General features: G+C 54.8%; 43 protein-coding genes (2 of these 43 cut by a window edge). 19 read left to right on the top strand and 24 right to left on the bottom strand.

Going from position 1 to position 57671, the window contains the following annotated elements; translation table 11 throughout:
• The 5 genes from OLTU_RS19460 to OLTU_RS19440 all read right to left on the bottom strand — a co-directional run.
• Positions 1-1797: the 5' end (the start) of a chemotaxis protein CheB gene (locus OLTU_RS19460; protein ID WP_141734430.1), read on the bottom strand. The gene continues 2283 nt to the left of window position 1, outside the view; 1797 of the gene's 4080 nt are visible here — the first part of the coding sequence; its start codon is at positions 1795-1797; the stop codon falls past the left edge of the window.
• A 347-nt stretch (positions 1798-2144) separates the two neighbouring features.
• Positions 2145-4232, bottom strand: a complete 2088-nt coding sequence (locus OLTU_RS19455; RefSeq protein WP_176736776.1) for a TonB-dependent receptor — start codon at positions 4230-4232, stop codon at positions 2145-2147.
• 238 nt (positions 4233-4470) lie between these two features.
• Complete coding sequence (locus tag OLTU_RS19450) at positions 4471-5811, bottom strand: cytochrome P450 (RefSeq protein WP_218110139.1); 1341 nt, start codon at positions 5809-5811, stop codon at positions 4471-4473.
• Positions 5812-6005: 194 nt separating this feature from the next.
• Complete coding sequence (locus OLTU_RS19445; protein ID WP_141734427.1) at positions 6006-8255, bottom strand: multicopper oxidase domain-containing protein; 2250 nt, start codon at positions 8253-8255, stop codon at positions 6006-6008.
• 86 nt (positions 8256-8341) lie between these two features.
• Positions 8342-10405, bottom strand: a complete 2064-nt coding sequence (locus OLTU_RS19440) for an adenylate/guanylate cyclase domain-containing protein (RefSeq protein WP_176736775.1) — start codon at positions 10403-10405, stop codon at positions 8342-8344.
• 256 nt (positions 10406-10661) lie between these two features.
• Between OLTU_RS19440 and OLTU_RS19435 the strand changes: the two genes are divergently transcribed.
• The 4 genes from OLTU_RS19435 (at position 10662) to OLTU_RS31990 (ending at position 13943) form a co-directional block, all read left to right on the top strand.
• The gene (locus tag OLTU_RS19435; RefSeq protein ID WP_141734425.1) at positions 10662-10982 is read left to right on the top strand and encodes a hypothetical protein; all 321 of its coding nucleotides are present in this window, start codon (positions 10662-10664) and stop codon (positions 10980-10982) included.
• On the top strand, positions 10979-11620 hold the full coding sequence (locus OLTU_RS19430) for a DsbA family oxidoreductase (RefSeq protein ID WP_141734424.1): 642 nt from the start codon (positions 10979-10981) through the stop codon (positions 11618-11620). The genes OLTU_RS19435 and OLTU_RS19430 overlap by 4 nt, the downstream gene beginning before the upstream one ends.
• Complete coding sequence (locus tag OLTU_RS19425; protein ID WP_141734423.1) at positions 11617-13464, top strand: cation:proton antiporter; 1848 nt, start codon at positions 11617-11619, stop codon at positions 13462-13464. Before OLTU_RS19430 ends, OLTU_RS19425 begins: the two co-directional genes overlap by 4 nt.
• 302 nt (positions 13465-13766) lie before the next feature.
• On the top strand, positions 13767-13943 hold the full coding sequence (locus OLTU_RS31990; RefSeq protein ID WP_176736774.1) for a hypothetical protein: 177 nt from the start codon (positions 13767-13769) through the stop codon (positions 13941-13943).
• Positions 13944-13964: 21 nt separating this feature from the next.
• On the opposite strand, the gene OLTU_RS19420 is transcribed toward OLTU_RS31990, so the two are convergent.
• The 5 genes from OLTU_RS19420 to OLTU_RS19400 form a co-directional block, all read right to left on the bottom strand.
• The gene (locus OLTU_RS19420) at positions 13965-14774 is read right to left on the bottom strand and encodes a substrate-binding periplasmic protein (RefSeq protein ID WP_141734422.1); all 810 of its coding nucleotides are present in this window, start codon (positions 14772-14774) and stop codon (positions 13965-13967) included.
• Between the two features lie 9 nt (positions 14775-14783).
• Positions 14784-15569 (bottom strand): substrate-binding periplasmic protein, encoded by a 786-nt coding sequence (locus OLTU_RS19415; RefSeq protein WP_141734421.1) that lies wholly within the window; start codon positions 15567-15569, stop codon positions 14784-14786.
• The gene (locus tag OLTU_RS19410) at positions 15566-16300 is read right to left on the bottom strand and encodes a substrate-binding periplasmic protein (protein WP_218110138.1); all 735 of its coding nucleotides are present in this window, start codon (positions 16298-16300) and stop codon (positions 15566-15568) included. The genes OLTU_RS19415 and OLTU_RS19410 overlap by 4 nt, the downstream gene beginning before the upstream one ends.
• Before the next feature lie 145 nt (positions 16301-16445).
• On the bottom strand, positions 16446-17405 hold the full coding sequence (locus OLTU_RS19405) for a hypothetical protein (protein ID WP_141734419.1): 960 nt from the start codon (positions 17403-17405) through the stop codon (positions 16446-16448).
• A 134-nt stretch (positions 17406-17539) separates the two neighbouring features.
• On the bottom strand, positions 17540-20098 hold the full coding sequence (locus OLTU_RS19400) for a TonB-dependent receptor domain-containing protein (protein ID WP_141734418.1): 2559 nt from the start codon (positions 20096-20098) through the stop codon (positions 17540-17542).
• A 253-nt stretch (positions 20099-20351) separates the two neighbouring features.
• Between OLTU_RS19400 and OLTU_RS19395 the strand changes: the two genes are divergently transcribed.
• Both OLTU_RS19395 and OLTU_RS19390 read left to right on the top strand, forming a co-directional pair.
• Positions 20352-22559 carry an Hpt domain-containing protein gene (locus OLTU_RS19395; protein ID WP_218110137.1) on the top strand — a complete coding sequence of 736 codons (2208 nt, stop codon included), beginning with the start codon at positions 20352-20354 and terminating at the stop codon, positions 22557-22559.
• Positions 22560-22572: 13 nt separating this feature from the next.
• The gene (locus OLTU_RS19390; RefSeq protein WP_141734416.1) at positions 22573-23778 is read left to right on the top strand and encodes a phospholipase D-like domain-containing protein; all 1206 of its coding nucleotides are present in this window, start codon (positions 22573-22575) and stop codon (positions 23776-23778) included.
• 6 nt (positions 23779-23784) lie between these two features.
• Here the strand turns inward: OLTU_RS19390 and OLTU_RS19385 are convergent, their stop codons facing one another.
• Positions 23785-24906 carry an endonuclease/exonuclease/phosphatase family protein gene (locus OLTU_RS19385; RefSeq protein ID WP_141734415.1) on the bottom strand — a complete coding sequence of 374 codons (1122 nt, stop codon included), beginning with the start codon at positions 24904-24906 and terminating at the stop codon, positions 23785-23787.
• 172 nt (positions 24907-25078) lie between these two features.
• On the opposite strand from OLTU_RS19385, the gene OLTU_RS19380 reads away from it, so the two are divergent.
• Positions 25079-26293 (top strand): EAL domain-containing protein, encoded by a 1215-nt coding sequence (locus tag OLTU_RS19380; protein ID WP_141734414.1) that lies wholly within the window; start codon positions 25079-25081, stop codon positions 26291-26293.
• Here the strand turns inward: OLTU_RS19380 and OLTU_RS19375 are convergent, their stop codons facing one another.
• Positions 26294-27127, bottom strand: coding sequence for a hypothetical protein (locus OLTU_RS19375; RefSeq protein ID WP_141734413.1), 834 nt, complete (start codon positions 27125-27127; stop codon positions 26294-26296).
• A 190-nt stretch (positions 27128-27317) separates the two neighbouring features.
• Between OLTU_RS19375 and OLTU_RS19370 the strand changes: the two genes are divergently transcribed.
• Both OLTU_RS19370 and OLTU_RS19365 read left to right on the top strand, forming a co-directional pair.
• Positions 27318-29222, top strand: a complete 1905-nt coding sequence (locus OLTU_RS19370; RefSeq protein ID WP_141734412.1) for an LTA synthase family protein — start codon at positions 27318-27320, stop codon at positions 29220-29222.
• 104 nt (positions 29223-29326) lie between these two features.
• Positions 29327-30019 carry an SDR family oxidoreductase gene (locus OLTU_RS19365; RefSeq protein ID WP_141734411.1) on the top strand — a complete coding sequence of 231 codons (693 nt, stop codon included), beginning with the start codon at positions 29327-29329 and terminating at the stop codon, positions 30017-30019.
• 23 nt (positions 30020-30042) lie between these two features.
• Here OLTU_RS19365 and OLTU_RS19360 read toward each other — a convergent pair whose 3' ends face one another.
• Both OLTU_RS19360 and OLTU_RS19355 read right to left on the bottom strand, forming a co-directional pair.
• Positions 30043-32382, bottom strand: coding sequence for an adenylate/guanylate cyclase domain-containing protein (locus OLTU_RS19360; protein ID WP_141734410.1), 2340 nt, complete (start codon positions 32380-32382; stop codon positions 30043-30045).
• A 5-nt stretch (positions 32383-32387) separates the two neighbouring features.
• Entirely contained in the window at positions 32388-33422 is a 1035-nt protein-coding gene (locus tag OLTU_RS19355; RefSeq protein WP_176736772.1) for a FecR family protein, read from the bottom strand.
• A 104-nt stretch (positions 33423-33526) separates the two neighbouring features.
• Here OLTU_RS19355 and OLTU_RS19350 point away from each other — a divergent pair, with 104 nt between their 5' ends.
• Positions 33527-34303, top strand: coding sequence for a hypothetical protein (locus OLTU_RS19350; protein ID WP_141734408.1), 777 nt, complete (start codon positions 33527-33529; stop codon positions 34301-34303).
• On the opposite strand, the gene OLTU_RS19345 is transcribed toward OLTU_RS19350, so the two are convergent.
• From OLTU_RS19345 to OLTU_RS19330, 4 genes are all read right to left on the bottom strand, one after another.
• A complete protein-coding gene (locus OLTU_RS19345) occupies positions 34289-35077 on the bottom strand; it encodes a hypothetical protein (protein ID WP_141734407.1) in 789 nt (262 codons plus the stop codon). The two genes, OLTU_RS19350 and OLTU_RS19345, sit on opposite strands and share 15 nt — an antisense overlap.
• An 82-nt stretch (positions 35078-35159) precedes the next feature.
• Positions 35160-36398, bottom strand: coding sequence for a vWA domain-containing protein (locus OLTU_RS19340; RefSeq protein ID WP_141734406.1), 1239 nt, complete (start codon positions 36396-36398; stop codon positions 35160-35162).
• Positions 36399-36411: 13 nt separating this feature from the next.
• A complete protein-coding gene (locus OLTU_RS19335) occupies positions 36412-37212 on the bottom strand; it encodes a hypothetical protein (RefSeq protein ID WP_141734405.1) in 801 nt (266 codons plus the stop codon).
• The gene (locus OLTU_RS19330; RefSeq protein WP_141734404.1) at positions 37209-37937 is read right to left on the bottom strand and encodes a hypothetical protein; all 729 of its coding nucleotides are present in this window, start codon (positions 37935-37937) and stop codon (positions 37209-37211) included. The genes OLTU_RS19335 and OLTU_RS19330 overlap by 4 nt, the downstream gene beginning before the upstream one ends.
• Before the next feature lie 176 nt (positions 37938-38113).
• Here OLTU_RS19330 and OLTU_RS19325 point away from each other — a divergent pair, with 176 nt between their 5' ends.
• From OLTU_RS19325 to OLTU_RS19315, 3 genes are all read left to right on the top strand, one after another.
• A complete protein-coding gene (locus OLTU_RS19325; RefSeq protein WP_141734403.1) occupies positions 38114-38551 on the top strand; it encodes a CBS domain-containing protein in 438 nt (145 codons plus the stop codon).
• Positions 38552-38729: 178 nt separating this feature from the next.
• A complete protein-coding gene (locus OLTU_RS19320) occupies positions 38730-40550 on the top strand; it encodes a transporter substrate-binding domain-containing protein (protein ID WP_141734402.1) in 1821 nt (606 codons plus the stop codon).
• 209 nt (positions 40551-40759) lie between these two features.
• Positions 40760-41710 carry a C-type lectin-like domain-containing protein gene (locus tag OLTU_RS19315; RefSeq protein WP_141734401.1) on the top strand — a complete coding sequence of 317 codons (951 nt, stop codon included), beginning with the start codon at positions 40760-40762 and terminating at the stop codon, positions 41708-41710.
• Between the two features lies 1 nt (position 41711).
• Here the strand turns inward: OLTU_RS19315 and OLTU_RS19310 are convergent, their stop codons facing one another.
• Complete coding sequence (locus OLTU_RS19310; protein ID WP_141734400.1) at positions 41712-42965, bottom strand: DUF6136 family protein; 1254 nt, start codon at positions 42963-42965, stop codon at positions 41712-41714.
• Complete coding sequence (locus OLTU_RS19305; RefSeq protein WP_141734399.1) at positions 42962-43609, bottom strand: ABC transporter ATP-binding protein; 648 nt, start codon at positions 43607-43609, stop codon at positions 42962-42964. The genes OLTU_RS19310 and OLTU_RS19305 overlap by 4 nt, the downstream gene beginning before the upstream one ends.
• Positions 43610-43785: 176 nt before the next feature.
• On the opposite strand from OLTU_RS19305, the gene OLTU_RS19300 reads away from it, so the two are divergent.
• Positions 43786-45012, top strand: a complete 1227-nt coding sequence (locus tag OLTU_RS19300) for an MFS transporter (RefSeq protein ID WP_141734398.1) — start codon at positions 43786-43788, stop codon at positions 45010-45012.
• 3 nt (positions 45013-45015) lie between these two features.
• On the opposite strand, the gene OLTU_RS19295 is transcribed toward OLTU_RS19300, so the two are convergent.
• Positions 45016-47583: a carboxypeptidase regulatory-like domain-containing protein gene (locus OLTU_RS19295; protein WP_176736771.1), complete on the bottom strand. Its 2568-nt coding sequence runs from the start codon at positions 47581-47583 to the stop codon at positions 45016-45018.
• Positions 47584-47851: 268 nt separating this feature from the next.
• On the opposite strand from OLTU_RS19295, the gene OLTU_RS19290 reads away from it, so the two are divergent.
• From OLTU_RS19290 to OLTU_RS19275, 4 genes are all read left to right on the top strand, one after another.
• The gene (locus OLTU_RS19290; protein ID WP_141734396.1) at positions 47852-48871 is read left to right on the top strand and encodes a PA14 domain-containing protein; all 1020 of its coding nucleotides are present in this window, start codon (positions 47852-47854) and stop codon (positions 48869-48871) included.
• 168 nt (positions 48872-49039) lie between these two features.
• Complete coding sequence (locus tag OLTU_RS19285) at positions 49040-50533, top strand: MFS transporter (protein WP_176736770.1); 1494 nt, start codon at positions 49040-49042, stop codon at positions 50531-50533.
• Positions 50534-50758: 225 nt separating this feature from the next.
• On the top strand, positions 50759-52174 hold the full coding sequence (locus OLTU_RS19280; protein ID WP_141734394.1) for a prolyl oligopeptidase family serine peptidase: 1416 nt from the start codon (positions 50759-50761) through the stop codon (positions 52172-52174).
• A gap of 33 nt (positions 52175-52207) precedes the next feature.
• Positions 52208-53200, top strand: a complete 993-nt coding sequence (locus OLTU_RS19275) for a peptide-N-glycosidase F-related protein (RefSeq protein WP_141734393.1) — start codon at positions 52208-52210, stop codon at positions 53198-53200.
• A 21-nt stretch (positions 53201-53221) separates the two neighbouring features.
• Here OLTU_RS19275 and OLTU_RS19270 read toward each other — a convergent pair whose 3' ends face one another.
• Positions 53222-54604: a glycoside hydrolase family 5 protein gene (locus OLTU_RS19270; protein ID WP_141734392.1), complete on the bottom strand. Its 1383-nt coding sequence runs from the start codon at positions 54602-54604 to the stop codon at positions 53222-53224.
• Positions 54605-54741: 137 nt separating this feature from the next.
• Positions 54742-55956: an alpha/beta hydrolase family protein gene (locus OLTU_RS19265; protein WP_141734391.1), complete on the bottom strand. Its 1215-nt coding sequence runs from the start codon at positions 55954-55956 to the stop codon at positions 54742-54744.
• A 163-nt stretch (positions 55957-56119) separates the two neighbouring features.
• Between OLTU_RS19265 and OLTU_RS19260 the strand changes: the two genes are divergently transcribed.
• The gene (locus OLTU_RS19260) at positions 56120-56641 is read left to right on the top strand and encodes a heme-binding domain-containing protein (protein WP_141734390.1); all 522 of its coding nucleotides are present in this window, start codon (positions 56120-56122) and stop codon (positions 56639-56641) included.
• A gap of 52 nt (positions 56642-56693) precedes the next feature.
• Here OLTU_RS19260 and OLTU_RS19255 read toward each other — a convergent pair whose 3' ends face one another.
• A protein-coding gene (locus OLTU_RS19255; RefSeq protein WP_141734389.1) for a hypothetical protein crosses the window boundary here: on the bottom strand, positions 56694-57671 show its 3' portion. It continues 519 nt past the right edge of the window; only the last 978 of its 1497 coding nucleotides appear in the window; its start codon lies off the right edge, out of view; it ends in the stop codon at positions 56694-56696.

The following is a 57671-nucleotide window of genomic DNA, read 5'->3' as shown; positions in this document are numbered from 1 at the left end:
CCGGTGAAGAAGAGTGATCGTCTTGTTCCTGATGGTCGGATTCAGGAGCTTATCTATGGAAAGCGTCTGACTTCCTTCCGGAAGCTCAAGGTAGCGTCGCGCCGTTCCGTAGACTTCACGAACCGAAAGGTCTTCGTCGACGACAATGCAATTCGGTGCGAACGCTCTGAGCATGGCGTTAAGCTGCTCGATCGTGTCCTTTGACTTTGGCCATTCCGACTTGAATTTCGCCTCGCCGCGCTCCAGCTGGAGACTGGAAAAGGAGATCGACGGGTCACTCGGCCGCTCATTTCGCCTGAAAATCTTGAAATTGCCATCAATACTGGTGAAGAACGATTTCGTGGATCCGGTGGATCCTGTGGATTCGGACTTGCCCAGAAAAAGGATGCCCCCTGGCTTAAGCGCATAGTGAAAGATCTTGATAATTCTGTCCTGGAGGGGCTGATCAAAGTAGATGAAGACATTGCGGCAGCAGATAAGGTCCATCTTGAGAAACGGTGGATCCCTTGTCAGGTCATGCCTTGCAAAGACGACACTCTCCCTTATGCTTTTTTTGACCTGATACCCTCCTTCGAGTCGCTCAAAATATCGGTCCACAATTTCCATCGGCGCTTCCGCAAGTGAAGCTGACGAATAGAGGCCGCGTCTGGCGATGGCCATGGCCTCATCATTGATGTCTGTTGCGAAGATCTGAACGTCGCTGGATAGTTTGAGTTCGCGCAGTAGCTCATTTATGATAATTGCAATCGAATAGGGCTCTTCTCCGGTCGAACATCCGGCGCTCCAAATCCTCAGGAGTGAGCTGTTCCTGTGTTCCTGCAAATACCGTTTCAGACAATGCCTCAGGGCTTCGTACTGCTCGGTGTCCCGGAAAAACTCCGTGACTGAGATCAGAACGTCTTGAAAAAGACGCTTAACTTCAGCCTCGTCCTTTTTTAGCATTTCAAAGTACTGCTCAAGGTCAACCCGGTTGGACTTCAGACGCCGCTGAAGGCGCCGTTTGAGTGTATTGGGCTTGTACTGAAGGAAGTCCACTTTCGTATGGCGCTTCAAAAGTTCGAGGATGGCCTTGAAAGGCTCTTCCGAATAGACCGTGAGATCCGGCAGATCATTATCGGGAAGGTGCGTAATGATTGAGGGAAGCTGTTCCGCGATTTCCTTTGGGGTCAGCACGAGGTCGATCACGCCCGTGTGAATCGCCGCGCGTGGCATGCCATCATATTTTGCCGATTCAGGGTTTTGAGCGATCGCAAAGCCGCCGGCTGCCTTAATGGCCTTGATTCCTTGCGCGCCATCACTTCCGGTTCCCGAAAGAATGATGCCACCGCAGTTCTCGCCCAGTTCTTCGGCCAGGGACGAGAAAAAGCGATCGATGGACGGTTTTGGACTGATACGATCAGGAGCGTCAACGAGGCATAATTCACCATCTCGAATGATGACGTCGTGATTAGGCGGTGTAACATAGATGGTATCAGCGTTTGGCCGCGACTTGTCGATGACCTGCTCGACCTTGTGCTGCGCGTCCCGGGAGAGAAGTTCGGCCAGCATGCTGCGATATTGTGGCGCCATATGCTGGACGATGACGATCGCCGCACCGGTCTGACCAGCCAAATGCGTAAGAAGTGCACGCAGGGCCTCCAGGCCACCAGCCGAAGCCCCAATGCCAACAATAATGGGAAGCGCATCCGATCGCCGGGCCGCCCGATCCGGTTTGGATTGCCTGCGGGGTTGTTCATCAGGCTTGTGTGATCTTCCCGTTGCCTTCCTGCTCTTTCGTGTCGGGGACTTTCCTGTCATTGGTCACCTTGAGTGCAACAATTCCAAAATTGCAAAACTCTGAAGACGGGTCGCATTCGTGCGCAGGTGGCTCACACCAGGAATCGAAAGTCACCCGTGCCCGATCGCTCGGATAGCGTCTTAACGTCTGATCCATCCGCGTTCGGAGAAAAAAAATTCCAACCTTTTTTCCGTTACCCGAATTGCCTGAGACTGTAAAGGCGATTTGATCGCTCGGATGTCCTGCCCCCTTGACAGAAGACGAGCCGAGCCCGGCGTCAGGCTGAAAAGAGTTTTATTGATTCAAATTTTTCGCGTAACGAGAGGCAGGAATTTGAGGCCGTAGCGCTGACCTTTTTTGTCCCGACTTAGAGCGTCATCCGTAGAGCCAGCTTCCATATTTCCGGAGATCCGAGCGCGAGCTGTCCACCGGCCGCGGAAGCCCAGTAGCGCTGGTTTCCGATGTTCTCAACCTGGACGTTCACGGTCAAAGGACGCTCAGCGATAAACACGGCCAGGCTGAGTCCGGCATCAAATCGCGTCCATGGTTTAAGCCGACGGCTGTTGCTCGCATCCACATACTGACGGCCAAAGTGATAAAGCGAAGTGGAAAGGCCGAGCCTCGTATTCCATTTCCAGGCGACGGTTAGAGGCAGCGTGATGGCGGGAGCGCCGGGCGCTCTTTTCTCCAGCACTGTGCCCCTGCGAACGATACGCGGATCGAGCAGCAGCAGCCCGGCCTTCACACTCCAGGCGTCCGAGAGGTGGCCATCGGCGCTCAATTCCAATCCGCGATTGCGCTGCAAACCATCCTGCCGGTAGGTGTTGGTATCGGCATCCAGATATTCAAGTCCGCGTTCGATCTGAAAAAGGGCGGCTGCAAGAAAAACTTCGCGCCAGGCTTCGGATTTCACTCCCAGTTCCACCTGATGATTCCGCACCGGAGGCATGATTTCATCCGCATTCGTCGCCGAGACGGGGGCCACACCACCGCGCTCCAGACCCTGTGTATAGGATAAATAGAGTCGCGATTGATCCCAAACTTCATAGCTTATCGCCCCAAAGGGCGCCTCGTTTTTATCGGTGCGATCCAGAGTTTTTTCCCGGGTCGCCACATCAAAATTCGCGGCCTGCAGTTGATTTTTGCGGACCCCCACGAGCAGACTCAGGCGCTCACTCACCTCGATATCATCCGTAAGAGCCAGCGTGCTGGCTTCCACCTCACTGGTGATGCCGATCGCTTCCGTGTTGAGTTCCGGGCGTTCCACATAAACCGGTTGATAAAGATGCGAGGGGATGGGATCGAGCCGGCCGCCCTGGGCCGTCCGGAAGGTGAAACCGCTGCTGAGATAGGAGAGGGTGATCGCATGCTGACAGCTGCCCGTTGCCAGCCGGGTGCTGAGAAAGGCATTCCCGCCAAAGAAGGGTTTATAGCGCGTACCCTTCGCAAAATAATTGGGACGCAGGAGCATCTCACCCTCCTCGCTTTGGATCAGACCTGTTCCGGACGAGAGGATGGGACGCCGCCGAATGCCGTAGAGCCCCTGAACGAACAGATTCCAATCCGGGGCGAACGACCATTGCAATGAGGTGTAGCCATAGTTCCATTCCTGTTCGAGCCAGGTCCACTTTTGAAAATGATTGCGGCTCGGATCAGGAGCCCGTGGCACAGGGACTCCGGAAGCCAGAACAAAACCGTTTTGATAGCCTTCACTTTTGATGCGAATTTGATCGTAGCCCAGGATAAGGGTGGCGTTCGATCCCAGGTTCTGCTTCAGAGCAAGCGCCGCCACATCACGCTCATCCCGGCCTCCATAAAAAGTTTCTCCTGCCTCCGACGCAAGGTTCAAGCGCACCGCCGTCGACTCGTCCAGGCGGCGATTCACATCCACGTGGCCACTGAGGATCCCGCGTTCGCGAAAGCCCAGCGCGGCCGTGCTGCGATTGCGGTCCAGCGGCAGCTTCGGCATGACGTTGACGGCGCCACCGACCCCGGGACTCTGGGAAAGACTGCCCAGGCCGGCGGATGGGCCCTTGATGACATCCAGACGCTCGACGCTGTAAAGCTGGCCCAACGAGCCGGAGAACATCGCGCCGGGTCCCATGCCGTAGAACGTGATCGCATCTGATCCTGACGGAAAACCGCGAAAGCTGAGATTAAAGGCCGTGAATCCACCCGGAGGGGACGCATTGGTGAGCGCCGGATCATGGCGTAAAACCTGATTCGCGGTGACGTGCTGTTCCTCTTCGATCAGGGCGGAATCATAGCTTTGAATTGAGTAGGGTGTTTCGAGAATCGAGCGGGTTCCTGGGACTCCCGTGAAGGCTTCCCTGTTAATTTTAGGCGACTCGACGGTCACCGTTTCGTCCGCCGCCACCTCCTGGCTTGTCACTGTCTGCGCTGTGGCCCAAGGGCTGAGCCAGGTCACCAGTGCGAGTATGGAGAGAGTTCTCATGAGGTCTCCTTCCTGATCATTCGCTTGCGGGCGGCCATCGTATTTCATTCCGGGAAAGGCTGAAACCCAATAAAGCGCCTTATCGATATGGAGTGTGGTCCTCTTTCAACCCCGCGGCCGCGGGTGGCTTTGATCTGCGAAAGTGACAGTTTCGGGGTGGTGGGATTACGCGCCGCTGCAGGAAGCGAAGCCGCTTCCCGTCAGCTCTGCGCTTTTGCATCCTGCGCCAGGCGAATCCTTATTGGGCCAGTGGTTCGACGCCCTGGGTTTCCATGTTCTCCCGCAGGGGAGGCGTGCCGGGGAACGCGAAATCGGAACGCGGCGCGTAACCGTCGAGCGTCACGGGGCTGAGGTCCGGAGCGACGGGCTGCGCGACCCGCTGAATGTTGCTCATGATCAGCTTGCTTTTGGGGATCGCCGGCATGCGGGAAAAATCGATGCTGAGATCCTGTTCCGGAATATCATACATCATCATGTTGGTGAGAAGATGCGCGGAACGTTTCATCAGTTCAATCGCAATCCATTCCCCTGGACAGCGATGACCTTTCACGACGTCGCCGGCTCCCTGGGCTACAAGGCTGAAGAGATTGATTTCATTTTCCATGAAACGTTCGGGACGGAAGGCTTCCGGATCCTTCCAAATATCCGGATCGTGATTGGTGCCGTAAATATCGAACAGAACCAGGGAGCCTTCCTTGAACACATAGTCATGCCATTCGAAATTGGTCGTCGCGCGACCGGCGATGAAAGGAAAGAAGGGATAGAAGCGCCGCACTTCCTGGACAAAAGCTTCCAAATAGCGCGGGTCGCCGCTTTGCAAACGGATCTTGCACTCCGGATGCTCATGCAGGGCGTGCGCGACAAACACCAGATACCAGGCGACCGCCACCGTGGGGCGCAGAATGTTGATCAGTTCCACTGCAGCCGTTTCAACATCCAAAAGCTTACCCTCGCGATCGCGATGCCAGACGATAATTTCGAGGGGTGAGCCGCTGGGATTTTCCTTTTGCGTTTCCCGGATCCCACTGATCAATTTTTCCGCCCAGCGCTCATTCTGATTGCGAAGAAAGAGGCCCCACCAGTTGCGCAGACCCACCGAGCCGGCGCCGCTGATCATGGAGGCAAATTCAACCCGACGCAATTTCGCCTGGGGTTCGGTCAACGGCACGTCGGCCCATATGCAGACAGCGCGGGTGAGGATGTCCTGAACCTCGGGCAGAAAAATGATGGAATCCTTGCCGACCCACTTGTCGAGTTGCATCAGCCACTGCTCGGCAAAGATATCGGACAGTCTTTGCAAGCTGTCGGGTTTCATCATGGCCAGGAACATCCGTTTGCGCTCAAGGTGATCCTCACCGTCAAGCGACTGAACACTGCCGATGTCCTGCAGAAGCTTCAGTGTATTGGGTGGCACGGCTCCTTTTCGGGTAAACCGATCCGGCTCGTAGAAGAGGCGACTGGCTTCCTCGCCTTGCATGCAGACGGCTTTCTGCAGCATGACCCGTGTTTCAAAGACCTTGGTTTGATACTGCTGACAGCGCTTGGAAATAAAACGGTAGCCGTCTGCTAGCAGATCCATGGTGCTGTCGAGGCTCTTGTCTTGTGGCATGTCTCGCATAATTCTCCCTTCCGAGTCGCGATGAAAGACGGGCGCGCGCTGCACCCTTAGTGCCAAAGGATCATTGACAAAGAGTCCACGCAACTCAACGGCCGAGGGCAAAGTTTCCGTTTTTTTATAAATCACGAGGGGTGAAAACCCTCACCCCTTGGTGTTCAAAATTGGAACTGCACACCGACGCCGGTGTTGTCTTCGGTCACCTTCAGGCCAGCGGCCCAGGACCAGGAGTTGGCATACATGAGGGAGACTTCCCACTCGGTTCTTTCGCTTTGCCGAAAACTGACATCAGCGTCGGAAAAAAGGGTGGACGTCCACTGGAAGCGCTTGTCCAGATCAAGCCGTAGTCGGCCCGTATGATCGACCAGAAGGTTGCTTTCGATCAGCATCGGCAGCAGATAGCCCACACCGGCGACCGCCCGGGTTTTGTCGTGAAAATGGCTGCCGCCGAGGATGAAGTTCAGATAGCGGTCCTGCCAGCGGCGGTAGAGAAGATCGCCTTCCACTTCCGATTGATAGTCCTCGCCGGTTTCCACCCGGGCTTCGAGTTCATTCCAGGTTTGGGTCAGGCGGAATTTGGCCTGGCCGTGGTTGGTTGAGGTTTCCAGCATTCCATAAAAATAGGTGTGATCATGATTGTGGGGGTCGTGCTTCTGATGCCTGGCGACTTCCGGGGACGGGGTGAAACTGGAATATTTCACCACCCGGGCCATGCCGGTTTTCATGTGATAGAGGTTGTGGCAATGCAGCATCCACTCGCCTGGTTCATTGGCGAGAAACTCGATGGTGCGGGTGGTGTGGGGGGAGACGTCGACAGTGTGTTTCCACGGGGAACGATCGCCGAATGGATTAAGCACCCGGAAGAAGTGTCCGTGGAGATGCATGGGGTGATGCATCATGGTTTCGTTGACCATCGTGAAGCGGATGACCTGGCCTTCCTTGATTTCAATGGTGCGGTCTTCGAAGATGGCCTTGCCATTGATGTGCCAGACATAGCGTTCCATATCGCCATCGAGGACGAGCTTGACATCGTGAACGGGGAGATTGCTGGCAAACCGGGTGGGTTCGAGGGCCTGGATGTTGTCGACAGTCAGCGTCTGGAGAATCTCCTTATCGGCGGCGCCGTGGCCGGCATGCTGGGAGTGGTCAGGTTTGTCCTGCGTCGCATGCATGGAGTGATCCTCATGCCCGGTGTGAGAGGAGTCGCTGCCAGTTGCGGCCGACTTTGGTGGGTGCTTGTCATGCTTCGCATCGTGGCCGTTATGCGCGGCGTGCTCATCACCCTGAACGGCCATCTGGCTGCTGTGCCCCGCATGGTCACCGCCATGCTCGGAATGATCCGCATGCCCCGCATGCTCACCTCCATGCCCTCCATGATCCATGGCCTCATACATCGGCGGCATGGGTTTCACCGGCGCCGGCACCTGATCGCCCATTCCAATCCATGCGGATGCAGACCCCGTTCCATCCTGGGCGGTGGCTTTCAATTCATAATTCTTGTGCGCCGGCACTTCAAAGAGCACGTCATAGGTCTCAGCCATGCCGATCAAGATTTCCCGCGTCCAGGTCGGCTTCATATCCACGCCATCCACCGCAACGACCTGCATGGCCCTATCTCCAAGCGCTACGTGAAAGTAGGTGGACGCCGCAGCATTTATAATCCGTATCCGAATTTTCTCCCCCGGATGGGCCACTGCCAGCTGCGCATTCCGCTTCCCGTTGATCAGAAAAGCGTCATACCCGACGTCTGAATAATCCATCCCGCCCATGCGGGTCCATTCGTTCTCCAAATAAATCCCAAGCGCATTTTCCCGCATGGCCCCGATCCAGGAGCGAACGGTTCCCTTCTTATACAGATAGTAGTCACCATCCTTCCGCAGGTTGGCGAGTATCTGCGTGGCATCCTCATCCGACCAGTCACTCAACACGACGATCGCATCCTTGTCGGCCGTTATCCTCGGTTTTTTGGGATGCACGATGAAGGCCCCGTAGATGCCCTTCTGCTCCTGAACATTGGTATGCGTGTGGTACCAATAGGTTCCCGACTGCCTCAACGGGAAGCGATAGGTAAACGACCCGCCACTGGGAATGGGGGGCGTGTTCACATAAGGGACACCATCCATCAAAGGGGGCAGCAGAAGACCATGCCAGTGAATCGAAACCTCCTGACCGGGAATCTGGTTCTTCAGGATGATTTCGGCTACATCGCCTTCCGTAAACTCGAGTGTAGGGGCGGGCAGACTGCCGTTGACCAGCAGCGCAAAATCCACGGATTTCTTACCACTAAGATTGACCGTGCCCTGGGTCGCGACCAGTTCATATCGAACTGTTCGGGCCTTTTCGGCGCCCGTCAGGGTCAACGGCATAGCCAGCAGCGTGAAAATAGTCAATAAGAACAGGCGTTTCATTACAGCTCCTCATAAGGCCGTCCAGTGCTTGGAACCTTATACGGGGGAGCTGACCTGAATGTGACAAACTTTTTTAAGTGGATCTTTTAGCCGACAGAATCCAAAGGCCTGTCCCCGGCATCGAGCTGCCAGGGATACCTATACACAGCGAGAGGATTGTCGTCTGCTTCGGTGACGAGTTCGCCGACGTGTTCGCAGTCTTCCGTAAAAAATTGCGCGACGGATTCCGCCAGCAGGATCTGTCCGGATTCCGCATGTTCCTGCAAAGCCGCAGCCAGATGCACGGTCGAACCCACGGCGGTATACTCCTTACGGCTTTCCGATCCAAAGGAACCCACCACGGCCTCACCCTGCGACAGACCAAGACGCATCGTGATGCTGACGCCAAATTCCTTTTTCCAATCCGCGCTCATGTCCTTCAGAGCCTGCATCATTTCAATTCCACAATGCAGCGCGCGAATGGCCTGTTCCCGGCCGGCGGCCTTGTGGGGCACACCGAAGACCACCATCACGCCATGCCCGGTATACTTATCGAGCATGCCTTCATGATCAAAAACGATCGCCGACATTTTGGAAAAATACTGATTCAAAAGCCGTGTCACCCGCTCCGCCCCAAGTCGGTCACAGATCGGTCCAAAGTCGACCAGATCCGCAAAGAGCACCGTCACCAGCCGCGAATGCGACGACTCATCCAGCGTGGAGCGACCCAGCATGAATTCCTCCACCAGTTTCGGAGGAAACGAACGCTGCAGGGTTTGCGTTTCAAAATCCGCTTCCAGTTTGCGAATGGTGCGGTTCTTGCGATACACCACCACGATACAGATGAGCGCCAGGCTCAAGGAAAGTCCCATGGCCCAGGACGCATAGGTCATAGGCAGGGGTCCATCATCCGTCAGGGGTTCATCATCCCCGGTAAAACCGAGTGAGCGGCGGGCCGAGAGACTGTCCTTTTTCCCCTGCCGATTCCATTCGCTGTCGAGGTAGTAGTATTCGATCTGATAGCGGAACGCCTTGTCAAAACTCTTATTGGCAAAGGATAGCTGCGATAGATTCTTCTTCAGCTCCACCCGCAGATAAAGAGGAGTCGCGGGGATCTCCTCGGCCAGCTCCTCGGCCCTGGTCAGATTGATTTTGGCCTGCTCGTACTTTTTTAACTCGATGGCGGCGGTGCCGGCGGCGATGCTCGCGCTGAGGGTGCCGAGATCATGGCTGCCCTGCAGAAAGGCGATGGCTTCCCGAGCCACGGATTCCGCTTCTTCGTATTTCCGCAGACGATTCAGGGCATGGGCCAGAAGCGCCCGTGAGAGACCGCCGATGGCCGTGTCGTTGATTTCCTGCGCGGCGGCTATGCCGAGTTCAAGATAAGCGATGGCCTTTTGCAATTTGTCGGGAGCGGCTCGACCTTGAAAGACCGAATTGGCCGCATAATTGTAGGTGGTCTGGGCCAGAAGATGACGCCGCCCGTTTTTCTTAAAGGCCAGGGTCGCCTCCTCGAACAGTTCCTCGGAACTCGTCCGGGTGTCAGGGTCTTCCATCAGGATCAAGGCGATCGTCCCGTGAATGGATTCCCGACGGAATTCACTGATGTCTTTATTTTCCTTCAGAATCAGCTTCGCCTGGTTCGCATATTTGCGAGCGGCCGCCCGGCGCCCATGATGGCTGAGGCTATTGGCGATCTGACTCAAACGAATCAGGGCCACGTCCACGGAGGCTGATTTGAAGAGAAAGTTCAAAAGCTTCAATTCCTCGACCAGGAAGGCATCAAATTCATGCGCGAACTTCAGCTGGTTGGCCAGGGATTGAAAGATATCAAACTCCTGCCAGGCCCGAATCTGACGCGACATGGGCAGGGCATCGTCGATTTCCTTTTTGTATCGTGAGGCGGTCACGCTGCGATCCTCGCCGCTCTGGGCACTGGCCAGGAAAACCGTGGCCAGGATCCTGATCCACTGATCCGGGGTCTTGTTGCGATCCATGGTGGCAAAGGTCTGCCGGGCCCACTCATTCACACGTCGGGGATCATCCGCGATTTCATATTCGAGTTCGGCCAGGGTCATATCCGGGCGAAGTTCATCGGCGCTGACCGTGCTGTAGGCTGCCAGGGACAGCAGCAGAAGCATGAAGGGAAACCATAGAATGCGGTGTTGCATAGACCCTCGCTTGACTCTATCGATAGCGACTCGATGTTTTTCGACAAACTCCTTCATTTCCGAAGGATCCTATTTATACGTTTTTGGAAACATATAAAAAAATGTAGTAATAATAAAAAGTTACGTTGTAGTTGGTCAGGGGTTCTGACCTTTTAAACAGGCAAAAGGACTGACTCTGATTCTGAACTTTGACTTTCGCCCAATCTTTCGTACCTTATTTATGTCGGTTCCCGACGCGAAAGGTAGGACGTGAGCTATGGATAAGTTCGGATCGTGGATCGGTTCCGCCAGGCAACTGGCTCAAAATGCCATCAAGGATAAACTGGAACTGGGCTCAGCTCTTTCAGGTCAAATTCTGCTCACCATGCTGCATGACGCGTTTGTGGAGATGCCAGATGCCAAACGGGAGGAACTGTTCAAGGTGATGGAAACGGTCTTTGTCCAGTACAAGACCCAGGGAAAGTTTGACTTCGAAGGGGTCTGGCTTCAAACCATACGCCATCCTTTGGTTCAGGAGCTGGCCGGCAACGTCAGCCGGAGTTTAATCAAAGCCATTATTAGTAAGGCACGCCCGTGATTAGCATCGAAATCTGGTCGGATATTCTCTGTCCCTTTTGCTATATTGGGAAGCATCGCTTTCAAAAGGCGCTGACCGCGTTTCCGCACCGGGACCAGGTGCAGGTGACCTGGCGCAGTTTTGAACTTGATCCCAGCGCTGCGCAGGATTATGGCATCAGCATCCATGAGCTCCTGGCCCGGAAATACGGACGCACGGTGGAGTGGGCCCGGGAAAACAATGCCAACCTTGAAGCGCAGGCCCTGGAACTTGGTCTGACCCTGCATATGGATCGCATTATTCCCACCAATTCGTTTCATGCCCATCGACTCCTGCATCTGGGCAAAAGCCTTGGTCTTGCGGATCAGGTGTATGAAAAATTGTTTGCCGCCTACTTCACGGAAGGTCGTCAAATCGGCAAAATTGAAAGCCTCATCGCGATCGCCGAGGAAGCCGGTCTTGATCGGGAGCAGGCCCGAACCGTACTGGAGTCCACGGACTTTACGGAGGCGGTGAGGCAGGATGAGGATGAGGCCCAGCTCTTTGGTCTGACCGGAGTTCCGGCCTTTGTGATCAATCGCAAGTACCTGGTTTCCGGAGCTCAACCGCCGGAGACCTTCACCCAGGCCTTACAAAAAATTTGGGATGCACCTGCATGACGATTCCATTGATGCTGTCTTTGGCTCTCCTCATCGGTGTGGTTTGCCAGATTATTGCCCGCTTTCTCCAGGTCCCCGGCATCGTCCTTTTTCTTATAGGCGGCATCATCTTTGGCCCCGATGGACTGGGCGTGATCGATCCGGAGAAACTGGGGTCCCGAGTCACAGAACTCATTGGTATGGCTGTGTCGGTGATCCTCTTCGAGGGCGGCATGCTCCTGCGCATGGGGGCGATGAAACGCAATGCCCTCGTGATTCGGCGTTTGATCACTTCGGGCGCTATGCTGACCGCCATCTGTGGAATGCTGGCGGCGCGTGTGATCATGGACTGGAGCTGGACGCTCAGTTTCCTCTTTGGAACCCTGATCATCGTCACCGGCCCCACGGTCGTGACGCCGCTTCTCCATCGGATTGGTATTCGGAAAAATCTTCAAACCATTCTGCAGTCGGAAGGGGTCCTCATCGACCCGATAGGGGCTCTGATCGCTGTCATTGGTTTGGAGGTGGTGATCAGCGGCGCGCCCATGGATGCGGCCATCGGTTTTGCGGACCTGGGTTTTCGTCTGCTCTTTGGAGCGGTGGCGGGAGCCATGGGCGGCATGACCCTGGTTTGGATCCTCCGGCGGCCGCATATCGTGCCGGATGAATATGCCAACGTCCTGACCCTTTCCGCGGCGCTGGTGATTTTTCAGGCCAGCAACGCCGTGTTCCATGAAAGTGGAATCATGACGGTCACCATCGCCGGTATCGTGGTGGGCAACGCCCGGCTGCCGACCCGGCATAAAATGCTGGAATTCAAGGAACAGCTGACGCTCCTTCTGATCGGTCTTCTGTTTGTCGTGCTGACCGCTTCGATACGAATGCGGGACATCATGGAACTCGGCTGGCGCGGATTTTATACCGTTCTCGCCGTTATGTTTATCGTCCGTCCCATCGTGGTGATTTGGAGCACACGCGGCACCACCCTCGGCAAACGCGAGCGCATGTTCATGTCGTTTCTGGCTCCACGGGGGATCGTGGCCGCGGCGGTCGCTTCACTCTTTGCCACGCGTCTCGCGGAAAACGGCTTCAGCGGCGGCAATCAATTGCGGGCTCTGGTCTTTCTGGTCATCGCCACCACCGTGATACTCCAGGGGCTCACGGCCGATGCCGTGGCCGGGTTGCTTGGGGTGCGACGGCCTCGCAACAACGGATATGCGATCCTGGGCGCCAATCGCCTGGCCCGGGCGCTGGCGCAGAAGCTGATGGAAGGCGATCAGGATGTGGTGCTGCTCGATCGGGATGGTCAAAAGTGCAAGGAGGCGCAGCGGGAAGGTTTGCGTATCGTCCATGGCAATATCATGGAAACGTCCGTCCTGAGGCGGGCCCAGGTGGATACGCGGCGGGGCGTGATCGGTTTGGTCAACAACGTGGGCGTGAACCTTGAAGCGCTGCGGAAGGTCCAGCAGATTTCCCGAAACCCACGGCTTTTTCTGACCCAGAAGAGCCGGGACGTGAATCAGGACACCCTGCGCTCGCTCATGGCCGTGGAAACTTTTGGGAATCCGGTGGATACGGTGTACTGGAGTCATCTGCTCGACCGGCAGCAGGTGGAGTGGGTGACCCTGGTGCCCCGACCCGGGACGAGCGGGCAGAATGGAATCCAAAAGGTATGGCAGGATAAGACTTACGCCGTGCTGCCGCTCACAGTGGTCCGTCAGGGACAGGTCATACCTTATGCGGCGGATGTGGATCTGGCGACCTGTTCCGAACTCACCCTGCTTATGCATAGTCTCTCGGCTTTCGACATCCTTCAGGAGATTCTCCAGGAAGGCACCTGGCAAACACAATTACCAACGCCGTAGCTGCCCAGAGTTCGTTCAAGTGTTGTCACAAGTTCTTGCACCCCTTGCGACGCCATTTTTTGCGTGTTTTTGACGCTCATGGAAACGATTGGCTTTTGCTGCGTTTCTCATGAGCCGGACTTATGCGAAGGAATGGTAAGTTAATTTGACATAATACCTCTTGCCAGCATTTAAATTGCATGAGATATATGCGTAGGCTGGATGGACACGGAGCGCCATCATCAATGATTCCCGTAGGTTGCCTGAATATCCAGATTTTTAGGACGGATAAACAGAGCATCCCCGATGAAGGACTATCCTCCATGAAAACTGTTTTGATGTCTTTGGTTCTTGTGATCGCGACCGGCTGTACTACTGTTGGAACCACAAGCCAGGTGGCCAAGGATGATGCCGCCCCAACCGAAACTGGCGACGAAGGTCTTCGTCAAGTCAGACAGCAAGCTTTGCTTGAAGCATTGGACAAGAAATCCGCTCAGTAAAGTAAGCCGTGGTGGTCGACCTCAAGGGGTCGACCGACCTCCCTCTTCCTTTGGAAAATCCCCGAGCGCCTCGTAATGCATCATCATCCTGCGACCTTCCGGTGACTCTTCAAAGAGCACAGAATCCTTCCAGATCATCTCACACAATTCCTTGTGATCCGCATAAAACTCTTTGGAGAACGTGAAGTAGTAGTCGTTCATCTTGAGCGGAACTGCATACTTGCGCACACCCTTGTCCAGCTTGCGATCGATGCGATTGGAAAGCTGGGCCACGCCATCGAGCTGTTTGGCGACGAGCCTTGTGTACATCGCCTCCACGGATTTAAATGTTTCCACGACAGCACCGGCCTGGATGAGTTCCTCGTTAATGGAGTAGCCATCGCTGCTGCCGATCCTAAGACCTTTGAGAGTGGTTAGATTTCTGCCATCCCAGGGCAGGTCCTTATCTGTGCGTCCATAAAGGAAATAACCCGTGCGCTTGAAGGCCCGGTTTGTGTCCGGCGCGCCATCGGCCAGGTGTGGATACACCGCCCAGTCCTCGCGATGGGGGATGTGGCTGATGATGCCATAGGCGTCGACCGTTCCGGACTTCATCAGAATGCGGCAGGCGCTGGGAGGACGCCGCACCAGGTTGAGTTTCAGGCCATGTTTCTGGGTCACATGCCTGATGAAATCGATCAGGATGCCCGGAGACCTGGAGTTCTCCAGACCCGGGGTGTTGTAGAGGGGAAAGGCCTGCTTGTCCTCGAAACACACCCGAATCTCCGCAGGCCGTGATTCAGCGGCTGCGGCCGACATGCTGAAAAAGGCTGACAGGAGGAGGGCGCGCATGGAAGGCTCCTATTTCGCGGGACAGGGTTGATCATATTTCTCATAGATTCCGCAGATCTCACCGGATTTGCGCAGATCACGGATGCAGCCTTCGAGCTGACCGATGAAGACCTTGCGATCCGGAATGCGCGGTGATTTTTTGGAAATCGCGATAAAATAATCAGCCTTCTGGATGTAGTAGTCCAGGAGTTTGATCTTATCGATGAGACCGATCCTTCGCGCCACATAGAGAGTGGTGGAATCCGTGGAGACAAAGATATCGATACGTTTGGCAACGAGTTTCCGGATATTGAATTCCTCCTTGGAACTCTCATCCAGCCTACGGGCCGCCTTTCGCTTGAGGATGTAATCGTAGAATTCCTTGGAATAGCGCAGGCCTATGGTATGGCCCAGGCGGTAGGGTTCAAAATCGGGGATGCCTTTGATCGTAATGTTGCTGTCGGCGCGGATCACCGGGCGATAGCCTGAGGTGTACATAACGTCCTTGCCGAAGTCCACGACCTTTTCCCGCTCTTCCTTATAAGAAAAGATATTGATGTCGACCGTTCCCTGCTCGATGCCGACCTGCATGCGCTCGATGGGCTGGAACTTGAATTCAAACGGTATCTGCAGGCGGGTGAAGCATTGGGTCAGCACTTCCTTCATCATGCCAGGAGGATTATCCGGACGTCCGGCAAAAAAATAAGGCGGCCACTCGGGATCATTAATGATCACGGGCTCCTTGATTCCGCTCGCTGCCGCGGCCAGGCTGGTGAAAGCCATCAGTCCTGTGAAGGCTAGCGCCAGAACCTTCATGGGAAATTCTCCAGTTTTTCGTACTTGCTGATCGCTGCCTGACCGTCGGCGGTCTTGAGGTAGCGGGCCCCTTCCTTCCAGAGCGTATCGGGAAGCGACGGGTATTTTTCCTGGAAGTGCCGCGAGACCTGGATGAAGTAATCCTTGGTCTTGAGTGGCTTGTCATGCTTATGCAACTGGATGCGCTCACTGATGCGGTTGATCTTGTCATTGTTCAGGGCCACGGCATCGATATCGTTCTTCTGCAGGCGGGTGATCATGCCATCGAGCGACTTGAAGGTTTCCACCTTCACACCGGCCGCCTCCAGATCATGAACGATGGAGAAGCCTTCAATGGCTCCCATCCGCTTGCCCTTGAGCAGGGTCAGATTCCTGCCGTCCCAATTGATGTTCTTTTCCTTGGGGGCATACAGATAATAGCTGGTCCTGATCACCGCGCGATCACCATCGGCCACACCGTGTCTCATGGGGAAGTAGCCGATCTTCTCCCGCTCCTCATTGTGGCTCAGCAGCCCGACGACATCGATCTCGCCTTTTTCCAGCAGAACCGAGCAGGCGCTCTGCGAACGACGGACGACCTTGATATCGAGATGCAGTTCGCTGCGCAGGTGGGAAATCAGATCGAAGACGAAGCCAGGATGCGTGGAATCCTCGGTGCCCACTTTGTTGTAGAAGAAGAAGGAGGGTTTGTCGTCAACACACCAGCGCAAGGCCGGATTGGGGCCTGCCATGAGGCTGGAGGAGATCAGGAGTGTACTCAGGGCACATGGGATTTTGAAAAGCATGAGACTGCCTATGATGGAATACGACTTGTTTTGAGATTAACATGAAAGCGGAGGGGGGTGGGGCGGCAGGAATTGCCCTGCCGCTCGATGCTTAAAGGCCTGCGGTTGTGCAGTCGACCTCGGTATACGTGGTTACGCCGTTGAGCTTGGTGTCGTATGAACCCTGGTCGATCACATAGACCCCGTTGACCGAGGGCGTTGTGGATTGGGTTAACGATACATTCTTGAGCTGATAGCATTTATCCGCCGTCAACACATTGGAGTTGGCTCGGAAAAACAGGCGATTGCCCGATGTATAGCTTTTGGTATTGAGAACGTAGTAATACCGGGACGAGTCGGACGACATGGTTTCAATGCCACTCACTTTAACATAGCCGCTTCGCAAGCGATAAAGCTCATCCGAATTGATGGCGGCTGCATAGTCCACGGCATCGATGTCAGCGACCACGCCATTCAACTGGAACAGTTCGGTGGCTGTGGCCGTACCGATCGTTACAGAGGCCGCGTCGACTTCATGGACACGCATGGTGCCGAAGTTTTGGTAAAACTTCGTTGCCGTAAATGAGATCTTATCGCCGATATTTAAATTGGTGGATATGCCGCCATTGGAACCACGTACGTGAAGCAGAGTAGCTGTGCCGTCCAGTTTCTGCACGAAGGCAAACATGGGTCCGGTACTGGCCGATGTTGAATCGACGCCATTGAGTTTGCAGATGGAAGAGGATGGACTGCAGTTCCGAACGGCCGTTACGATTGCATCCGTGACAGCGACATTTGCTGTCAAACTGCAGTATCTGGGCGAGCTGTTCGAGCAGGATTCACTCCTCCGCGACCATGCTTCGTAGTTAATAGCGGCAAGCTGCTCTCTCGTGACGGTATCGTCCTCGGTGTCGTCTTCTTCTATTTCCTCTTCATCGTCATCGTTCGTGGAAGTATAGCTGGCATTCGTCTCACCCGGAGGCAGCATCTCCAACTTCACTTCCTTTTCCTGAACCTGTCCGCAAGCTGCGCCCAGGACAACCAGTGATAAAAAGTAGCCAATGGCTTTCATGATTCACTCCATTCAGTACTTACAGATCCTTACATGCTTTCGGTGCTGTATCCGGTAAACTTTACGAATGCCATGAAAAAAGGGAAAGCCAATGCCTTCCCTTCCCAAAACGTAACATTTACTACCTGTAATACTTAGAAATTCTGCGTGTAGCTCATGATCATACGGCGCCCAAGATAGCTATAGAGCCTATCGTCGTTGGTCGGCACAGGACGATCAAATACGTTCTGGATACCCAGGCCGATTTCTGCGTTCCAGAAGGCTTTGTAGCTCCCGTTCAGGCCCCATTCAGCATAATCCGCGACATCCGCGCCATCGTTCTTCTGTGGACCGATGATATTCAGGCTTGCACCTGCAGAATATGGCTGCTCGTCCCAGCGGAAGTAAGTCTTGTTCCGCCACTTGGGTCTGCTGAACCTGCCAACCTGCTCCTCGAGTGCGGCTCCTGGCCAATCCTTCGATTTGTTGGTCAACATCACAGAATGATCCGTTTTCACACTGAACCTGCCCACATCGGTTTTCATGGAATAGGCGGCCGAATAGTCGATACCGCGCGCTTCCTTGCGGCCCAGATTTTGATTGAGGGCCACGACGCTGACGATCTGCTCGGTCGTTTCATCGCGAGTGATGGTCGCCCATTTGCGGATGTCATAGCCCTGGCCTTCAGCTTCCGTCAACGACGTCAGGTTTTGAAAGCCGATGGTGTTCCGCACGATCAAGGACCAATAGTCCACCGTCAGGCTCAAATTCTGAATGGGTTCATAGCCGATACCAAGGGAGAAGGATTCCGATCCTTCCTCTTCCAGGTCGGGGTTGCCACCCGCCGTGATATAGGTGTTTTTGTTCCCACAATTCGGGTTGCTATTGTCATCAACCGGACAAAGTTTACGGTCACGGTAGCTCGTATACTGCTGATACTTATCGCGATAGAGCTCATCCAGAGTGGGCGCGCGGAAGCCTGTTCCGGCCGAAGCACGGAGCAGAAGATCAGCAAAGGGACGATACTTCAAAGCCACCTTTGGATTGACGGCCGAACCGAAATCGCTGTAGCGATCAAAGCGTGCAGCCAGCTGGGCTTCAAGATCTTTAAGCACAGGGACGCTGGTTTCCACGAAGGCGGAATAGACTTTCCGTGCGCCACCACCGGCATATCCTGTGAAATTGCCACCATTGAAGCTTTGGCCATCGGTTTCCAGACGGTTGACGATGGGATCATTCTTGGCAACAAACGACTCACTCAGGAAGACAACGCCCGCAGCCGCCTGAACGGGACCGGCAGGCAGTTCGAAGACCGGACCGGAAAACTGAGCCGTCGCTTCGCGAGAATAGTTGATGGTGTTCATCCAAGGGGCGATTTCAGCATCATTGAGCGAACCCCGGGCTTCCGGTGTCGTCCCGAACGGATTGTACTTGCCCGTTTCCATCAGCTCGATGGCTGTGCGCTTATTGATGGCGCCGTTCGACTCCACATCCGATTGGAAAGCGCGATCTTCGGTGACATAGACTTCCCATTCCCAGTCCTCGTTCATCGGCAGAGGGCCTCTCAGGCCTATCCCGCCACCGAACACAGTGGACTCCACTTCGCGGACCTCGTTGCCAAGATCGGTAAGTTGGAACTGGAGGGTGACATCGCCGGTCTGATCATCAAATATGGTGGAGTAGGACGTGCCCTCGACCATTTTCTTCGCGGTCGCATTGGTCACAGAGAAGTTGCGCGACGGCGTATAGGGACCCCAGTTATAGACTGAAGTCTTCCGCATGCCCCAAAGCCCACCAAAGAGCTCCAGGTTATCGTTGATCTGATGACGGAAGCTGTTGAGCAAGCTGAATGTCTCAACGGCCGGGATGACCACGGACTCATCCGCGTAGTACGAGACGCAGGATGGACCGCTTCCCGTGTCGAGAAGCTTGTCTTCCGGACAGTCGGGGAAGGGAACCCACTGCCCGCTGCCATTGCGATAGTTCCCGCGGCCCCCGAACGTCCGGGTGCTTTGCCGTTCGATAAGGTCGGGCCTTTGCGTCCAGGACAGCGATTCACGCTGGTTATAGGTCACCATCGTGGTGGTGCTGGTCTTCTCGGATTGAGTCCCCTGAAAGAAGGTGTAGGTCCGGGACTCGCCACCGGGTTCCTCGGGCAGGTTCAATCGAACGCTGAACGCGGAGCCGTCGAAGTCTTTTCTGGTGATGACGTTGATCACACCGCCCAGGGCGTCCGTACCGTAGATGGCGGAAGCTCCGTCGCGGAGAATTTCAATTTTTTCGACCGCAGCAAGAGGGATGAGGTTCAAGTCAACGGCACCGGCGCCAGCGCGTTTGGCAATCCGCTTGCCATTCAGGAGCACCAGGGTACGTGCCACGCCTACACCGCGAAGGTCAACGTTGGCTTCGGCAAAAAAGTTGCCGCCGGATTTCTCGCGCCGTGACCCAAAGGCATTAAAAGTTTGATCCCGCAGCAGATCGCCCACGGATTCCACGCCGGCCTGTGTGATGTCCTCCGCTTCGATCGTCGTGATCGGCGAGGGGCCCTCCACATCAATGCGGCGAATCCTTGAACCCGTAACTTCCATCTTCTCGGGTTTTTTTTCCTTGGCCTCGGCACCTTCCTGAGCGGCATCAGTGGTGTTTTCCTGGGCGATGGACCACGTTGGGGCACACAATGCTCCCAGAAGACTCAAGACAACTAGAGCTTTCATTCAACCTCCCTATGCGCCATTGGGGTAAATTCTACTCTTCTTTTACCAGGATGTCCGTTATTTCATAGAGGGCATGGAGTTGAGGAAACGGCAAAAACAAGGAGAAGGGCGTGTGATGATACGAGCATGAGGAAAAATGGTCTGTGAAATTTGTTTGCGCTCACTTAAGTTCCTCACGATTCCCTCCGAACCGCGACCCATGGACCATCATAGGAACCAAAAGGAAATGATTCGAACCAGCCTGACATTCAGATTGAATGCGACGATCCTCGGTATCGTCCTGGTTATGACGTCGATGATGGTTCTGGCCTCGTCTTACTATCTCTATCAAAGAACGATTCAGGATCTGCAACTCGACGCGGATCAGACGACCAGTCTCGCTCAACTGTCTTTGATTGACCGGCTCTGGGACTTTGATACAGAGGGGGTCAATGACATTGGCCGCTCGCTTCTGCTCGATGAAACGTTCGCCGTGGTCAGCATTCGGGATAAGAGCGGGCACATTCAGCTGAAGTTCCAGGGAAAAGGTTATGAGGGCATCAGCCTCGATCGTTATTCCGAGGACGACTTCTTCCGGGTCTCCCGCAGGATCAGCAAGGGTGCGGATGAGATAGGACAGCTCGATGTTCTGGTCAGCACCCATGTGGCCCAGCAAAGGATCATGAGCAACACCCTGAATATTATCATCGCCAGTATCATATTAAGTATTATCCTCACCGGGTCCATCTCGCTGGCTGCGGATCGGCTGATCAAACGCCCGATCTTCAAACTTCGTAAGGAGACGGATGAGGTGATCAACGGCAACCTCCTGTCGCCGATAGATCTTTCCCGCGATGATGAACTCGGGGCCCTGGCTCGTGACTTTGCCCATATGCGCGATTCGGTTCGCGAAAAAATCGGAATTATTGAGCAGCAAAACTTCAGCCTCGAACAGAAGGTCCAGGATCGGACGGCACAGCTGGAGCAGAAAACCAAAGAGCTGACCGCCGTGTTCAGCAGTCTGCAGGAAGGTATTGTAACCTTCTCGCGTACGCAGAAACTCGACCCGCAGCCGTCGCCCTATTTGCTCGAGATCTTTGGCATCTCCAGCGTCGAAGGTCGCACGCTCGGTGACCTACTGTTTGGTGGCCAAAACTCGGATGCCGCCGCGCAATGCCTCTCGGCCCTGGACGCGATTCTGGGCAGCTCGGACCTGAACTTTGATTTCAACCGCTTTCTTTTGCCCCGCGATCACGCGATTACTGTCGATGGGCGTACAAAAATTCTCGACCTGTCCTGGTCGCCGGTCGTGTCCGATGCCGGCACAGTTGAAAAAATGGTGCTCTGCGTGCGCGATGTCACGGAAATACAAGCGGTTCGTGCCCTGGCCCGCAGCAACCAGGAAACGGTCCGTTGCCTGCAGGAGCTGATGAGCTGCGAAGCGGGGACCTACAACCTCTTCTTTGATGCCCTGCCGGGCCGTATCAGCAATATTCGCGAGCTCATCCTTCTGAACTCGCAGGAATCGGTGCGGGACGCCATGCGCAGCCTGCACACCATCAAAGGCAACTCGCGAACCTTTGGTTTCTCGGCCTTGTCCGACAAGACCCATGAAATCGAAGGTCTTTTGAAAGAGCAGTTGCAGGGAGCCACCACTCTGCCTGATCCGCAGAAGCTCACGAATCAACTCCTGCAACTTCAGGAAATCTATCAGCAGTATCAGAGTGTTCGTTATAAGGTTCTGCGCATTGCTCAGGCCGAGATCAAGATCACCTTCAGCGACCTCGTGGAGGAGTTTGTCAAGGAACTGCAGGGACGGGAGAGTCCAGCGGCCCGCGAACTCAGCCGTCGTCTGAAGGGTGTGTTTGGACAGCAGGACCTGCGTATGGCGCTGGAGAGCATGGCTCAATCCGCTCTGCCGTCCATTGCCCGGGACTGCCTGAAGCCCGCTCCGGTTCTGCGGGTCAAAGGTGACAACGTGTATCTGCCGGCGGATCGCCTGACCCTGCTCAGCGATGTCTTCATGCATCTCTTTAGAAACAGTATGGATCATGGGATTGAGCCCCCATTTGAACGCGATCGCTTGCATAAGAACGCCCAGGGACAGATCGATGTGGCGATTGCGCGTGCGGAAAATTCTGTGGAAATCGTCTATCAGGATGATGGCCACGGGCTCGATATCGCCCGTACGCGTGACGTCATGATCAAACATGGTCTGATCGCGGCAGGGACTCATCCCACGCGGGAGGATCTGCAGAATGCAATCTTTGCGGATGGCTTCAGCACAGCGGAACGGGTGACAGTCGTCTCCGGACGTGGTGTGGGGATGAGCGCGGTCCGCAGCATGATTCAGCATCAGGGCGGAACGATCGACTGTGAAATTCTCGGTGAGGACTTTCTGAAGGCTGGAACTGCAGCGCTGCGCTGGGTTATTCGTCTGCCTCTCGAAAGAACCCGGGAACCCCTGAAATCAGCATCCTGAGAGGTGGTGTATCATGAAACTTCTTAACTTCATTCTCCTTATTGCATTCCTCTGGGGCTGCTCCACCATTCCCGATGAGTCGGATCCCGTCGCCCAGATTCAGCTGGTGGAATCCTTTCCGGAAGAAACAGAGCTGGGCCACGAGGATCTTCCCAAAGCGGAAGCCGTGTGGATGGAAATGATCAGCAAGGCCCGCAGGACGATTGACGTCAGCCACTTTTATGTGCAAAACGCCCCGCATTCCAGCCTGGATCGGGTTCTGAAAGCCATGGAAGCCGCGGCCCACCGTGGCATCAAGGTTCGCTTTCTTCTGGATGAGGCTTTCATCAAACGCTATCCCGACGATATCGGCAAAGCGGTCGAAGGCATCAGGAAATGGACCAATACCGAGCTCCGCATTACGAACCGCTGGTCGAAAACCGGGGGCGTTCAGCACGCGAAATATTTTATTGTCGATGGTCAGGATGCGTTTCTTGGCAGTCAGAATCTGGACTGGAAGGCGCTGGATCATATCAAGGAACTGGGCTACCGTTTCCGTTCGCCGCCTTTGGTCACCAGTCTGATGACTGTTTTCAATGACGACTGGAACAAGGCGTTTAACAAGGAAGCGGTTCAGGAGCTGGACCCCCAATTTTTCCAGCCGGCGGTGTGGAAGGATGCCAACGGGGTCGTCAATACCGTTTCCTTGAAAGTCAGTCCCAATCCGGACAAGAAAAGTTCAACGGTCTGGGACCTGCCGGCGATTCTGCAAATGGTGCGGGAGGCCAAAACCCAGGTGCGTATCGCTGCCATGATCTATCGCCCCAGTTTCCATGATAGACGGTCCTGGTTGGAGCTGGAATCGGTTCTCATCGACGCCGTCACGCGTGGTGTGAAGGTTCAGGTCATGGTCGACAACATCAATAAGCCACGTTTTTTCAAAGGTTTGATTGATGGCGGTGTTCAGGTCGGTTTTGTCAAAATCCCGACCCATAGCTCGGGCGTCATCCCTTACGCGCGCCTGGTTCACGCCAAGTACATGGTCGTCGACGATCGTCTGGCCTGGCTCGGGACGGCCAACCTCGAAGGCGATTACTTCTACAGTTCCCGCAATATCAGTCTGATCCTGGATAGTCCCAAGCTGGCCCAGAACATGGGCCAGGTCTTTGATCGCTACTGGACTTCGCATTATACCGCCATGCTCAAGCCGGATAGCCAAGGGCATTTGAAAGCCCATTGAAGCCGGTTATTTCTTCCGCGGCACCGCTTTCAGCTGCAGGGTAATCGGCAGGTGATCCGATTGCCCGGGAAGCGTGGCCCGTTCCCAGCCTATCGGCAGACCCTTGGCATCCGTTTGAAAATCAAAACCCTGCACCAAAGCCACGGAAGCGGGATCAAGCGTCCACTGCCAGTGTGGATGTTTCCGGCCGTGCTTGGAGACCATGATCGCATCCAAAAAGGACCAGGAATCATCGCGCTTGAAGTAGTGCGTGCCGAGGCAAGTGCGACAGCCTTCCAGGTGCGACACCTGCCAATCCAGGCTGGCCACGGCCCGGTAGAAGCGGGAATCCTCCTTGGCATTGATGTTGAAATCGCCCGCCGCGATCACGACGTGAGCCTGCTCGGCGGCCTTTTGCGCGGCTTTATTCAAAGTCCGCATCGCTTCCAGGCGTTCGATGAAGGGATGATAGGGGGCCGGGAAATGAATGGCGAAGGCCGTGAGGATTTCACCTGAAGCCAGCTTGAAACTGGCCTCCAGGAGATCACGGGAACGCGGGGTTTCCCCGTTTCTGCGGCTTTCCACAAAGTCGATCGCATGCAGTCGTGGTGCGCCCGTGAGTTCCAGGCGGGACAGGATCGCCGTATCAATACCGCGGCGGTCGTTGCCTTCCAGCAGGATGCCAGGCTTATATTTGCAGGCACTCAGAAATTCCGTCCGCAGACGTTCCAGCACCTTGAGATTTTCAATCTCCACCAGGATCAGAACATCAGCGCATTGACCCTTGTTCACACTGGTCAGAATTTTGCCAATGCGCCCGAGCTTGGTTTTAAGTTCTGTCTCCGACCAATCCAGCGTCTCACATTCACGGCTTCTCTGTTTGCTGCCACCGACCTCGGCGCAGCGTTTCTTATGATCCGCGGTTTTTTTTCGGTCCAGCGGCAGGTAAGTCCAGTCATCCTTCCCCTCGTCATGTTCGGTGTCGAAGAGGTTTTCCACGTTATAGGACATCACGAACAGGGGAGCCGGAGGCTCGGGCTCGGGATGTTTGGCTTCCGGGACCGGCTTTGTCCCCATCAGGAAGGGCGCAAACAGGGTCGTGAGAATCAGGCGTCCAACGAAGCGAGGCGATGCTTTCTGGGAGTCCATGGGTCGTCCTATGTCCGGGTTCAAACGTTAGGGCCACTATACAACTGCAGCCCGCACTTGTCTTGAATTTCCACCTTTGCTTGAAATGAATGGCGAAGGCTGGCATCATTTCTATGAAACTTAACGCAGCTTTTTATGTTCCCAAGTGCGGCTAACCGGACGAGGCAATGCTATGGTGGTTAGGCAGAAACTGCGTTTTCAACAGGGCGACATGATCTGTGCCGAAGGAAGCCACGGGGACTGCGCTTATATCGTTGAAAGCGGACGGGTGGAAATCTTTGTCGGTACGGGGCCCGAGCGGGTGACGCTCAGCATCCTCGGAGTCGGCGAAATATTTGGTGAAATGGCCGTGATCGATGGCTCGCCGCGCTCGGCCTCGGCGATCGCGCTGGATCCCTGTGAGCTGATGTCGGTCTCCAGTGAAGCGATTTCGGAACGCATCAAGAACGCCGATCCGATCGTCCGCCTGCTGGTGGCCATGCTGCTGAAACGGATGCGGCATACCAATGAAAGCACCAAGAAAGTCAGGCACGAGGAGGAGGAGGAAACGACGGTTTCCAGCTCCGGCCTGGCTCAGGAAGTCATCGACAAGATCCGCATCGAAGCCGAGCTGAAACTCGCCCTCGGCGCCAATGAATTCGCCTTGCATTTTCAGCCGGTCATGGACCTGCAGAGGATGCAGATCGCCGGTTTCGAGGCCCTGATCCGCTGGCATAGCAGCAACCGTGGGCTCGTGCAGCCCGATATCTTCATGGGCATCGCCGAGGAAACCTCACTCATCGTTCCCATCGGACGCTGGGTCCTGGAAAATGCCTGCGCCGCTCATACCCGAATTATCCAGGAAATGAAAACGCAGGGGCTGAGCGAGCCCCTGTTCATGAGCATCAATATTTCCAGCCGCCAGTTTCATGATCCCCAGTTTTTTGATCATCTGACCGAGGTCGTCAAGAAAAATGGACTGCGGAACGATCAGATCAAACTGGAAGTCACGGAACGGATCTTTATGGAAGGTCCGGCTGCCATCTATGCCATCGAACGCTGCCGCAGTCTGGGTTTCCCCATCGCGCTCGATGACTTTGGAACCGGTTATTCCAGTTTGAGTTACCTGGCCAAGTTCCAGGTCGATGCCTTGAAAGTGGACAAGGCCTTTGTGCAGCTCCTGCTCGAAGACCCAAGGACCTACACCATCACCGCAGCGATCGTGGACATGGCCAATCAGCTCGGCATTCCCATTATTGCGGAAGGTGTGGAAACCGAGCCCGAATGCGCTGCGCTGCAGGCCATGAATTGCCGTTATGGGCAGGGCTTTCTTTTCAGCCCTGCCTTGCCGCTGCCCGAGGCCTTGAAGTTCATTCGTGCGAAAAAAGCCCTGGGTGCGGCCAGCTGATTATGGTGTGGCGGTTTCGAGGCTGCCTTTCAACTGCGTAAGCAGAGTCAGGCAGTCCATGGTTTCGGCCCGGATGAACTCGGGAATGCGACCGGCACTCAAATGAGTTTCAAAATCATTCAGCGACTGTGTCGTCAGATTCAGCGCTTCAGTTGGTTTGCCAAGGACCATGAGATTGCGGACCTTGTGACTAAAATTTTCACAGTAAAGGTTGCCGGGAAGGGACCCATCGGCTGCAATCGCTTGATCGATCAGAACCAGGGCTTCCTCCGGATTATAAAGTCCACCCGGCACCTCCTGAGCGGCGGGATTATACTTCACCGCCGCAGCCACCCGGTAAAGGCCACCGGCCTCATACGTGGTTCCACCTTCGATCTGCAGACCGGTCTGAATCGCACTCAAAAGCTGCGGAACAATCTGGACCTTTCCCTCCAAAGTCGAGACCTGAGCGTCATAGGCTAGACACGCCGAGCGGAAGTAATAATAAACCGGTGATGCAAAACCGAGCACGCTGGGGCTTACCGTTTCCGCCGCTTGCGACCAGCAGCTGGAAAACACGATTTTACGCGCCGCGCGGCCTTCCTCGGTCTCCAGGCTGTGGTAATGCGTGCCCTCAAACATGTAGGTTCGGAGATAACCCTCGGCTGCTCTGAGTTTGTCCTCGTCCGTGGACGCTGTATCCAGTATGCTTTTGTAAGCGGCTCTTGCGTCGAGCGTGGCCTGAAGACTCACATCGCGCTGAGAGAATTTTGCGTCAGCTTCCGAGAAGTCGGCGCCAAAAGCTTGCAAAGTGCTGAAAAACAAGGCTCCTGCCAGTAATTGCTTATCCATCATGGATAAACCTCCTCATAAAAGTTAAGGAAAACATGTGATGAAGAGACAAGAAAGTAATATGCGGTGGATCGAAAAGTCAAGGCAGGCCGCGGATCAAAGTCCCATATTGACGCTTGTTAAAGACCTCCCTATGAAGTAAATAAGAAGAGACAACAAAGACTCTTCTTCAACCCCCATTGTCAGTTCAGGCATGAAAAAACCATCGTATTATCAAATCTTCCTTGCGGATTTTCTGCTTTTCGCGGTGCTCTTTGTCCTGCATCGAGCCTTCACCTTTGCCGCGCTCAATGCCGACGTTTTAACCGGAGCACGGCAATGGTCCGGCTTCTTCGTGGGCCTTTTGAGTGACCTTTGGATGGCCGGCCTTCTGGCCCTTTTGAGCGCGGGCTGGCACCGCCTGCTCTGGCAGAAATTGCGAGCGTCCCGCGCCTGGCAGCTGCGGGCTCTTCTTTTCATCGTGGTGGCGGTCCTGCTGACGTCCCATCAAACGTATGTGGAATTCTTTGGCTTCACCATGATGGCCTTTCATTTGCGTTATCTTTATGATTCCGCCTTTATCCTTGCCAATGGTCAGTCCATGCTGGGCTGGCCGCTGGCGGCTTATCTTGCCATGGCCAGTGTGATCCTGCTTTTGCAGTCGAGACTGGGGCAGAGACCAAAGCCCCGCCATGGCGGAAAAATATTTGTCACCGTGCTCCTCGTTCTGGTCTTTCTCCATAACCGCAATATCCATTGGCGCGTGCAGTGGTTCATTCCCGAAAATCTGCAGATGAATGTTCTGGAAAAACTTTACAGTCAGCTCATCCGCGCCAAGGCCATTGAACCGGTCAGCGCCGCGGAACGGGAACGTCTGCTCACGCTTCTGCAGCTGCCGCCAACAGCCAAGGATTTTCCTGAGCTTTTGCGGGAAGTGAAGGAGCATCCTGCCGGATCCGTGCATCCGATCAGTATGAAATTGAAGGACCAATGGCAGAATGCGGTGCATGCTCGACGCAAACCGATTCTTGCGGTCATGCTGCTGGAATCGCTCCGCCCGGCTGAGACCGGTTACTTCGCGCCCGAGGCTCCGAGTCTGACCCCGCATCTGGATCGCCTGGCGGCCTCGTCCATTGTTTTCATGAACGCCTGGTCCACGGGATCGGTGACGCGTGGTGGACAGGAAGCGGTTTTCTGTGGGCACATCAGCAGTCGGGATACCTCCCTGATGCGTTACGATGCAGTGGCTCCGATCCGCTGCCTCTCGGATGCCTTGCAAAAGCCTTTGCCGGGCGGGGCCAGGGTGGAGAGCTTCTGGTATCACGGTGGCAACGGTCTCTTTGATAATCAGGTGAGCTTTTGGCGCAAGCACGGCGTGCAGCAGCTGCTGACACAGGATCATTTCCCGGCTCAGAGTCCCCGGACCAGCTGGGGTGTCGGTGACATCAGCTTTCTGCGGCGCAGCGCCATGGAACTGAAAAAACGCCAGCAGGAATCCCAAGCGGACGCCATTGCCGGGATGCTCCTGACCGTGACCAATCATATACCCTGGGATATGCCGCAGGATATCGTGCCCTATGCTCTGCCGGAGCAGGTTCAGCACCCCAGCTATCGCACAACCGCCTATACCGATCACGCCATTGGTCTTTTTGTGGAACGGATGCGTGAATTGGGCCTTTGGGACGACATGATCCTGATTCTGGCCACCGATCATGGCAACCAGGTTCCGCCCTATCATACTATTTATCGTGATCAAGGCACGGCCGCGGCCCGTCTGCAGTCCCATATGAATCTCATCATCACGGGTGGCCTCGCGGAAAAGGCTCTGCAGGATCTGCAGCTGCCGCATCTGAAGCTTGAGACGCTCGTCAGCCAGGTCGATATCTCGCGATTCCTTGCCGAAACCATGGGCCTCGACGATTTCCCGAGCATGGGCGAAAACCCGTTTTACAGCGCACGCCGTTTGCCTGTGCTGTCGCGCCTCGAGCAGCACCTCTTTGATCCCGCCACGCAAAACCTTTGGAATCCTGGCGCCTGGCAGTCGAGACCGCCCGACGGTGAAGCCGAACAGAATATTTTGTTCTACCGCGCCTACATCGATTACATCAGCACACGCTAGAGTCAGGGGCCCTCACGACGTGGGGAAACTGGCCAGGGGCAAGGGGAGTGGCAAGACCTCTCCTCCCATGCTAAGCTCGGGGCTTAACGCAAGGGAGGACACTTATGAGTCAGACAGTTTGCATCACGGGTGCCGCTCGCGGGCTGGGCCTTGGTTACACGGAACATTATTTGAAAGCCGGATGGCAGGTTCTGGCTGTGGCACGCAAGGCCAAAGAGAAGGACAGTCTGAAAAAATTAACTCAGACGTATAGGGATCAGCTTGAGGTTTTCGATGCGGACGTCACCCAGTATGAGTCCCTGCTGCCGCTGAGGAAACGCTGGGAGGCAGGCTCCCTTGATCTTCTGATAAATAACGCAGGCGTTCTGCTCGACCGGCATATGGATTTTGAAAAGCTGCCGCTTGAAATTTTGCGTCAGTCCTTTGAAGTGAATGTCATCGCCCCCGTGGCTCTGACCCAGATGGCTTTGCCGGCTCTGCAAAAATCAACGAAGCCCATCGTGGCCATGATGTCGAGCCTGATGGCCTCCATCACCGATAATGCTTCGGGTGGTTACTATGGATATCGCAGTTCCAAAACAGCCTTGAACATGATCACACGTTCCCTGGCCACCGATTATCCGTGGCTGATCGCTGTCGCCCTGCATCCAGGCTGGGTGCAGACGGAAATGGGCGGCTCGCAGGCGCCGACGGCCGTGGAGGAATCCATCAGCGGTTTGACCCGCGTGATCGCCGGTCTCAGGAGCGAGGATTCAGGACAGTTCCGCAATTTCAAAGGTCAGACGCTGCCCTGGTGATCAGGGCCGTACCGTCCGGTTCATTATTTGTGCTTGAAGGTATAAACGCCGTCCCAGTTATCAACAGGTGGCTGCTCGCAGTATTGCGTGCAGCGTTCCACATAAAGTGCAGAAGCCTTATCGCCTGGGCGTTGCAGAAGGCAGGCGTTGAACAGCCTGATCGCGTCCTCCCAGCGTTTCTCCCGATAGGCTTGGCGTGCGGCGTGAAAGGTTTCGATGAAATTCTGCAGATCCGGCAGCGAACGGAAATTTTCGGGCCGCACCAGCTCAAAGACATGCACGGGCTCCAGCTTGCCCTTCACTCGAATATGATCGAGATCGCGCGTGAAGAATCGTCCGGGTGTCAGCTGCTTTTGCGTGAATTCGCTGATCAGGATCTGAACGCCGTATTCCTTGGTCAAACCCTCCAAACGTGAACCGAGATTCACGGCATCGCCCATGACCGTATAGGTGAAACGTTCCGTCGAACCCATGTTGCCGACTGACATCGGTCCGGTATTCAGGCCGATCCCGATATCAATGGGCGGAAATTGTTTTTCCTTGAAGGTCTGTCTGACCTGATCCAGGGCGCGCAGCATATCGAGGGCGACCTGCGCGGCGCAGTCCGCATGCTGGGGCAGTGCGACGGGTGCCCCCCAGAAGGCCATGATCGCATCGCCGATATACTTATCGAGAACACCGCCGCTGCGTAAAATGAGTGACGTCATGGGCGTGAAGTACTCGTTCATCAGCTCACAGAGTTTTTCCGGCGAGAGCGATTCCGAGATCGTCGTGAACCCACGCACATCCGAGAAGAGCACCGTCAAGTCCCGGCGCACACCACCAAGCTGCATCTTTTCGGGATGCTCCAGCATCTGATTGATAACCTCGGGGCTCAGGTAATGCTGGAAAGCGCCCTTCAGTTTTTTGCGTTCGAGTTCCTCGGTCATGTACTTATAAATGGTCGTGATGAAACCCATGGCAATAATTTCGAGGCAGGGCACGGCAATAAAGGTCCAGATGCCACGCCCAAACCAGAAGTGCTTATCCACATAGTAATAGCCCACCACAAACAGCAGGACGGCTATGCCGGACATCAACGCGTGGGAGAAGATCATCAAGGGCGCAAAGACCAGGCCGACCACGAGGATAATCAGGAGTTCGGTTTTATAGATGGACACCGGTCGGCGCATGAAATTGCCCTGGATGATGTTATCGATGGCTGCCGCATGGTTTTCCACGCCATCAATCGCAGGATCAAAAGCATTCGGCCGAATATCATTGGTGCCGGCCGCGGTCCCGCCCAGGAGCAGGATGGAGCCCTGAAGCGCGTTCTTTTCCTCTTCGCTGAAGGTATTGTTATAGGCATCAACCAGGCTGAAATGTTTAAAGGAACCGCCGGGACCCAGGGGGTTGATCAGCATGCGACCGGCGCCACGGATGTCGATGGGAATATCAAGCACATCTTCGGGATTGTCGCGGCTCACAAGGGCGAGCGTGTCGATCCCAAAGGGATCAAAGACCGCGAAAATTTCCCGATTCATATACTCTGCGGCGGTCTTTAAGACCAGTGAAGGCATCAGCTGGCCATCCACATTCGCTACCAGGGTCACCCAACGATTGATGGCGTCACTGTCATTATCATTGCTGAAAAAGGCGAAATGCTGCCCGGCTGCCGTGATGTCCGGCGTATTGGAGATGAGACCATAGGCACGGCTCAGTTCAGGATAGTCATGCAGCACGCGGCCCTGAGGAAGATCAGCCATGATCTGTGAGGCGTCCACCATCGGCTGAAGCTGCGGAAAGGGGCTCTTTCCAGGTTTGCGGTTCAGCTCGGCCTCATGGGGATGGCCAAAGTAAAGATAGCCGAGTGTTATGCGCTGAAAGTCCGCGATGGCCTGCTGAAAGGAACGATCGGCCGGACTTTGGCTTTGCATAGCTGCATAGCGCTGCAGAGTCTTTTTAACATTAGCCGGTCGCTGATCGTTGCCCAGAGATTGGAACAGCGGCTGAAAATCCTCATGGGCCGTTCGTTCCGGTTCAGAAAAAATGGCATCGAATCCAATCCAGCGAACGCCCAGGTTTTTGAGATTTTCGAAGGCCTGGGCATAGTAGCGACGTGAGAAAGGCCAGCGACCAAATTCAGCGATCGATCGCTCATCAATCGCCAGGATACCCACATGGCCGGAACCCTTTATGGGTCCCCGCATTTTCAGACGGTAATCGAGCAGTTTGGCTTCAATGCGATAGATCAGATCCGCTTCCGTTTTGGTAAAACGAAAGGAGCGGTAGTGCTGAAACATTGCGTAATAACTGCCCGCAATGACGAGCAGACAGATGGTCACGAGGCCGAGTTTATGCCGGAGCGAGGTTTTTTCCAGCATGGTGATTAACGCTTGAAATATTTGTCGTAGATGCCACTTTCCAGCTCATCGAGTTCCTGACTGGTCGGCTTGCGAGGCGGGGCGGCGGGTTTTTGAATGAGCCCGGCTTTGGACAAAGCCTCGATTTTCTCCCTGGTGGGTTCAGGGGCGCGCACCAGGGCTTTTTCCAGGGTGACGGCCTGCAGAACGTCGACGTTATCGATTTTCTTTCCTTTGGCTTCGGCAGCCTGAATACGTTTGTAAAGCTCGGGATCGCCGGTCTGGATATCCTTTTTCGTGGTTTCCACCGCCTTCTCCTCCAGAGCGGCGATCTGCTTCTGCGTTTGGGGATCGGCGGGCGCTGCAGGAGGCAGTTTGGTGAAGCTCACGCTCTCCTGAATCGCCTTAAGATCAAACTTGTCAGTAGCGGCCACTTTCAAGGGAGCCTCGGTCTCGGACGGAACGGCTGCGCTGTAGCCGGTCTTGACTTCAATCGTTTGCGGCTGCTCCCCGGCCTTGGCCGCCTGAGGCGTGACCGCCACGGCCCCGCGCAAAACGGAAACCTTGGAACCCCCCTGTTCGGAATAGGCGGACACGTGGAAATCTGTTCCGCGAATCCCCATGACCATGGTTCGGGTGCGAACTTCGGATTCCTTCCGCGGGCCTTCTTTGGATATCACCGCGCGGAATTTTCCATAAATAAGTTCAGAGACCGGCTTCTCGTGACCGTCCTTCGTTTCAAGAGTGACCTTATAGGACGAGGAGGGCGAGATCATGATCTGGTCGCCGTTGGGATAGACCAGCCGGACCATGGTTTTTTCCTTGGTTTGGATCACGCTTCCCAGCTTGACTTCAGCGCCGACCTTCGCCGGCTCCACGTGATAGTAATGACCTTCGAAGAGCACATGCGGGGGTTTGCCGGTCTTTTTTTCCGCAGGCTCGGAGAGAATTTCAGCTTTACCAAAAAATCGAGTGATCTTTGCCGTGTGCTGGTTGTCCGCGGCCCAGATCGGGAAATTGAAGAAAGCGGCCAGGAGAACGAGTTTTTGACAAGTCTTCATGCGTGCTCCGGTAAAGAACATTGATCTTGGACTTTGGACAACCTAATCTAGTAACAAGTAGAAATGCTACTTCGTGAGCGGGTCAAACAGCAAGGGGAGCATGCATGAAAAATACAAAAACTGGAATTTTCCCTCTTTTGATGCTGCTTGTCTGCTCCGTCCATCCTCTTCTCGCCCAAAGCCCGGCTCCCAAGGAAGGCTATCAGTATCCGGAGTTGCTGGTGGTGCCCAAAGCCAGTCAAAGGCTCATCACACTGGCCCATCAGGAAAACAAATCGCGTTATCAGACGCATTTGGTTCTGCAGGTTCCGGCATTTTTCACAATGATGGCCGGGGCCAGTGCCATGAGCATGAAGGAAGGACAAAGCAAGGAAGCCGGTGCGATAGCCACGGGCCTGGGTCTGGGCTGGTTGATCAGCACCGTGGGAATGAGTGCGATGTATACGCCTTATCGCAGCGGCCTGCAGGAGTTGGGCGGTGTGAGTGAAAAGACTCAGGAACAGGCGCTTGCCAGGGAGAGACGGGCCGAGGAAGCTCTTTATTTTCCGGCCTATCTTATGCGTCGCGTCCAATATATATCCGCGTTCACCAATTTCGCCGGAGCGATTGCCATCACGTCCCTGCCGGAGGAGAATGAAAAGGTCAAAGCCCTGGCAGGTGTGGCGGCTGTTACCGCGTTTTTGCCTTTGGTCTTTGATCATCCCTGGATCAGCAACTACGATCAGCATCAGGAATACAAAAAGAAAATTTACGGGCCGGTGGCTCAGCTCACCCTCTTGCCTGAGGAAAGCTCGGAGAAATTCCAGCGGGGACCCCGGGCTCTTGCCACCAACAAGGCCCCGAGCTGGACGCCGGGAGTCTCCCTTTCACTGCGCTTCTGAAGCTGAATCCTGCGGCTTGGTCAGGGCTGCGAGCTGGCGGGCAAAACCAACTGCCTGGGCTCGATCCAAACCCAGATTATTTTTATCGCGAGCAAACTTGTAACCCGGGATGAAATTGCGTCCCGCTTCGGGACTGATCGCGATCAGCTCTTTGGTCACCGCAAGGGCATCGCCGGTGGCGAGCTGCGGACCATCCTTGTGGCTTCGCAGAAATTCGAACAGTTCCACAAATCGTTCCGCCACCGATCGTGTTGGCTCCTCTTCTCCCATCAGTGCAATATCGCGGGCCAGGGTTGCACATTCCGGTTTGGGCAAGGCAAGGCCTGTCTTCCCCAAACAGAAATCGACCAGTTTCACATAGTCCTTCCGAATCCAGGGGCCCTTGCCACTTAAGGAACGGGCCAGATCCAGTGCCTGATGCAAGGATAGGTCAAGATACTTTTCGAGAAAGGCAGCCTTGAAAACCTCGACAAAATTTTCGGCGCTGTCATCCCCAGTCCGGGCGATCTCCAGGGCAACGGTCATGGCATCATGGAGGGTCAGGCGGGCATTGACGAGAAGATCAAAGACCCGAATAAAGCGAGCGGCGCCCCCGTCGCAACCTTCGGCGACTGTCATGGCCGTGCGCGAAGCCTGGTCCTTGGTGAAGGCAATGGTCTTCTTGTCCAAAAGATAATTATAAGTGGTCACATATTCCCTATAGGCGTCACAGCCCGCCTGAGCCATAGGTGCTGCCAGGAAAAGACTGCAACAAAAACCAAGAACGATTCGCATGATGAAACTCCTCGCTGCCTTTCCGCATTATAGCATTCTCCCGGTCCAACTCAGCGAGGTTTCATAGGCCTTTTGGAAATCGCTAGGGTTTGCGACAGGTCAGGCTGACAATTTGTTCCAAAGCGCCCTTGAGTTGATTCAATTGCGTGGCATCATAGTAATCGGCTGGCGAGGAAGCCACCCTTCGCAGCGTCTCGCGATCCGCTTTTTCCGAGAAGCCAACTGTGAAGATGCGGACACCCTGCTCTTTGATTTTGGCGGCTTCCCGGACAGGATCCTGGCCCCTGGTATTCCGGCCGTCGCTGACGAAAATCATCAGCTTCTTTTCGGAGGCTTGGGCGTTCTCCAGGGCTTGAGCCCCAATCTGGAGACCTGCTCCCATATTGGTGCCGAGCTTGGCCTGTTCACCGTCGATGGCTGTTTTGATATTTTGATAATTTCCTGTCAACCCCGTCCGGAGAGTGGCGCCCTTATTAAAACTCACGAAGGCGCCACGATCCCGCTTGGCATCCAGAAACCCGATAAAGTTATTCAAGGCTTGCTTGGCTATGGTGACCTTATCGTTCTTTTTCATGGAGCTTGACGTATCCAGGACCAGCGAGAATGCAATCGGCACCTGACAGTAATCCACAATCTCAACACATTTCAGGAAACCTTTGCTGTCAACTCCGACCGCAGCAGTGCCCGCCTTGCAGGCGACATCAAGCGGCGAGAGTTCTGCCGGGCCGCAGAGCATTCTTCCTTCCAGGGTGATGCCACGAATATATTCACCATCCGGGCAGACGAATGTGGCAAGGCTGGCTGTTCCCAGCACAGGCGGAAAATCACGGCCTTTGAAATAGTTGGCGTTGGCTCGCCGAATCTCATAGTACGTTTTGATCTCGCTGGGTTGCGGGCAGCTGCTGGTCCCTTCATTGCAGAAAATCTCCACTTCAGTCTGCACTTCGATAGGACAGTTATCCCCGCAGGCCCTGCCGTTGAGATCAAAAAGCCCGCTCACCCTTTGTCCTCGCGCATCATAAAGAACAAGCCGCTCCCGGATGCCGTTGGCCTGACAGTTGCCCGTGTTCAGACAGAGGGCCAGGCGACTCCCAGCATTGCGCTGAGCACTCACGTTCATGGCACCCAGGGAACGGGCGGTATTCTTCAATTTGGATTCAAAAAGATCCATCCTCTGATGCATCCGGGTGGTCTTGAGAAGATCCATGCGATAATTCATGAGCTGGTAGATGCCGCTTGTTACGACACCGAGCACGCCGGCCATGATCAAGGTGGACAGCAAGGAAAAACCGGCCTGGGAACGAGGATCGAGTTCCTGCATGCTTTGTTCCCTTTCACCAGAAACGCGGGCTGCAACTCAGCTGTCCCGCTGCGTTAAGCCCGCTGATAAAGAATTGATCGCTGATCTTTTGATTCAAGCCCTGGCAATCCAGAGGCGCGACCTGCAAAGTCTGGGGAAGCGTGGCTTTGTTCCCATCCAGGAATACGATGTCAGAGCGCGGCACGCATAAGGGTTCGCCCCTGATTCCAATACCACGCAGGACACTGTTGCCTCCTGGGCATTGCAACTGCAGCCCGGGGAACAAACCATCACGAAAGCGCTCCACCTCCTGCGCGATCTTTCGAATGGGTTTTTTGCTGCCGGTCTCATGAATATTGGCCTCCACGAGGACATAATCAGGGCCCGTGCAGGTGCCCGCGCTTATACAACGTGGGGTCACGCGGGTTTCAACAAAATATCCCGGACAGCGGCCTTTGCAGAGCTGCCCATTGTAATCGTAGAATACGCTTCGGCCTGTGAACGGCTCCTTCTGTCCTTCCCGATAGAGCGCCATCGTTTGCGCCATGGATGGACTGCAATGGGTCGCATTCAGAATGCAGCCTTTCAGGGCACTGGAACCTGCCATCTGAATGGAATGCTCGATGATATGCTTATCACTCAGGAAGTTCCCCAGGCTTGCCTCAAAAGCATCCAAAGCCATGAGTCGCGATGTCGCTTGGAAGCTCTTCTTAACGCTCTGCACCTGAACCGTAACAGCGGCGATGACAGCCGCAAGAATCGCCGATGCGATGCAGACTTCAAGCAGGGTGGCTCCCGATTGTCCGGCCCATGCGGACCGCGATACGTGTTTCATAGGCCACCTTTCCTGATGGGCGAACAGATGGGTTGACCACCCGCCGCGAACCCAACCAGAACTTCCTTACCCAGAATGCAGTCGCCGGGCAGTATGCCCGTTACCGAACGGTTCAGCGCGGGAGCCTTGATGCAGTCCACACCCGTGGGGCTGACGCTTGCGGCAAATCCAACCTCTCCCGATGCATCGGCCTCACAGTTGAGGGAATCATCGCTGCCCTCGCGCTCCAGATTATTCCGCTGCAGGCTCCCCTGGCGATAAAGGGCATCGTCGACCAGTATTCTGTAATCGACCACGATGGTACCCGCCATATCACAAGGCCCTGGCTGGCGGCAAACTCCGGTGAATACGGCTTCAATCCTTACCGGACAACCATTTCCGCTACAAGGCGACCTGAGTGCTGAAAATCCACCGGTCGTGGGAAGATCCTTGGCCAGGAACAGCTTAATGGGCTTGGGTCCTGCAGGACAGTTGGTCTCATCCTGGGTCACGCAGGTCAAGAGCATAGGATTTTGGGTTTTCGCAAGGGCGAAGGCGGCGTCATCCAGGAAGCTCCGACGCAGATCGTCCTCCAGCATTTGCCACACGCTCCTATCCTTCGTAAAACTCTGCAAACTCAGAGCCGAAAAGAGGGAGCTTTTTACGAAAAGTAATAAGACCAGCCCCAGGCCGAGCGCAACGATGCACTCCAGGAGTGAGAAGGCTTCTGTGTAGTTTCGCTTCATGAGTGACCTCTACCTGCCTTTTCGGTATGGATGCAGGGAAACTGAAGCGGGAATCCCTGTTTAACAGGCTGTCCTTCATTGAGTTTGGCAAGCGCATTGCATCATGGAAAAAGCCGGGAAACTTTTCACGGCAGCCTCAAGGCACGATAATGAAAACGCCTTACAGGAGATGAATCATGAAAATCGCCGATATTATGAGCCGCGACGTCGATTCCATTCGACTCGATACCCCCTTGACTGAAGCAGCGAAGAAGATGAGTGAGCACGACATTGGTTCGCTACCCGTCACCGATGGCCAGAAGATACATGGTATGTTAACGGACCGTGATATTGTGGTTCGAGCGTTGGCCAAGGGCAAGGATCCCGCCAAAACTACAGCTCGAGAAGCCATGACAGAAAAAATTTGTTATGTCTTTGATGATCAGGATATCAGCGAAGCTGCGGAATCCATGAAAGATCAGCAGATCAGGCGCCTGGTGGTCCTGAATCGCGACAAACGCCTGGTTGGGTTCGTCTCCATGGGTGATTTATCCCGAAAATCAAATGATGAACATCTGACTGCGACTGTGGCGCGGAGTTGTGCGGAACCATCGGCTCAGCATGCAGCCTTTTAATCGAACGCTACAGTCAAGCGACTGGTCTTCCCGTCCATGATGAAATGGTCATGGGTGACGTTGAAGTGTCCGCCGTCGGCGGTTGCTTGGGATCGTTTCTTTCCCTAGGAAGGCCAGGTTATTTCTTGTAGTCTCATGGTGCACCTAAGGAGCATTTTGCCAAAGGGGTGCCTTGAGGATGAGGTTGGTATTATTTCTGTCCATCTGGCTTTTTTTCGCCTGCTCTTTGCAAGCAGCCCCATCCATTCCCAATCCTGTCTATGTCTATGGCTCCGAGGACACTTATGATTTTCGACTGAATTACACGGTGGCTGTCGTCAAGGCTGCCCTGGACGTGGATTCGGAGAAGCTGGGCCCTATCGAAGTTCGATCCACAGTGACGATCGACCCTCTGTTGACCAAGAACCGAGCCATAGCCGCGATCACGCAGGATCGAGGTTACGTGCATGTGCTGTCAACGATGGCCAACCGCGAGCTGGATGAGCAGCTGCTGCCTATACGGATTTCCATTTCTGCGTCCGTCCTGGGAGAAAAAATCTTCATTGTTCGGCCGGACGATCGGGAAGCGGTGGACACTGTGGATTCGCTGGAGGAATTGAAAAAGTATACGATCGGTGTGGGAGACGACTGGGCCGATGGACCCATCATGGTCGCAAACGGACTGAAGACAGAGGTGGGCCGCTATAAATTTTTGTTCCCCATGCTGCAGGGCAAACGCTTCGATATCCTGACCCGTGGCATCCAGGAAGCATGGGATGAGTTGAGAGTCAGGGCCTTTCAGAATCTGGACTGGCAAGCCACCTGGCGCTTGAGCTATCCGGCTCCTAACTATCTCTATGTCAACAAGAAGCAAGAGAAACTTGCTCAGCGCTTGACGCAAGGTTTAAGAGAGATCGAAAGAAACGGAACCCTGGATGAGCTTATTGTTGAACACTACGGCCCAGCTTTCCTGAGATCAGGGTGGACGGATCGCAGGAAAATCGAAATCAAAAATCCATATTTGCCATTGCAATTACCTCTTCACCACGCCAGTTGGAAAGCCTGGCACAAGTGGGCGGAGAGGAAATTGATGACCTGGCATAAAATGTCCTTGAAACGCTTTCGTCCCAACTGGTCGGGCACCTATCGGCCGGTCAAACTAATAGAAAATCAAGAGTTGGTATCCGCTCCGCGTGTTCCCGACCTCACAGGGCCACCGATCGTGATACGAGCCGCGGAATTATGGGCTGATACCCATATTCTGAGTGCGGCTTTTGCCCTGGAACTCGCGCTGAGTCAGGAAGTCAATAAGGATTCGATCTATTATAAGCGGCCGGTACGCCACTTGACTTCAAAGACTCTTCATCAAGGCGCCGCATTGCAGGATCTGAATGCCTCCCTCCCGGTCGTGGATGCGGTGGCGACACAGGGGAGCATGGAACGCGAAGCGAATTTCATCGGGACACAATTGGATATTACTCAGGGCCTGATTGGAGCGCGCGTGCTGGTTGTCAACACAATGCAGGCCCATATGTTTCGAGACGTCAAATCTCTTGAATCGCTTCGTCGATTCAGAATATGCGTGGGACGTGATTGGCCTGATCGTGTTGTGCTGGAGTATGCCCGAATCCCTGTTTTCACCGCTGTCACGATGCCAGAACTGTTTGATGCATTGCGTCGGGGCAAGTGCGATGCCCTCACGCGTGCTGTCTACGAAGTGCGGGATGAGATGCTGTCCCGGCCTTCAGACATGTTGACCGTGGACCCGTTTTTGCTGCTCAAATATCCCGCCCAGCAAAAAGTGTTTGTTGCAAAAACCAGAATAGAACTGGCGACCGCAATAGAATTGGGATTGAAATCGCTTCAAAAGAATGGGGTCCTGGCCGAACTTTTGGAGGTCATGTATGGGGATTCCCTTCGCCAGGTTCAGTTGGATAGGCGTCGTGTTCTGACCCTGGAAAATCCGGCTATTTTTGGAAAACATGTGGCGGGCCCCTATTCCTGGAAATCACGACTCTAGCCCCCCCCCTCAACGCTCACTCCCAGGCGATTTGAAGTCCATGAATTCAGGGCCGCAAACCTGCATAATAAGATAGGTTTCAGACGTATCTCCAGTCGCGCGGAAGCCTCACCGATGAGGAATGATAGCGTCGTCCACAAGGTGCAAACTGTTACCAATCATGCCACCACGTAATATTCGGGATCTTCGGGTTCATGAATCGGAGACTTATGATGAACGCAGTTTTCATTGCCCTGATCGTTCTCGCTGGCGCTTGCGCACAGAAGCAGCCACTTGGCCGTTCGGATTCCATATCAACTGCGGCATCCATTGAGGCTCAGACAACGGTCCAGACGACGGCTCAGGCAACGAGTGAACAGAAAGCCGTCACGTCCGAGGTGCTTGAAGCGGATGACGCCATCGCTGAAGAACCCGCTCTGGAACCGGTATCAATCGGTGGAGCCTCGTTGGTCTGTCTTTACCCCCAGGGACAGCAGCAGGGAAGTGAGACCTACCAACTGGAATGCCAGATCAAGGATCCAGCCGAGATCAGCGCCCCCATCCTGCGGGCTGAATTCTTTAAAATCGATGAGCAGGGCAAGGGATCTCAGCTGACGGTTCAAAGTCAGGACCTCAATCTCTTCACGTGGGTCCTGCTCGAAAAAGTCGAGAACATTTATCTTGCGAACATCCAGATGATCATCCATACGCCCAACGGCACAGCAACCCTGACGACGAAGGTCAGCATTTTGAACCTCGAACTCGCGGCAAGGTTCTGGCTGGGCGGCGAGCCGAACAACAGTGTCCAGGCGGGTGAAGAGGAGGACTGTGCCGAGTGGCAGAATCTCGCCGCCAAGCAGGTCAACGAAACTGCCAGTGGTCTCACGAATGGTCCTTTGGGTCGCTTGAATGATAACCAATGCTCGACGATTCAGAGGTTCATTTGCAAAAACAAGGATCTAACGAGCGCACAGAAATGGATGATCAGCACCATCCAGGGGGCTTTTCAGGATTATCCGAAGGCCTGTCCTGCAGGTTATCACTTCGCGATGCCCATGACGGATGCCGAAGCTCAGAGCCTCAATACCTTCATTGACCCGCTGGCTCCTGGCGTCACCAAATATTGGGTTCCCCTTCACGATCGCGATGCGGAAGGAAAGTTCATCCTCCTTCTGAACTGAATCAAGGGTGCCCCATTCCCTGCACGGCATGATCACAGAGATATCCCAACAGAATAAACCAGACGCATGAGCCGAGGATGATGAGTATCCCCTGGTCGAGATGCCGGCTTCTCTGCAGGTGGCGCAAAGCGAGAAGACTCAGAACATGAACGGGCAGTATGATGAAGGGCACCCAGGCGGATAGATTCTTCTGCAACACCAGAGTCAGAGCAAGCGGTACGGTCATCACGAGATAAAGCGTGATCACAAATCCGGTGTCCTGCCGCAGCCACCAGCTTTCCGGGCGCGGCAGACTCGTGAGCCACGTTTGCCATTCTTCACGCTGCAGATAAAAGCTTCGGAAAAAGCTGCTGAAGAGTAGGCTGAGAAAACCGGTAATCACGGTGTAGACATGAATTTTTTGTGAATCGGGTATGTCCTGTATCAGCACCATGTAAAGGATCGTATCAAGTCCCAACGCCACCAAACCGGAGTAAATTAGCAACGCGGGCCGGGCGAGACTATAGGTCACCTGCATCATCAACTGGGCGGGAATGCGACGGGTGAGGGCGGAACGCCAGCGCGTTTCCCAGCTGCCCAGGGGCAAATCCGGATGATCATGCGGTGGCGTCTCCTCTCTGCGGAAGGCCCACAAGGCAAAGAGTACGGACACGCCAAGCATCGGCCAAACGAAAGTCGTACCCTTGCTGAGAACGAGGAGGCAGGCTCCCCCAAACCAGGCGGGAAAGAGACGCCAGTTCTGTTCCAGCAGGCTCAGCTGTAAACCCACGATCCAGATATAGTACGCCGCGCCCAGCAAAAGTCCCGGAGCGAGAGAAGCCTTATCACGAATTTGCTGATGCCAGCCCAGAATGAAGAGAATAAGAAGGGTGAGGTTGACGATATTCAAGGTCAGAAAGCGGATCAGGCGTTCCCAGAGAAAGGGAAGCGGCAGAGACTCAGCGAAATGATGCACGCGTCCCCCCCGCGCGCTCCTCCGCACCACCGCTGCGACAACCCAGCCGTAGAGAAACAGGCCGATGAGATAAACGAGATCCGCCATGGTCCAGGGGCTCATCGACAGCAGATGGGCCAGGCTCTGTTTGAGGGCCAGCTGTTCGTTGCCACTCAGAACCAGACCAAAGAGATAGAGAAAACCCACGAGAAAACGCTGATGCAGCTCCAGAATTTCCCGGAGGAAAAGGCGAACCCGCAGCGTTGCGTAAGCCATAAACAGGCGCAGGCGCGAACGGTCATAGGCCGGAAGGCTCTTCAAATCAATTCACCTTGGATTAAAAGAGTTTTCTGCTCATGCACCATTTGCAAGGGCACGAGGGGAATGCCGTCGAGTTGATCCGCATCATGATTCACGAGCAGGATAATGGCCTGCGGCGCGATTGCGCTCATGAGTTTTTTAAAGGTCTGCTGCGAGGGACGATCGAAACCGGTGCAGGCTTCATCGAGCAGCAGAACCTCAAAGGGCACCATCAACGCGGCAATCAGGAGAGTTTTCTTCTTATTCCCAAGCGAGAGTTCATCAAAACGCGTGCGCAGGAAGGGAGTCAAGGCCAGTTGCTGAATCAAGCCGTGCGGGTATTCGCTGCCGGGCCGGCCACGGATCTGCAGGATCAGGCGGAAGTATTCTTCCGGCGTCATGAAGGGAAAGACGCCATCCATCTCCGGCGTCCAGCTGACCTTCTGTCGATAGGCGATGCGATGAACCATGGGATTCAGACCATTGAGTTCCACCCGCCCGGAACTGGGGGGCTCGGCACCGGCGATCACACGGAAAAGCGTGCTTTTGCCAATGCCATTGGGGCCAGCAATCGCGTAAATACCGCGGGTCGTGAAGTCAAAGGTCAGTGACTCCAGAACCTTCTTGTCCTGATAGGATTTGCAGACTTCATGCAGATGCAGCACGCTGGGCTCTTTCCCTTAAAGGGTTGTTCGTCCACCCCTGTTTAGCAAATCCGGATGGCGGTTTCAAGGTGACGTCACGGAGCCATCGCGTCCAAACGAAGAGTCTGTGAACCTGCCATGGCCTGTGGCAGAATGAGAAAAGTGAGGATCCGTCGATCCTCCTGACAGGATCTTGCATGCACGCTCTCCGTGGTTACCTCGCCTTACAACCGTCTGTTTTTCGCGCCATACTCGCAGAATTCTTTCTCCAGCTTGTTCATAACGCGTTTTTCTTGATCGCGAATTTTTACATGAGCAGGGAAGGCTATTCCGATCACGTCATCGCCCGGGTGCTTTCCCTGCGTTTTTTGGCTGTGCTGGTCTTTTCCCTGCCCCTCGGCCTGCTGGTGAGGCGTCGGCGCCTGCTTCCCTTCCTGCGTGCGGCGGGAATCCTGGTGCCGCTTGGATATGCTCTGATCCTGGTGGCCATTCCTCGGCATTGGGAGGGTTTGCTGGGCGTTGGCAATGTTCTGGTGGGAGCCGGCCTGGCCATGGTTCAGGTTCTGATCGTGCCTTACATTTTGCGGCATGAGAGGCCACAGCAGCAGGCGCATGCGATGGCCCTCAGCTTTACGAACTGGAGCACGACCACGTTTCTCCTGGGCATCATTTTCTACGCTCTGAATCATGCGCGTACCGAAAACATTCCCGGATCACTCCTCCTGGCCATTTGCACCGGCATTTCCTGTCTCGGTTTTGTGGTCCTGATTGGCCCCTGGGAGGACCGACCCGGTTCCCAGGATGGAGGGGCGTCTTCGCTGATGCTCAAGGAGTATGACTGGGGGCTGATCGCCAGGACGCTGACGCCGAGTTTGATCATTGGAATCGGCGCGGGTCTTAGCATTCCGTTTATCAGTCTTTTTTTTAAGCATGCCTTTGCGATGGGCTATGAGGACTTTTCCCTGATCAGCTCCGCCGCGACCTTTCTGGTGTCGGTGGGCTCGCTCTATGGGCCCCATCTTTTGCATCGTTTCGGCTATGAGCTGGCCGTCGTCTGGAGTCAGGGCCTCTCGATTGTCGCTCTCGCCTTGATGGGAGTTTCCGAGTTCATGGCGCCCTCGCATGGGGCCATGATCCTCGCGTCCGTTTGTTATCTTCTGCGGCAGCCCCTTATGAATATGGCAAATCCCATCGTCTCGGAATTGACCATGAACCTCGTGGGACCACGCAACCGGGAAATGACCAGCGCCCTGAAGCAGGCGCTCTGGGCGGCCAGCTGGTTCCTGAGTTCCCAGCTGTTTCGCAGTTTCCGTGAGGCCGGCTATTCCTTCGTCTGGATCTTTGGTTCGACCGCTCTCATTTATACCGTTGGTGTGGTCTGGTATGCGCGACTGATTCGAACCTATCGACGTGGCCCTTTATGAGTTTTATTGCGTGATGGTGCCGCCCAGTACGATTTCTCCTGCACCTGGTGAGAACAAAAAGAGCTTCACTTCCGCATCATTCAGGCTATCATTTGATGATTCCACGATATTGTTCTCCAGGTCGCTATTCAGCGACTTGCCCATAAAGGTATTGGACGCCAACGTCAAATTAAAGTCCATCGCGCGCGGTGTGCTATAGCTTTTGACGATAGCAAAGCCACGGCAACCCGTGGCTAAAGCACAGTTGATTGTATTGCCCGTCATCGTCAGTGTTTCCACATCACCATCCATAGGCTCCTTGTAATAGAGATCACAAATCCCACTGCCTGTGCTGCAGGTGATCGTGTTGCCAGTGAATGTCGTCGTGGACGAGATAGTTGATCCCACATTCACCACGCGGCTACTGACGCTCAGGGTGCTTGAACTGATGGTGACCTGACCTGTGCTGTTGGAGTTGTACTCCACCCCTTTGGTGCAACTTGTTACAGTCATGTTATTGGCCACTATCTTCGCCGAGCCGCCGACGGTAAAGAGTGTCGTGCAACTTGTGATCGTCCCGCCGTTAATGGTGACGGTTCCCGAGCCTGTATTCGAGACGACGTTCGTAGCACTGGTAAAATCGAAGCCAGTGATCGTCGTGTTTCCTGAACCATTGATCGACCAGCCCGTGCCAACAGTCCCGGTCCAGGTATTGTTTTCTATGGTAAAGGAGCCGGAACCCGGTGCGTAGATCGTGCTCCAGGATTCAAGCCACTGAATCGTGTTGTTTTTAATGATCGTGCCGGTTGCCTCACCCGACTGCGAGATCCCCGTCATCATGGTGCCGGTGTTGTTTGAGAATGTGGTGTTGGCAATTCCGTTTTGGACGGATAACGCCGTGCCCCATTCCGTAAAGGTGTTATGGCTCACCACAAGATTGTCCATTCCTGATTTTGTAAGCTGTCCGAGACCCTCAGCTGTACAAAGGCTGCTGTCGAACTGATTGTTTGTGACCGTACCCCCGTTAAACTTGAGGAATTCGGCCAGTTGAAAGCGGGTGTACTGGACGACATTGGAGGCACTCACACCGGGCAAGGTCTGGCTGAAGTCCATGATATAGCCTTCGATACCCATGGCCGAGCAGGATCCGGCCGCCGGATTCCGCACACTGATCAATATTTCCTCAGTGGCTGTGCCTTTGGATGTAAAGATGCCTTTGACCGCGACTTCGTTATTGGCCTCAATATAGAGCGTGGCCCCCGGCTTGATTTCCAGATCGCTGCTAAAGGTCGTGTCATCCGTCACGAGATAGGGCGATTGCTCCTTATAAAGAATGACCTTGCTCGTATAGGTGCTGTTGTGAATAAGGGTGTAATCACCCTTGTTGATGGAATCCGAGGAAGCCGTGGATATGTTGCCCGCATAGTCTCTGACTTTGGTATAAATCGTCTTCGGTCCACTGCCGCTGCTGACGGTCCAGCTCAGGCGGCTGGAAAAGGTTTGCCAGCTTGCTCCGGTGAAGTTCGCATCATTGCTGAGCATGATGTCCTGAATGCCGGTCCCCGTGTCGCTGCCTGTGACATCCAAATATACTGCCGTGGTTGCGGTCTGGGCCCAGCCTTCCATGATTTTGACTTCTGTTATCGTGGGAACCTCGGTATCCACGAAGACGGTATCCGCGAACGGTGAACTTTCCAAACCATTCAAGTCGGCAAAGGTCACATAAAGGGTTTTCTCGCCATCGGTATCAAAGGTCCAATCCATGGTTTTCTTTACCGGTTCCCAGGTCGTATTGAGAAAGGTCGGATCCGCGGAAACCTTCATAAGGGCCGCGTCCCCGTCATAGTTCAGATTCACCGTGACGGTGCGGGACAGGCGAATCTTGCGATCCTTGCCTCCGATGCTGGCCGTCGCATCATGCTGCAGAGTGATGCCGCCCTCAGGACCAAGGGCCAGCGATAAGGGAACCGTGCCGAGGTCCGTGAGCTGCCCCGAGATGATGCTCACCTCTTCCAGGGTGGTCGTGGAAAAGCCCGTGTGCTGCATCATGAGGGTATAGGTACCCTCCGGCAAACCTTCGATCACAAAACTTCCCTGACTGTCGGTCTTGGCGATGAAATCGGTGCCGGGAACAAAAACATCCGAGCCGGCCAGGTCCAGGTTGTTCGGATTGTCAAAGAACGTCACGAGTCCGGTCAGGCTTCCGGTTTTCTTCATGGACTGTTTGCCGAGATCGGTTTTTTCCAGAGGCTTGACCTTGACGGCATCGATCTTCACGCCATACTCAGCCGCGGCCAGACCCGTGCCGGCCGAAGTGATGATCACATTCAAGGTGCCGGCCGGTGCATTGGGGATTTGAAAGCTGCCATCGGTCGCGGTTTTGCTCACCAGCTCCGGGTGGTCCTGCACAGCTACTGTCGCTCCCGCCACGGCGGTCGTCGGCGCGCCCTCTTCAATTTGCAGCTGGCCGACCACTGTTCCTTTTTGCACGGCGTCGGCGCTGGTCACGATCGTATTACGCTGGGTGGTGTCGCCGCTGCAGCCAAACAGCGGCCATAGGCACAGAAACGCGATGAGCCTGAGCATTGACATCGGCAAGCTACCTCATGATTGGGATTTGAGTTCATTATAGGAGAAGGTTCCCTGTCCCGCAGTAAGAATCCTGCGGCTGGCCGTTACCTTAAAAAAAAGGACCCTTGGGCAACTTTGCTCACATTATTGCGCCATGAAATGTCAAGCCTTTGTCGACACTTGTTACCAGCTGGAAAGGAAGCCGCGGATCCTGCCGTAGAGGGTCTGTCCTCTTTGCGAGTAGATTTTTGCTCGCCTAAGACACGGGACACTCATAGAGGAGATTCTTATGACTTTGGGTAAGTCTTTGTCCAAACACCTGTGCCTGTCGCTGTTCACCAGCGTCATGGTCTCCTGTGGTGCCGATACTCCGGCATTCCAGGAAATGTCCATGACCGCGCTGAGCGACCAGCCGTATGATGCAGAGAACACTTTCTCCCCGGAATCCTTTGACAACAGCGCGGATGTGGTCGTCGCCTCGGAAGAGGATGAGCTGATGGACGAAAACGCGGTCGAACCTCTGGATATTCCGGAGTCCGAAGAGTTCAGTGATCTGACTGTGGACGTTCAGGAATCGCAGCTGCGCTTCGGTTCTCAAAAGACCAGCGTCTCGACCTCGCTGGGTGGTGAGCAGACGGATGACGTGACCTATCAGGTCCTGGCCCCCGAAGGCAAGGATCCCGGAAAAATCGTCGACAACACCTACGTGAGTCCGGCCACTGGTAACGAAGCCTATGAGGTGCAGATCGTCGCCGTTTCCAAGAGCGATCCGACTCAGACGTCCAGCACGGTTTTGAAACTGGAACCGCAAACTCAGGTGTTTGCCGGTTGTACCGGCGACCGGAAAGGTTTCCCGATCAAAGCTGATGTCTTTGCTCTGCCCGAGGACACCAGTCGTCTGCCGGACTTCACCATGTTCGCGAAAACTTCGGCCACAGCCTGTATGGAAGCTTTCCAGATCCCCAATCGGGCATGGTCGGATGGTTTCCCGGGACAACCGAATCTGATTGAGTGGTTTGCCATCCGCGCCACCAGTAACTTGACGATCGCCAAATCCGGCAAACACTACTTTAAATTGAATGCTGATGATGGGGCCAAACTCTATATTAATGGTCAGCTCGTGGTGGATAACGACGGACAACATGCTGAGAGAGCCGTTGTCGGTTCGATCAACCTGGGTGTCGGCCAGCATGAAATTGTGGTGGAATACTTCCAGGGTCCTCGCTACCACATCGCCTTGGAACTGTTCTGGAAAACGCCTGGAAGCAGCAGTTACACCTATGTTCCCGCTGCCGCCTTTAAGCCATAATTAGAGAATTGGCTCCTTTATTTGAGTGTGGAGGGTCGGGAGAAATCCCGGCCCTTTCCGCATTTGTGGCGTGGTATGGGTCGAACGTACTTGACCTCTGGCAGGCTCTGCGGGATAACCGTCCAGGTTTTTCTTAGCCCCAGACATGTCTTAGGAAAGGTATTGTGCATGAACGCCAAAGCCCAGGCGCCTGCCCCCAAATCCGCAGGTCAGATGATACTGGACTACTTCCGTGAGTTTAAGGTCCTGAAGGAAACACCCCGCGAGTACTGGGGCATCCAGATCATTAACTTTCTTGATTGTACGGCCTATTTTGCTTTGCTCAATATCGTCACGTTGTTTCTTTCCAACCAGATCGGCCTGGATGATAACAACGCCGGCTATATCGTGACTCTCTTTACCTCGTTGACCACGATCCTTCTCCTCTTCTCGGGCCTGGCCACGGATTCCCTTGGCATCCGCAAGTCGCTCTGGATCGCCATGCTGACCCGCGCGCTCGCAACCTTGGCTGTGGTTTTTCTTGCCACCACACCGGATTTTCCCTATCGCGTGCCCCTGGTGGCCGCCTGTTTTGTGGCCATGGCGCCGTCGATGGCGATGGTGCAAACCATTTTTCAATCCGCCAATAAACGTTATACGAACGAAAGATCCCGCAGTGCCGGTTTCAATCTCTGGTACCTCTTCATGAATATCGGGGCCGCCTCGGCCGGGGTGCTGGTTGATGTCGTGCGGTTGAAGCTGGGTCTCAGCACGACCTGGGTGATCGGCACGGGTATGATCACCTCGTTCCTATGTCTGGGTGTGATGCTGGCCATGGTGCGGCGTGAGGAGCAATTCGGTGATGATGGCCGCTTTATCGCCAACACGGCTTCGGATAAAAAAAGCGAAAGCTCCGGGAAACGATCCAACCCCCTCACGATTCTCAAGGCCATGGTGAGCGAGTCCGCTTTCTGGCGTTTCTGTGTGCTGGTGACCCTGCTGCTGGGTGTGCGGGCGGTCTTCACCTATATGTACCTTTTGATGCCCAAGTACTGGACCCGCGTGATGGGAGAGAATGCCGCCATCGGTACTTTGAATACGATCAACCCCGTTTTGATCGTGGCCGGTTTAATTCTTTTTATTCCCTTCGCCAACAAGTTTAATATTTTTAAGATGCTGGTCTACGGTGCCATGGTCTCGGCCCTCAGTCTCTTCGCTTTGGTCATCCCGTGGCAAAGCATGGGGGCGGTGCTCGGCGGTCTCGGTAACGCTCTCGGTGTGAGCTGGCTGGCCAATGATTTCGTGCCCTCTTATTATGCGATGTCGGTCCTTTGCATGATTTTCCTGTCCATTGGTGAGGTAATCTGGTCACCGAAGCTGCAGGAATATACCGCTGCGATTGCGCCCGAGGGACAGGAAGGTTCCTATCTCGGTCTTTCGATGGTGCCGTGGTTTGCCGCCAAAACCATCGTCAGTGTTCTGTCGGGCCACATGCTGTCGCGCTGGGTGCCGGAAGGCATTGGGGAACGCCTGCGCGAAGGAACGGTTCCTTTCTGGGATCGTCCGGAAGCGATGTGGCTCATTCTCGGTCTTGTGGCTCTGGCCGGACCCATTCTGGCTTTGATATTCCAGCGCTGGCTCACCAAAGGGGCCCGCTGGCATAAGGCCAGTGCTGGTCACTGAAGTTTAATCCTTTCTGACGAGACACGGCCCTGCCTCAGCCCAGGGCGGATGAAACAGTGAATGCATGAATTCCCTGATCCGCCTTGGATTCAACCCTTTATCCCTCCTCTCCATTAAGAAAATAGATCTTTACGCTCCGGCGGGAACGTGCTTAATGTGCGAAAGCAAACTTTCGAATAGCTTTCCATTTTGTTCGTCATCCTTGTGATCGGAAAGGATCATTTTATGATGAAACGCTTACCAGTTTTTCTGCAGAGTGGTGTGTGTCTGTTCCTTGCCTTCCAGGCCACGGCTCAGGCCACTCCCCGCGAATCCGTACAGGAATCCATTGAGAGTCAGAGCTTCGATGACCTTCTCAGCCAGGACCAGATTCTGGAAAACTCGAGTGACCTGGACGCCGCATCCACTGCGCTTTGGGAAAAATACCGTAAGACTGTGACAGCCGATGGGGGGCGCATCGAAGAGCAGACGACCAGGATGATCACCTATGGCGACAAGACGATGAAGTTTTCCTTGTCCAAAAAAGGGGATAAGCCTGAGAACGGCTATCCGCTCTATATTGCGCTGCATGGCGGCGGGGGAGCTCCACCTTACGTCAACGACTCCCAGTGGGAGCATATGAAAATTTATTATCTCGACAGTGTGGACACCGGAGTCTATGTCGCCACCCGTGGGGTGACCGATACCTGGAATCTGCATTTTGTTGATGAGTCCTATGCGCTGTATGATCATCTGATCGAAAACCTGGTGGCCTTTGAAAATGTCGATCCGAATCGGGTTTATATTATGGGCTTTTCCGCGGGCGGAGACGGTGTGTATCAAATCACCCCGCGCATGGCCGATCGCTGGGCGGCTGCCAACATGTCCGCGGGTCATCACAATTGGATCACGTTCGATAACCTCTACAATACGCCCTTCCTGATGCAGATGGGTCAGTTCGATTCCGCTTACAAGCGCAATACCGTGGCCGTGGAAAACCATATCACGCTCAATCAACTGCAGGCTGAGCATGGGGGTTATGTTCATGAACTCTTTCTGCATGAACGCGGCTCCCATAACAGCTGGCGGGATAACGATGCCAGCCGGCGCGAGCACAACATTATTGCCAATCCGGAAGCCTGGCTGAAAGGCGAGCCGACGAGCACCATCCAGAAAAACACAAATGCGATTGACTGGCTCAATCAGTATGCGCGCAATCCTTATCCACAAAAGATCCATTGGGATCCGAAAACGGCGGCACCACGCACCACCAATCTGGGGAGCCGCTATCTGGTCGATCCAACCCTGGAGTCACTCCTGACGGAACCCAAGGAACTCTTCTACTGGCTGGACCTGGCACCGCAAGAGGGTGAGTGGAACGCGGGCGTGATCCAGGCCTCCTTTGACAAAACGAAGAACAGCATTCAACTCGTCCCCGCCGAATCCATGGATGGCATGCGCGTTCTGATCCATCAGAGCATGCTGGATTTCAATCAGCCCGTGAACGTCTACGTGGGCGATGAACTGATGGCCAGCGTCAAGGTTCAGGCCAACCTTCGCACGATGACCCGGACCCTTCTGGAGCGCGGCGATCCCGAGTATATGTTCCACGGTGAAATTCAGGTGAAAAAGACCGCCGATGGTCAGTGGACGGTTCAGTAAAGCTCCATCATTTTCAGACGAAAAGGTAATGTCATGCGCATTGGACTGATATTGGGACTCTTTCTTTCCTGTCTGCCGCTCGCTTCGGCGGCATCTTCCGAGCGGGTCACCCTCACGACCGGCACTCACGTGTATTTCACCGGCGAAAGCAATCAGAGGGAGCGGCAGTTCGAGGTCAATCTCCCGGCTTCCGTGGAACCTTTCGCTCAGGCGACTCTGCATTTCAAATTGAGCTGTCCTGATAACAAATGCGACCCGTGGGATCGGTTTGGGTCATTCGGGATGGTGGATGGTCAAGGGCGTTACTTTGAATTGATGCGTTTTATCACGCCTTATGCCATCGGCGCGGAATGGACCTTTGATATCAGTTCATTTCTCCCGCTGCTGGTCGGCAAACAAACCTTCCGCGTGTTCATCGATACCTGGGTGGGGCCTGGTCATCCCAGCGGTCATGGCTGGCTGGTGGATGCCAGCATCGAGTTTACGCCGGGAACCCTGGCACAGCGCCCGGCCTATGTGCTGCCGCTCCTCAGCACGGAAAATGTGGTGTATGGAAATCCCGAGCAGGCGACCGAGCGGCAGGGAATCCTTCTGCCCTTGATCGGCTATAAATCCGCAAAAATCGTGACCTCGATCACCGGACATGGCCAGGGCAATGCCCAAAACTGTGCCGAATTCTGCCCCAAGGTTCATAGCCTGAAGGTGGGCGAGCGGGTTTTCAGCCGTCGCATCTGGCGGGATAACTGTGCGAGTACCGTGGATCCGAATCAGAAAGGCAACTACTTTTATCCGAGGGCTGGCTGGTGCCCAGGGGACAAGGTGGAGCCATGGGTTGAGGACATCACAACGGCTCTGGTGGGCGAATCCGTAAACTTCACTTACGATGTGGAAGCCTACGAAAACACCTGCCGGCCAGGTGCGATTCCCTGTCAAGGCTGTGTCCTGGGAACAGGCTGCGACTTTGATGGAGGCCGGCACACCGAGCCTCGTTATTATGTTTCCAGCTATGTGGTCTACTATGAGTGAGGCCGGTTTCCGGCCCCTCTCTTAACGTTCCCGGAAGAGAAAGATCAGCGATCGCAGCGTCTGTTTTGGACGCTGATCGTTGATACAACGCAGCTGATGCAGATTCAGCCGAGTACAAGGCTGGTTCCGCACTCTGTCGGGAGTCTCAACACCGATCCATTCCAAACGCGAGGGAATGGCGATCATGATTTCCTCGGGCTGCATCGTGGCTTCATAGACCAGCGCCAGAGCCTTCCTGTTTTCATCCCACTGCATCGACACGATGTTACCGGGTGTTTCTTCCACATAAGGGCGGGCCCGGTACATGCCGCGCAAACGACCCTGATCATCATTGATGCTGAAATCCTCCTGATTCCAGCCATCCTTCAGCGTCGCATTCCAGCCAGGGGTATAAACCCAATAGGCTCCTGAATAAAGCTCGCGATCCATCAGATCATAAATCGCGTCCACATAGGCTCGGGCATTGGGCAGCGAGGCCGGCGCTCCGAACTCCCCGAGATAGAGGGGACTTTGCCAGTGCTCCATCATTCTTTTCCAATGGCCGTTGGCCGTCTTCAGGGCCCAGGCGCTCCAGGTTTGAAACGTCTGCAGACCGGGATCGTAGAAATGCGCGGAATGCACGATGTTCGGCAGCGAAATCGGGTCGAGCGACGAAGGCACGATCCCGGTGCTGGTCAGGGCATGGGAACTGAGAAAGAGCACGGTGTCCGGCAGGATGGTCTGAATCAGACGACCGGCGTCATGATAAAGTTCGGGCAGCTCACTCTTTTCCAGACCCCAGGGTTCGTTCAGAAGATCAAAACCAATCAGGTTGGGTGCATCCTCCAGACTCTGGGCGAGATGCTGCAGCATGCTCAGATAACGATCACGGACTCCATAGGTGTTTTTGTAAAAATGATGCCAGGCGCTGTGCATGCCAATATCGAAGAGCATGCGCACGCCCCAGTTTTTGCAGTTCGCGCCGTTATCGGGAACCGCCGGTGTTTGAAAGGGCGGCAGCGCCCACTTCGGAAAACCTTCTCCACAGCCACTCACCGCATACCGGGAAAAGGCATCCTGATGAATGTCCGCGATCACATAAAGGTCATGCTGCGCGGCCCAGTCCACCATATCCCGATAGTAGTTGAGATAATCCCAGTCATAGGCACCAGGCTCGGGCTCGAAAGCCTCCCAGTTGAAGAGCAAACGCAGGCTATTGAAACCCCAGCCACGCAAGGGGGCAAAATCCTTTTCTCCGCGCACCGAACGGAAGGGCGGAACCTTGCTGTCACCACCAACGTTGATGCCACGCAACAGAATCTGATGACCATTCTTCGTGCGAAAGCGGGGGCCCTCGACTTGAATCGGTCCGGCAAGAATCGTTTGCGTGGCCATCCAAAGACCTAGGAAGAGTATGTATCGCATAGGACACTCCTTCAGGTGAATCCGGACCGGCTTGATTTTCTGTTCTCCCTTATATCCAAATAAGCCGGACCGAGAAAGAAGGAGTTATTTCCTGCTTGAATTCACGCCTCGTGGTTGTCTCCGTGCTGCTGACGGCCTCAGCGCTGCAGAAGTTCGCTGAACCAGCTGACGGAACTGAAAATCAAAGGACAGCTGCTATGCGTATAAGGACGGCTGGCATCCGGACTTTTGGCAAGAACTGCTGAGACCGGTGCCTGGGGATTGAGAGCTTTGAAATGCGCCACGGTGTTTTCCGTGGCCGCCACGGCCACGATTTCATCGTCCACACAGTGATAGAACTTCGTCGTCGTGGATGGCACCCAGTTGTCCTGATTCAGGCTCTGACTCACCAAAAGACCTCGCATCAGACGGGCCTGTTCCGTTTGCGGTGTGGCGCTCAGAAAATCCTCAAGGAAGGGGCCTTCGACCAGACCACGGGTTTCCGTAGGCAGGGCCTTCATGATGTCAGAACTGCTCACACCATGGGTATAGAGATCTTTCAAGTGGCTCGTTTCAATGGCGAAGATGGCGTCGAGATCGATCGCAGGTGCCAGCCATTCATCATAGGCCAGCACCACAAACGTGGAAAACAGAGGATTCATGGTAGGGCGTGAAAGGACAGTCAGGGCGGCTGCTTCAAGGTCATAGGGACCGGCCGCGGGGGCGGAAGCGGTGACCGTGAATTCCTGCTGATATTCGGTTTCCAGCGCCTTTTGCAAAGCCAGCGTCGCGTAACCGCCTTCCGAATAGCCGCGAAGGAAGAGCGGACCCAATTTCAAGCCCTGTTGAGAGGCCAGGGTGCGGGTGGCACGCAGAAGATCCACACCGGCCGGAACATAGGTGCCGGCAATGAGATAGGGGTGAAATTCGCTGGCCGAGCTGCCATAGCCGATATAGTCCATGACCGCGGTCACGAATCCTTGCGAAGCCTCATAAAGGCCTTCACTCGGCCGGAGCGAGGGCGCCTCCTTCTTGCTGGCAACCGTGCCGTGCTGCAGGCTGATCCAGGGCAGTTCCGTGGCGCTGGTATCGGGAAGGATAACCAGCCCCGAGGCGGCTGTGGCACGCGTCTCATCACGACCTATTTGACTTTGATAGTTGACTCGAAATACTTTGATGCCATAGCGCGCCTGCAGACCGAGCCTTTGGAAGTTGGCATTGAGCTGCTCCTTGGTGTACGAGGCGATCAACGCGGATTCAATCAAGGTTCCCCGCGCGGGCGGTGGAGTCGCCGTTGCCGTAAGGACCTGAGTGCTGGTCAGAAACACGGCACAGACAAGAGAAAGACGGAACATGCGTAGGAACGGAAGCATGCAAACTCCTTTCAAGGTTAAAAAACATGAGGCGAAAAGCCTGTTTTTAACACAGAGCCGGGCAGCCGGGAAGCGATCGAGTCCTGATCATTTTCTCATGCAATTTGTGCTTCGCTAATAGTGATGAGTTGGCAAAGCCTGAGCCGGAAATGGGAGAATCGTAATGAAAAACCGACGCTTGACCTCGTACAACGCCACTCTGCTGGTTGCCACCGCATTCCTATGCAGTGCAAACCGGGCCATGGCCCATGAGCCGACCACGAAACGGTCCTCCCTGGTCGACGAGCATGAACGCCGCCTGGTTGAGATCACGACGGACTATCAGCTGACGGTTGCCCCCCTGATTCAAAAAGCCTGTGCCGACTGTCATTCCGGAGACACGCAGTATCCCTGGTATTCGATGATGCCAGGCATCAGCCAGTGGATTAAGCATGACATTGAAGAGGCCCGCAAGCACATCGAGTTTTCCAATGGTTATCCGTTTCAAAGTCACGCCACCCCCCTCGAGGATTTGATCGCGGTGGAACGCGTCGTCAAGGATGGATCGATGCCGCCCCTGCGTTATCGTCTGATGCACGGCAAAGCGCGGTTAACCGAACAGGAAAAGAAAAGCATCATCGATTGGTCCCGCCGGGGACAGCAAATGCTGCGTGCGGAGATGGCCCGCTCGGCCGGTGCTGAATAAAAAAAATCGCAGCTTCCAAAAGGAAACTGCGACCTATGCAAGGACTCTGTCATTACAGAGAGCAGAAGTTCACCACTCCCAGAACGTCTTCATTATCAGTCTTCGCATCTTTCCAGCGTTTGACCAGCATCGGAAACTTGCTACTGACCACGGCGCAGAAGGCGGTTTTATCCGCATCCTTCAGATAATTCATCCCGGTGCCCACGGCCGCGTTCAGAATGCGGCTGAGGCTGGCCTTGCCACCGAGGTCCTCGAATTCATTCGAATCCTTGATGGACTTAAGCCAGGCCAGTGACATTTCCGCTTTCAGACGCGTCGCATCCTGGGTCGGCTGGGCCTGAGCCGCTGCCGTGAAAACCGCGTCGGCGGTATGCGCGATGGCCGCTCCGATGATATGAATATCCGCGAAGATGGGCTGGCTGCAGCCATCGATCGGCGTTTTGATATCCCCCGTGAGATCCGATTCCAGTGTGGAATGGAAAGCCTTGTTCCATAGGATCTCATCCCAGCTCTTGCTGATGCCGTTATAAAAGACCGGCGAGGACACGTTGCGGTTCTTGGAAAAGCAGCTGATTTCAAACATGCTCGTCGGCTGCTTCAAGGTGTAATAAGCCCAGAGGTCAGCAAAGCCTTCATTCAAAGATCCCAGGAAGAATTCCTGCGTCCGGACGAAATCCGTGAGGCTGGACCGCAAAGCCGGCGATTCCGCGATGCGGGCAAAGTTTGCGACCGGGGTTTGGAAAAGGTGCAGGTCAGGATTCTTCTCCGCATACTCCTGATAGGAGGTGAAGGAGGCGCCGCCTTCGTTCATCAGCGAGAAGAAAATGTAGTGACCAAATTCATGCTGGAACACACCAGGAACAAGCCAGAGAGGAATGCCTCCGTTGAGCTTATGCTTCTGCGCGCTTTCGCTTTGAGGATAGGAAATCAGCATGGAGTTTTCACCACCCATGAAGGAGGCATTGTCGGTGGCATAACTGGTGGTCTCGGTGGCATTTTCATTCTTATCCACCTGACGGGTGATCACAGT

It is taken from the genome of Oligoflexus tunisiensis, assembly GCF_001748245.1.
GTDB classification, from domain to species: domain Bacteria; phylum Bdellovibrionota_B; class Oligoflexia; order Oligoflexales; family Oligoflexaceae; genus Oligoflexus; species Oligoflexus tunisiensis.
This window is presented reverse-complemented; position numbering and strand designations above follow the sequence as displayed.

Coding starts and splice junctions, on each gene's coding strand:
- OLTU_RS19380 (WP_141734414.1), top strand. CDS start 25,079: ATGGTGGTTAGGCAGAAACTGCGTTTTCAACAGGGCGACATGATCTGT.
- OLTU_RS19265 (WP_141734391.1), bottom strand. CDS start 55,956: ATGCTTCCGTTCCTACGCATGTTCCGTCTTTCTCTTGTCTGTGCCGTG.
- OLTU_RS19295 (WP_176736771.1), bottom strand. CDS start 47,583: ATGTCAATGCTCAGGCTCATCGCGTTTCTGTGCCTATGGCCGCTGTTT.
- OLTU_RS19340 (WP_141734406.1), bottom strand. CDS start 36,398: ATGCAGGAACTCGATCCTCGTTCCCAGGCCGGTTTTTCCTTGCTGTCC.
- OLTU_RS19390 (WP_141734416.1), top strand. CDS start 22,573: ATGAAACTTCTTAACTTCATTCTCCTTATTGCATTCCTCTGGGGCTGC.
- OLTU_RS19410 (WP_218110138.1), bottom strand. CDS start 16,300: ATGGCAGGCCCCAATCCGGCCTTGCGCTGGTGTGTTGACGACAAACCC.
- OLTU_RS19325 (WP_141734403.1), top strand. CDS start 38,114: ATGAAAATCGCCGATATTATGAGCCGCGACGTCGATTCCATTCGACTC.
- OLTU_RS19315 (WP_141734401.1), top strand. CDS start 40,760: ATGATGAACGCAGTTTTCATTGCCCTGATCGTTCTCGCTGGCGCTTGC.
- OLTU_RS19455 (WP_176736776.1), bottom strand. CDS start 4,232: ATGAGAACTCTCTCCATACTCGCACTGGTGACCTGGCTCAGCCCTTGG.
- OLTU_RS19355 (WP_176736772.1), bottom strand. CDS start 33,422: ATGAAGACTTGTCAAAAACTCGTTCTCCTGGCCGCTTTCTTCAATTTC.
- OLTU_RS19450 (WP_218110139.1), bottom strand. CDS start 5,811: ATGGATCTGCTAGCAGACGGCTACCGTTTTATTTCCAAGCGCTGTCAG.
- OLTU_RS19335 (WP_141734405.1), bottom strand. CDS start 37,212: ATGAAACACGTATCGCGGTCCGCATGGGCCGGACAATCGGGAGCCACC.
- OLTU_RS19270 (WP_141734392.1), bottom strand. CDS start 54,604: ATGCGATACATACTCTTCCTAGGTCTTTGGATGGCCACGCAAACGATT.
- OLTU_RS19425 (WP_141734423.1), top strand. CDS start 11,617: ATGACGATTCCATTGATGCTGTCTTTGGCTCTCCTCATCGGTGTGGTT.
- OLTU_RS19415 (WP_141734421.1), bottom strand. CDS start 15,569: ATGAAGGTTCTGGCGCTAGCCTTCACAGGACTGATGGCTTTCACCAGC.
- OLTU_RS31990 (WP_176736774.1), top strand. CDS start 13,767: ATGAAAACTGTTTTGATGTCTTTGGTTCTTGTGATCGCGACCGGCTGT.
- OLTU_RS19400 (WP_141734418.1), bottom strand. CDS start 20,098: ATGAAAGCTCTAGTTGTCTTGAGTCTTCTGGGAGCATTGTGTGCCCCA.
- OLTU_RS19435 (WP_141734425.1), top strand. CDS start 10,662: ATGGATAAGTTCGGATCGTGGATCGGTTCCGCCAGGCAACTGGCTCAA.
- OLTU_RS19345 (WP_141734407.1), bottom strand. CDS start 35,077: ATGCGAATCGTTCTTGGTTTTTGTTGCAGTCTTTTCCTGGCAGCACCT.
- OLTU_RS19420 (WP_141734422.1), bottom strand. CDS start 14,774: ATGCGCGCCCTCCTCCTGTCAGCCTTTTTCAGCATGTCGGCCGCAGCC.
- OLTU_RS19300 (WP_141734398.1), top strand. CDS start 43,786: ATGCACGCTCTCCGTGGTTACCTCGCCTTACAACCGTCTGTTTTTCGC.
- OLTU_RS19260 (WP_141734390.1), top strand. CDS start 56,120: ATGAAAAACCGACGCTTGACCTCGTACAACGCCACTCTGCTGGTTGCC.
- OLTU_RS19370 (WP_141734412.1), top strand. CDS start 27,318: ATGAAAAAACCATCGTATTATCAAATCTTCCTTGCGGATTTTCTGCTT.
- OLTU_RS19385 (WP_141734415.1), bottom strand. CDS start 24,906: ATGGACTCCCAGAAAGCATCGCCTCGCTTCGTTGGACGCCTGATTCTC.
- OLTU_RS19285 (WP_176736770.1), top strand. CDS start 49,040: ATGAACGCCAAAGCCCAGGCGCCTGCCCCCAAATCCGCAGGTCAGATG.
- OLTU_RS19440 (WP_176736775.1), bottom strand. CDS start 10,405: ATGCAACACCGCATTCTATGGTTTCCCTTCATGCTTCTGCTGCTGTCC.
- OLTU_RS19330 (WP_141734404.1), bottom strand. CDS start 37,937: ATGAAGCGAAACTACACAGAAGCCTTCTCACTCCTGGAGTGCATCGTT.
- OLTU_RS19320 (WP_141734402.1), top strand. CDS start 38,730: ATGAGGTTGGTATTATTTCTGTCCATCTGGCTTTTTTTCGCCTGCTCT.
- OLTU_RS19445 (WP_141734427.1), bottom strand. CDS start 8,255: ATGAAACGCCTGTTCTTATTGACTATTTTCACGCTGCTGGCTATGCCG.
- OLTU_RS19350 (WP_141734408.1), top strand. CDS start 33,527: ATGAAAAATACAAAAACTGGAATTTTCCCTCTTTTGATGCTGCTTGTC.
- OLTU_RS19280 (WP_141734394.1), top strand. CDS start 50,759: ATGATGAAACGCTTACCAGTTTTTCTGCAGAGTGGTGTGTGTCTGTTC.
- OLTU_RS19360 (WP_141734410.1), bottom strand. CDS start 32,382: ATGCTGGAAAAAACCTCGCTCCGGCATAAACTCGGCCTCGTGACCATC.
- OLTU_RS19275 (WP_141734393.1), top strand. CDS start 52,208: ATGCGCATTGGACTGATATTGGGACTCTTTCTTTCCTGTCTGCCGCTC.
- OLTU_RS19290 (WP_141734396.1), top strand. CDS start 47,852: ATGACTTTGGGTAAGTCTTTGTCCAAACACCTGTGCCTGTCGCTGTTC.
- OLTU_RS19375 (WP_141734413.1), bottom strand. CDS start 27,127: ATGATGGATAAGCAATTACTGGCAGGAGCCTTGTTTTTCAGCACTTTG.
- OLTU_RS19405 (WP_141734419.1), bottom strand. CDS start 17,405: ATGAAAGCCATTGGCTACTTTTTATCACTGGTTGTCCTGGGCGCAGCT.
- OLTU_RS19365 (WP_141734411.1), top strand. CDS start 29,327: ATGAGTCAGACAGTTTGCATCACGGGTGCCGCTCGCGGGCTGGGCCTT.